Annotated in this window: 54 protein-coding genes (2 of these 54 running past the window's edge); 25 read left to right on the top strand and 29 right to left on the bottom strand. The window is 59.9% G+C overall.

All coding sequences use genetic code 11. From position 1 onward, the window contains the following. On the top strand, window positions 1-199 hold the 3' portion of the coding sequence (gene pmbA / locus FHW76_RS20625; protein ID WP_008807141.1) for a metalloprotease PmbA. 1,154 nt of this gene lie to the left of the window's left edge; only the last 199 of its 1,353 coding nucleotides appear in the window; the start codon falls outside the window, past its left edge; its stop codon occupies window positions 197-199. A 36-nt stretch (window positions 200-235) separates the two neighbouring features. Continuing rightward, window positions 236-622 carry a cytochrome b562 gene (cybC, locus tag FHW76_RS20620; RefSeq protein ID WP_086892867.1) on the top strand — a complete coding sequence of 129 codons (387 nt, stop codon included), beginning with the start codon at window positions 236-238 and terminating at the stop codon, window positions 620-622. A gap of 54 nt (window positions 623-676) precedes the next feature. Here cybC and FHW76_RS20615 read toward each other — a convergent pair whose 3' ends face one another. Beyond that, a complete protein-coding gene (locus FHW76_RS20615; RefSeq protein ID WP_012543089.1) occupies window positions 677-808 on the bottom strand; it encodes a hypothetical protein in 132 nt (43 codons plus the stop codon). A gap of 103 nt (window positions 809-911) precedes the next feature. On the opposite strand from FHW76_RS20615, the gene FHW76_RS20610 reads away from it, so the two are divergent. The 10 genes from FHW76_RS20610 to FHW76_RS20565 all read left to right on the top strand — a co-directional run bounded on the left by FHW76_RS20610 (window position 912) and on the right by FHW76_RS20565 (window position 9,680). Further along, on the top strand, window positions 912-1,250 hold the full coding sequence (locus tag FHW76_RS20610; RefSeq protein ID WP_008807140.1) for a PRD domain-containing protein: 339 nt from the start codon (window positions 912-914) through the stop codon (window positions 1,248-1,250). Between the two features lie 10 nt (window positions 1,251-1,260). Further along, complete coding sequence (locus FHW76_RS20605; protein WP_004206501.1) at window positions 1,261-1,623, top strand: SFCGS family glycine-rich protein; 363 nt, start codon at window positions 1,261-1,263, stop codon at window positions 1,621-1,623. A 2-nt stretch (window positions 1,624-1,625) separates the two neighbouring features. Further along, complete coding sequence (locus FHW76_RS20600) at window positions 1,626-1,925, top strand: DUF4312 family protein (protein ID WP_004206503.1); 300 nt, start codon at window positions 1,626-1,628, stop codon at window positions 1,923-1,925. 21 nt (window positions 1,926-1,946) lie between these two features. After that, window positions 1,947-2,723, top strand: a complete 777-nt coding sequence (locus FHW76_RS20595; RefSeq protein WP_002886897.1) for a DUF4311 domain-containing protein — start codon at window positions 1,947-1,949, stop codon at window positions 2,721-2,723. 13 nt (window positions 2,724-2,736) lie between these two features. Beyond that, complete coding sequence (locus FHW76_RS20590; RefSeq protein ID WP_004152267.1) at window positions 2,737-3,381, top strand: DUF4310 family protein; 645 nt, start codon at window positions 2,737-2,739, stop codon at window positions 3,379-3,381. Window positions 3,382-3,494: 113 nt separating this feature from the next. Then, window positions 3,495-4,628 (top strand): amidohydrolase/deacetylase family metallohydrolase, encoded by a 1,134-nt coding sequence (locus tag FHW76_RS20585; RefSeq protein ID WP_012969089.1) that lies wholly within the window; start codon window positions 3,495-3,497, stop codon window positions 4,626-4,628. After that, complete coding sequence (locus FHW76_RS20580) at window positions 4,612-5,730, top strand: DgaE family pyridoxal phosphate-dependent ammonia lyase (protein WP_183476952.1); 1,119 nt, start codon at window positions 4,612-4,614, stop codon at window positions 5,728-5,730. The genes FHW76_RS20585 and FHW76_RS20580 overlap by 17 nt, the downstream gene beginning before the upstream one ends. Next, window positions 5,727-6,467: a 2-dehydro-3-deoxy-phosphogluconate aldolase gene (dagF, locus tag FHW76_RS20575; protein WP_008807137.1), complete on the top strand. Its 741-nt coding sequence runs from the start codon at window positions 5,727-5,729 to the stop codon at window positions 6,465-6,467. The genes FHW76_RS20580 and dagF overlap by 4 nt, the downstream gene beginning before the upstream one ends. 125 nt (window positions 6,468-6,592) lie before the next feature. Then, window positions 6,593-7,747 carry a lactonase family protein gene (locus FHW76_RS20570; protein ID WP_183476950.1) on the top strand — a complete coding sequence of 385 codons (1,155 nt, stop codon included), beginning with the start codon at window positions 6,593-6,595 and terminating at the stop codon, window positions 7,745-7,747. Between the two features lie 22 nt (window positions 7,748-7,769). Then, window positions 7,770-9,680, top strand: coding sequence for a transcription antiterminator (locus tag FHW76_RS20565; RefSeq protein ID WP_183476948.1), 1,911 nt, complete (start codon window positions 7,770-7,772; stop codon window positions 9,678-9,680). Between the two features lie 17 nt (window positions 9,681-9,697). Here the strand turns inward: FHW76_RS20565 and nrdG are convergent, their stop codons facing one another. From nrdG to treR, 5 genes are all read right to left on the bottom strand, one after another. Further along, a complete protein-coding gene (gene nrdG / locus FHW76_RS20560; protein WP_022065402.1) occupies window positions 9,698-10,162 on the bottom strand; it encodes an anaerobic ribonucleoside-triphosphate reductase-activating protein in 465 nt (154 codons plus the stop codon). A 249-nt stretch (window positions 10,163-10,411) separates the two neighbouring features. Further along, entirely contained in the window at window positions 10,412-12,550 is a 2,139-nt protein-coding gene (gene nrdD, locus FHW76_RS20555; protein ID WP_012543083.1) for an anaerobic ribonucleoside-triphosphate reductase, read from the bottom strand. A gap of 385 nt (window positions 12,551-12,935) precedes the next feature. After that, a complete protein-coding gene (gene treC, locus FHW76_RS20550) occupies window positions 12,936-14,591 on the bottom strand; it encodes an alpha,alpha-phosphotrehalase (protein WP_008807132.1) in 1,656 nt (551 codons plus the stop codon). 51 nt (window positions 14,592-14,642) lie between these two features. Further along, window positions 14,643-16,061 (bottom strand): PTS trehalose transporter subunit IIBC, encoded by a 1,419-nt coding sequence (gene treB / locus FHW76_RS20545; RefSeq protein ID WP_008807131.1) that lies wholly within the window; start codon window positions 16,059-16,061, stop codon window positions 14,643-14,645. Between the two features lie 130 nt (window positions 16,062-16,191). Further along, window positions 16,192-17,139 (bottom strand): trehalose operon repressor TreR, encoded by a 948-nt coding sequence (gene treR / locus FHW76_RS20540; RefSeq protein WP_183476946.1) that lies wholly within the window; start codon window positions 17,137-17,139, stop codon window positions 16,192-16,194. Window positions 17,140-17,252: 113 nt separating this feature from the next. Between treR and mgtL the strand changes: the two genes are divergently transcribed. Both mgtL and mgtA read left to right on the top strand, forming a co-directional pair. Then, window positions 17,253-17,372, top strand: coding sequence for a mgtA regulatory leader peptide MgtL (gene mgtL / locus FHW76_RS26710; RefSeq protein ID WP_353074613.1), 120 nt, complete (start codon window positions 17,253-17,255; stop codon window positions 17,370-17,372). A gap of 145 nt (window positions 17,373-17,517) precedes the next feature. Next, on the top strand, window positions 17,518-20,226 hold the full coding sequence (gene mgtA, locus FHW76_RS20535) for a magnesium-translocating P-type ATPase (protein ID WP_080783190.1): 2,709 nt from the start codon (window positions 17,518-17,520) through the stop codon (window positions 20,224-20,226). A 72-nt stretch (window positions 20,227-20,298) separates the two neighbouring features. Here mgtA and ridA read toward each other — a convergent pair whose 3' ends face one another. The 5 genes from ridA to FHW76_RS20515 all read right to left on the bottom strand — a co-directional run bounded on the left by ridA (window position 20,299) and on the right by FHW76_RS20515 (window position 22,389). Next, a complete protein-coding gene (gene ridA / locus FHW76_RS20530; protein WP_002886926.1) occupies window positions 20,299-20,685 on the bottom strand; it encodes a 2-iminobutanoate/2-iminopropanoate deaminase in 387 nt (128 codons plus the stop codon). 152 nt (window positions 20,686-20,837) lie between these two features. Continuing rightward, on the bottom strand, window positions 20,838-21,299 hold the full coding sequence (gene pyrI / locus FHW76_RS20525; RefSeq protein ID WP_002886927.1) for an aspartate carbamoyltransferase regulatory subunit: 462 nt from the start codon (window positions 21,297-21,299) through the stop codon (window positions 20,838-20,840). 13 nt (window positions 21,300-21,312) lie between these two features. Beyond that, entirely contained in the window at window positions 21,313-22,248 is a 936-nt protein-coding gene (pyrB, locus tag FHW76_RS20520) for an aspartate carbamoyltransferase (RefSeq protein WP_004206522.1), read from the bottom strand. Between the two features lie 2 nt (window positions 22,249-22,250). Beyond that, a complete protein-coding gene (locus FHW76_RS26485) occupies window positions 22,251-22,310 on the bottom strand; it encodes a pyrBI operon leader peptide (RefSeq protein WP_227650304.1) in 60 nt (19 codons plus the stop codon). Beyond that, the gene (locus FHW76_RS20515) at window positions 22,285-22,389 is read right to left on the bottom strand and encodes a pyrBI operon leader peptide (RefSeq protein ID WP_012969080.1); all 105 of its coding nucleotides are present in this window, start codon (window positions 22,387-22,389) and stop codon (window positions 22,285-22,287) included. The genes FHW76_RS26485 and FHW76_RS20515 overlap by 26 nt, the downstream gene beginning before the upstream one ends. 194 nt (window positions 22,390-22,583) lie before the next feature. Here FHW76_RS20515 and FHW76_RS20510 point away from each other — a divergent pair, with 194 nt between their 5' ends. Continuing rightward, the gene (locus FHW76_RS20510) at window positions 22,584-23,036 is read left to right on the top strand and encodes a YhcH/YjgK/YiaL family protein (RefSeq protein WP_008807128.1); all 453 of its coding nucleotides are present in this window, start codon (window positions 22,584-22,586) and stop codon (window positions 23,034-23,036) included. Between the two features lie 61 nt (window positions 23,037-23,097). Here FHW76_RS20510 and argF read toward each other — a convergent pair whose 3' ends face one another. Further along, entirely contained in the window at window positions 23,098-24,102 is a 1,005-nt protein-coding gene (gene argF / locus FHW76_RS20505) for an ornithine carbamoyltransferase (RefSeq protein WP_012543079.1), read from the bottom strand. Further along, window positions 24,072-24,167: a putative translational regulatory protein ArgL gene (gene argL, locus FHW76_RS26705; RefSeq protein ID WP_370736902.1), complete on the bottom strand. Its 96-nt coding sequence runs from the start codon at window positions 24,165-24,167 to the stop codon at window positions 24,072-24,074. Before argL ends, argF begins: the two co-directional genes overlap by 31 nt. Before the next feature lie 98 nt (window positions 24,168-24,265). On the opposite strand from argL, the gene rraB reads away from it, so the two are divergent. Both rraB and miaE read left to right on the top strand, forming a co-directional pair. Beyond that, window positions 24,266-24,688 (top strand): ribonuclease E inhibitor RraB, encoded by a 423-nt coding sequence (rraB, locus tag FHW76_RS20500; RefSeq protein ID WP_008807126.1) that lies wholly within the window; start codon window positions 24,266-24,268, stop codon window positions 24,686-24,688. Between the two features lie 49 nt (window positions 24,689-24,737). Next, on the top strand, window positions 24,738-25,502 hold the full coding sequence (gene miaE, locus FHW76_RS20495; RefSeq protein WP_008807125.1) for a tRNA isopentenyl-2-thiomethyl-A-37 hydroxylase MiaE: 765 nt from the start codon (window positions 24,738-24,740) through the stop codon (window positions 25,500-25,502). Window positions 25,503-25,785: 283 nt separating this feature from the next. Here miaE and FHW76_RS20490 read toward each other — a convergent pair whose 3' ends face one another. The 4 genes from FHW76_RS20490 to pepA form a co-directional block, all read right to left on the bottom strand. Further along, window positions 25,786-26,289, bottom strand: coding sequence for a GNAT family N-acetyltransferase (locus FHW76_RS20490; protein WP_008807124.1), 504 nt, complete (start codon window positions 26,287-26,289; stop codon window positions 25,786-25,788). Window positions 26,290-26,410: 121 nt separating this feature from the next. Further along, window positions 26,411-29,266 (bottom strand): valine--tRNA ligase, encoded by a 2,856-nt coding sequence (locus FHW76_RS20485; protein ID WP_023296935.1) that lies wholly within the window; start codon window positions 29,264-29,266, stop codon window positions 26,411-26,413. Then, on the bottom strand, window positions 29,266-29,709 hold the full coding sequence (gene holC, locus FHW76_RS20480; RefSeq protein ID WP_008807122.1) for a DNA polymerase III subunit chi: 444 nt from the start codon (window positions 29,707-29,709) through the stop codon (window positions 29,266-29,268). The genes FHW76_RS20485 and holC overlap by 1 nt, the downstream gene beginning before the upstream one ends. A gap of 121 nt (window positions 29,710-29,830) precedes the next feature. Further along, complete coding sequence (gene pepA / locus FHW76_RS20475; protein ID WP_008807121.1) at window positions 29,831-31,342, bottom strand: leucyl aminopeptidase; 1,512 nt, start codon at window positions 31,340-31,342, stop codon at window positions 29,831-29,833. Between the two features lie 389 nt (window positions 31,343-31,731). Here pepA and lptF point away from each other — a divergent pair, with 389 nt between their 5' ends. After that, entirely contained in the window at window positions 31,732-32,829 is a 1,098-nt protein-coding gene (gene lptF / locus FHW76_RS20470) for an LPS export ABC transporter permease LptF (protein WP_012969078.1), read from the top strand. Further along, window positions 32,829-33,911 carry an LPS export ABC transporter permease LptG gene (gene lptG / locus FHW76_RS20465; RefSeq protein ID WP_008807120.1) on the top strand — a complete coding sequence of 361 codons (1,083 nt, stop codon included), beginning with the start codon at window positions 32,829-32,831 and terminating at the stop codon, window positions 33,909-33,911. Before lptF ends, lptG begins: the two co-directional genes overlap by 1 nt. A gap of 51 nt (window positions 33,912-33,962) precedes the next feature. Here the strand turns inward: lptG and FHW76_RS20460 are convergent, their stop codons facing one another. Together FHW76_RS20460 and FHW76_RS20455 are read right to left on the bottom strand one after the other, a co-directional pair. Then, on the bottom strand, window positions 33,963-35,465 hold the full coding sequence (locus FHW76_RS20460) for a helicase HerA-like C-terminal domain-containing protein (RefSeq protein WP_008807119.1): 1,503 nt from the start codon (window positions 35,463-35,465) through the stop codon (window positions 33,963-33,965). Window positions 35,466-35,563: 98 nt separating this feature from the next. Next, entirely contained in the window at window positions 35,564-36,385 is an 822-nt protein-coding gene (locus FHW76_RS20455; protein WP_183476944.1) for a TIM barrel protein, read from the bottom strand. Window positions 36,386-36,737: 352 nt separating this feature from the next. Here FHW76_RS20455 and FHW76_RS20450 point away from each other — a divergent pair, with 352 nt between their 5' ends. After that, window positions 36,738-38,243 (top strand): CoA-acylating methylmalonate-semialdehyde dehydrogenase, encoded by a 1,506-nt coding sequence (locus tag FHW76_RS20450; protein WP_004146794.1) that lies wholly within the window; start codon window positions 36,738-36,740, stop codon window positions 38,241-38,243. Between the two features lie 18 nt (window positions 38,244-38,261). Further along, window positions 38,262-39,071 (top strand): 5-deoxy-glucuronate isomerase, encoded by an 810-nt coding sequence (iolB, locus tag FHW76_RS20445; protein WP_022065407.1) that lies wholly within the window; start codon window positions 38,262-38,264, stop codon window positions 39,069-39,071. Between the two features lie 725 nt (window positions 39,072-39,796). On the opposite strand, the gene FHW76_RS20440 is transcribed toward iolB, so the two are convergent. After that, window positions 39,797-40,654, bottom strand: coding sequence for a MurR/RpiR family transcriptional regulator (locus tag FHW76_RS20440; protein ID WP_004206536.1), 858 nt, complete (start codon window positions 40,652-40,654; stop codon window positions 39,797-39,799). Window positions 40,655-40,805: 151 nt separating this feature from the next. Further along, the gene (gene iolC, locus FHW76_RS20435; protein ID WP_032756367.1) at window positions 40,806-42,719 is read right to left on the bottom strand and encodes a bifunctional 5-dehydro-2-deoxygluconokinase/5-dehydro-2-deoxyphosphogluconate aldolase; all 1,914 of its coding nucleotides are present in this window, start codon (window positions 42,717-42,719) and stop codon (window positions 40,806-40,808) included. 505 nt (window positions 42,720-43,224) lie between these two features. On the opposite strand from iolC, the gene iolD reads away from it, so the two are divergent. The 4 genes from iolD to iolE are packed head-to-tail and all read left to right on the top strand — an operon-like array spanning window position 43,225 to window position 48,074. Then, window positions 43,225-45,165, top strand: coding sequence for a 3D-(3,5/4)-trihydroxycyclohexane-1,2-dione acylhydrolase (decyclizing) (gene iolD / locus FHW76_RS20430; RefSeq protein ID WP_008807115.1), 1,941 nt, complete (start codon window positions 43,225-43,227; stop codon window positions 45,163-45,165). Between the two features lie 46 nt (window positions 45,166-45,211). After that, window positions 45,212-46,225 carry a Gfo/Idh/MocA family protein gene (locus FHW76_RS20425; protein WP_004152192.1) on the top strand — a complete coding sequence of 338 codons (1,014 nt, stop codon included), beginning with the start codon at window positions 45,212-45,214 and terminating at the stop codon, window positions 46,223-46,225. Between the two features lie 41 nt (window positions 46,226-46,266). Continuing rightward, complete coding sequence (locus FHW76_RS20420; protein WP_004152193.1) at window positions 46,267-47,151, top strand: sugar phosphate isomerase/epimerase family protein; 885 nt, start codon at window positions 46,267-46,269, stop codon at window positions 47,149-47,151. A 23-nt stretch (window positions 47,152-47,174) separates the two neighbouring features. Continuing rightward, window positions 47,175-48,074, top strand: a complete 900-nt coding sequence (gene iolE / locus FHW76_RS20415; protein WP_002886970.1) for a myo-inosose-2 dehydratase — start codon at window positions 47,175-47,177, stop codon at window positions 48,072-48,074. A gap of 228 nt (window positions 48,075-48,302) precedes the next feature. Here iolE and FHW76_RS20410 read toward each other — a convergent pair whose 3' ends face one another. The 8 genes from FHW76_RS20410 to FHW76_RS20375 form a co-directional block, all read right to left on the bottom strand. After that, entirely contained in the window at window positions 48,303-49,613 is a 1,311-nt protein-coding gene (locus FHW76_RS20410) for an ABC transporter substrate-binding protein (protein ID WP_183476942.1), read from the bottom strand. Beyond that, complete coding sequence (locus FHW76_RS20405) at window positions 49,606-50,679, bottom strand: ABC transporter ATP-binding protein (RefSeq protein ID WP_063105902.1); 1,074 nt, start codon at window positions 50,677-50,679, stop codon at window positions 49,606-49,608. Before FHW76_RS20405 ends, FHW76_RS20410 begins: the two co-directional genes overlap by 8 nt. A gap of 5 nt (window positions 50,680-50,684) precedes the next feature. Continuing rightward, on the bottom strand, window positions 50,685-51,509 hold the full coding sequence (locus FHW76_RS20400) for a phosphodiesterase (protein WP_023296943.1): 825 nt from the start codon (window positions 51,507-51,509) through the stop codon (window positions 50,685-50,687). 10 nt (window positions 51,510-51,519) lie between these two features. Then, entirely contained in the window at window positions 51,520-52,407 is an 888-nt protein-coding gene (locus FHW76_RS20395) for a carbohydrate ABC transporter permease (RefSeq protein ID WP_063105901.1), read from the bottom strand. Further along, window positions 52,397-53,281 carry a carbohydrate ABC transporter permease gene (locus FHW76_RS20390; RefSeq protein ID WP_183476941.1) on the bottom strand — a complete coding sequence of 295 codons (885 nt, stop codon included), beginning with the start codon at window positions 53,279-53,281 and terminating at the stop codon, window positions 52,397-52,399. Before FHW76_RS20390 ends, FHW76_RS20395 begins: the two co-directional genes overlap by 11 nt. 130 nt (window positions 53,282-53,411) lie before the next feature. Next, on the bottom strand, window positions 53,412-54,431 hold the full coding sequence (locus tag FHW76_RS20385) for an NAD(P)-dependent alcohol dehydrogenase (RefSeq protein WP_008807108.1): 1,020 nt from the start codon (window positions 54,429-54,431) through the stop codon (window positions 53,412-53,414). Between the two features lie 111 nt (window positions 54,432-54,542). After that, window positions 54,543-56,012 carry a SulP family inorganic anion transporter gene (locus tag FHW76_RS20380; RefSeq protein ID WP_183476939.1) on the bottom strand — a complete coding sequence of 490 codons (1,470 nt, stop codon included), beginning with the start codon at window positions 56,010-56,012 and terminating at the stop codon, window positions 54,543-54,545. Continuing rightward, a protein-coding gene (locus tag FHW76_RS20375) for a carbonic anhydrase (protein ID WP_183476937.1) crosses the window boundary here: on the bottom strand, window positions 56,009-56,589 show its 3' portion. It continues 100 nt past the right edge of the window; 581 of the gene's 681 nt are visible here — the last part of the coding sequence; its start codon lies beyond the right edge, outside the window; the stop codon is at window positions 56,009-56,011. The genes FHW76_RS20380 and FHW76_RS20375 overlap by 4 nt, the downstream gene beginning before the upstream one ends.

Genomic DNA, 56,589 nt, shown 5'->3' with positions numbered 1-56,589 from the left:
CGGCGACTACTCACGCGGCGCATCCGGCTTCTGGGTAGAAAACGGCGAAATTCAATATCCTGTCAGTGAGATCACCATTGCAGGAAATCTGAAAGAAATGTGGCGTAATATCGTGACCATTGGCGATGATATTGAAACGCGCAGCAACATTCAGTGCGGTTCTGTGCTGCTGCCGGAGATGAAAATCGCCGGGCAATAACACCTGTTTGCTTAAATAATAAAAAGGAAGTGAGCAATGCGTAAAAAACTGTTAGCGATGCTGGCTGTCTCTGCTTTTGCGCTCGGTTCAGCGTCGGCCTTCGCCGACCTGGGCGAAGACATGGACACTCTGGCAGAAAACCTGCAAGTGGTACAGAAGACCTCCGACACCGGCGAGCTGAAAGCGGCGCTGAATAAGATGCGTACCGCCGCGGTCGATGCCCAGAAAGAGACCCCGCCGAAGCTGGAAGGCAAAGCGGCCGACAGCGCTGAGATGAAAGATTACCGTCATGGTCTGGATATTCTGATCGGCCAGATCGACGGTGCGCTGAAGCTGGCGAACGAAGGCAAGGTGAAAGAGGCGCAGGCCGCCGCGGAGGAGTTTAAAACCACCCGCAACACCTACCATAAGAAGTACCGCTAACCGTTCTTTTCGGGAGGCATCAGCCGATGCCTCCCGCCTGAAAGCCTACCGATATCACATTTTTCCACTCTCTTTTTCCGGCCTTTCCGCTGCCGCGGGCGCCTTGTCCACGCTCATTGTTGTGATACATCTCACGTCATAGCCGTCGTTTTTGCCTTTTCCCTGTGAATATGTGGGGTCGATCACGCCTGCCGTCTCCCTTTCCACTTCGAAGTGGAAAACAACTCGCTACAAACTCCCATCCCCCGGCGCTACCTTGATTTCCAGAGACATCAGCGGGGTATCAGAAGTGAATAACGGAGCGGTAATACACGACGAAGGGGAGCAGGCAGCGCAGACCGAACGGCTGGCTGACAAGATGCTGCAGCAGGTTTACGCCTTGTTAAACCGTCACGGCATCGTCCCTAACGACGTTCAGGAGCAAATGCTGACTTCCCACGTGCGGGCCATGGCCCACCGGTCAATCAGTGGTGAACCGCTGCCGGAAGTGGATGCCAGCCTGTTCGAAGAGATTTCACCAGATTCAATGACGCTGGCCCGCGAAGTGGTCGCGCAGTTCGGCAACCTGCCCGATGAAGAGGCCTGGCTGCTGTCCGTCCATTTCGAAGTCGCAAAAGAAAACCTGTAAGGAGCAAAACATGGAACAAATCACCGTAGTCATTGGCGACCGTCTGGGTAAAGGCCAAAAAGTCGCTGCAGGCGCTGAGAAAGCGGGCGCACGTGCTGTGGTCGTCCCTGGCGTTGCTGCCGATATGAAGCTTGGCGACATGATGAAAGCGGAAAACGCTACCTTCGGCATCTCCTTCTGCGGCAGCGGCGGCGCCGGGGCCATCACCGCCCAGACCAAATACGGCTACAAAGCGAAATATGGCATGCGTTCGGTGGAAGAGGGCGTCACTGCCATCAACGAAGGGTGCAACGTGCTGGGCTTCGGCTTTATGGATAAAGAAGAGCTGGGCGAGCGCCTGGTAGAAGCCTGGAAAAAGAAATACGGCGCATAAGTATGAAAGAGCAATTCACCACCACGGTGAGGGTTGCCGGCAAAGGCGAAAGCAAATCACGGGCCTTCGCCGATGCCCTGAACCATGTGCAGGCTGCGGTGATGAAAACCTCATCGCACATTCTGCTGCGTATTGAGCCACAGGACGTGACGGTTGTTCATGCGCGCGAAGCGGTACGAAAAGAGGCCTTCCTGTTCTTCTTTTTGCGCCGTGAACGACGGACCTACAGCGTGGAGCTGGACGTCACCGTCAACGTGACCGCCATCGATCTCGATAAAGTGGATTTCGTCACGCAAACCTGATTGTTAGCAAAGGGTCTGACTATGTTCCTGATAATTTTAATAAAATCGCTCATCATCGGCGGCCTGGTCGGCGTCGGCGTGGGCGCCGGAGCGGCACGCATGTTTCACGCCCCTACCACCCAGGGGATGGGGGCGTTTCGAACCCTGGGCGAGCTGAATTCCTGCGAAGGCGATCCGGCTTCCCACTTCTCCTTTGGCCTCGGTTTCTTCTTTAACGCCTGGGCCTCTTCCGTGGCAGCAGGCTCCTTCACCCAGGATGTTGACCACCGCATTATCCCCAACTGGGGCGCGGCGGCGCTAATGCTGAAAAATCGTAACGTCGGCGAAACGCTGCACGATCCGAAAAAAATGGCCATCTCCTGCGGCATCATCGGCATGATTGTCGTCGCCTTCCTCAACCTCACCGCCTCGTCCGTACCGGAAGCGCTGCAGGTGACCGCGGTTAAGGTCCTGGTGCCGGCGGCAAACCTGCTGGTGAACACCGTGATGCCGGTGATCTTCTGGCTGGCGGCTATCGATGCCGGTAAGAAATCAGGCTTCTGGGCGACGATTTTCGGCGGCGCCGCGCAGCTGATTATGGGTAACGCCGTACCGGGTCTGGTGCTGGGGATCCTGATCGGTAAAGGCGTCGAAGAGAGCGGCTGGAACCGGGTGACTAAAGTGATGATGGTGGCCATCGTCGCGCTGTTTGTCCTCAGCGGCTTCTTCCGCGGCTTCGACATGAAGATGATCGAATCCTTCCATCTGACCGTGCCGAACTGGCTGGACATGATCCACAACTCACTCAGCGGCAAGTAACGGGAGCCTGATAATGGAACAGAATAAAGGTTTTTGGTATGCCGACTGGTCGTTCCCGATCTTTGTTGGCCTGCTCTCCTCCGGCGTCTTCGCCGGGACGCACATGTACTACCTGTACGGCATCGGCGCCTTTAACGAAGTGGCCTTCGTGGCCATGCTGAAGTCGGGGATTGATACCGGCGTTTACGGCGCGGTGGCGGCGTTTGGCGCCAGCTTCCTGTTCGCCCGCATCATCGAAGGGTCGCTGGTGGGGATCCTCGATATCGGCGGAGCGATACAGACCGGTATCGGTCTTGGCGTACCGGCGCTGCTGCTCGGCGCGGGCTTTGTCTTCCCGGTGGCGAACTTCGCCGCCTCGCTGGTCACCGGCCTGGTCCTTGGTCTGGCAGTGGGTTACATCATCATTCTGGCGCGTAAGTTCACCATTAACCAGAGCGATTCCACTTACGGCGCCGACGTGATGATGGGGGCCGGTAATGCCTCCGGCCGCTTCCTCGGTCCCTTGATTATCCTCAGCGCGATGACCGCCTCGATTCCTATCGGGATTGGCTCGCTGGTTGGCGCACTGCTGTTCTACATCTGGCAGAAACCGATCACCGGCGGCGCCATCCTCGGCGCGATGATCCTCGGCTCCATCTTCCCGGTGGCGATTAGCTAATCGCCCGATGGCGCTGCGCTTATCGGGCCTACACGTCAGCGCGATTGGTAGGCCGGATAAGGCGGTACGCCGCCATCCGGCAACAGATTCACCCTTTTCATCAGGAGATAGCTATGTTTGATTTACTCCTGCGCCGTGCGCGCCTCGTCGACGATACCCTGACTGATATCGCCATCCAGGACGGGAAAATCGCGGCGCTGGGCGAGATTAGCGCGCCCTCCCGCAACACCCTCGATCTGCACGGCAACAGCTACGTCAGCGCCGGCTGGATTGACTCCCACGTTCACTGCTACCCGAATTCGCCGATTTATCACGATGAGCCGGACAGCGTCGGCATCGCCACCGGCGTCACCACCGTGATTGATGCCGGCAGCACCGGCGCCGACGACGTCGATGACTTCTATCAACTGACCCGTAACGCGGCGACGGAAGTTTATGCGTTGCTCAATATCTCCCGCGTCGGGCTGATTGCGCAGAATGAACTGGCCAATATGGCCAATATCGACGCCGCTGCGGTGAAGCAGGCGGTGCAGCGTCATCCTGATTTTATCGTCGGCCTGAAGGCGCGGATGAGCAGCAGCGTCGTCGGCGAAAACGGCATTACGCCGCTGGCGCGCGCCAAGGCCATTCAGCAGGAAAACGGCGATCTGCCGCTGATGGTGCACATCGGCAATAACCCGCCGAACCTCGATGAAATCGCCGATCTGCTGAGCCGCGGCGACATCATTACCCACTGCTATAACGGCAAGCCGAACCGCATTCTGAATCCCGCCGGCGAACTGCGTAGCTCGATTACTCGCGCCCTGCAGCGCGGCGTGCGCCTCGACGTTGGGCACGGCACCGCCAGCTTCAGCTTTGAAGTGGCGCGGCGGGCGATTGCGCTGGGCATTCTGCCGCACACCATCAGCTCCGATATTTACTGCCGTAACCGTATCGATGGCCCGGTGCGCTCGCTGGCGCTGGTGATGTCGAAATTCCTCGCCATCGGCATGACCCTGCCGCAGGTCATTGCCTGCGTGACCGTCAGCGCCGCCGAGGGGCTGCGCCTGTCGCGTAAAGGGCGGCTGGAAGTGGGCTTCGACGCCGATTTAACGCTATTTCGCCTGGAGCACCGGCCCACGCTGCTGGTGGATGCCGAAAAAGAGAGCCTCCAGGCTGACAACATTCTGGTGCCGCTGGCCGCGATCCGCGCGGGCAAAGGCTATCTGACCGAACAAGGGAGCGCGGAACATGCCTTCGATTTTTGAGAAATACCATTTAAAACAGGTGATTAATACTTCGGGCCGCATGACGGCGCTGGGCGTTTCCACGCCGCGCCCGGAAGTGGTGGAAGCCGCGATGGCCGGTATGAACCAGTACTTTGAAATGAAAGACCTGGTGAATAAAACCGGCGAGTACATCGCCAGGTTGCTGGATGTGGAAGGGGCGACCGTTGTCTCCTGCGCGTCGGCGGGGATTGCCCAGTCGGTGGCGGCGGTGCTGGTGAAAGACAGCGACTGGCTGCTGGAGAACCTGCACGTTACGCCGATTGAGAATAACGAAATCGTGTTGCCGAAGGGCCACAACGTCAACTTCGGCGCGCCGGTTGGCACCATGGTGGCGCTGGGCGGCGGTAAGCTGGTGGAAGCGGGCTACGCCAACGAATGTTCCGCCCAACAGCTGGCGGCGGCAATCACCCCGCGCACCGCGGCGATCCTGTACATCAAATCCCACCACTGCGTACAGAAAAGCATGCTCAACGTCGCGCAGGCTGCGGAAGTGGCGCGCCAGCATGGCTTGCCGCTGATTGTCGATGCGGCGGCGGAAGAAGATCTGCAGTGCTACTACCGCATGGGCGCCGACCTGGTGATCTACAGCGGCGCAAAAGCCATTGAAGGGCCGACCAGCGGGCTGGTGATCGGCAAAACGCAGTACGTCGAGTGGGTTAAACGCCAGTCGATGGGGATTGGCCGGGCGATGAAAGTGGGTAAAGAGGGCATTCTCGGCCTGACCTGCGCCATTGAACACTACCTGACGGCGAGCAAAGAGAGCGGCGAGCAGATGGTGGCGAAGATGACGCCGTTTATCGAACAGCTCAACACGCTTAACGGCGTGACCGCCCGGGTGGTGTGGGATAGCGCGAGTCGCGATATCGCCCGCGCCGAAATCAAATTCAACGAAGCGGTGACCGGCGTGAAGACCGGCGATCTGGTTAACGCGCTGAAGCAGGGCGAATACGCCATCTACTTCCGCGGCTATAAAGCGAATGAAGGCATTATCGAAGCCGATGTCCGCAGCGTGAACGCGCAGCAGCTGGCGGTGGTTGCTCGCCGCATCGCGGAAGTGCTGAACAAGGAGAAACAAGCATGAAACTGACCCCAAATTTTTACCGTGATCGCGTGTGCCTGAACGTCCTGGCGGGCAGCAAAGACAACGCCCGCGAAATTTACGACGCGGCGGAAGGTCACGTCCTGGTCGGCGTGCTCTCCAAAAACTATCCGGATGTCGCCAGCGCGGTGGCTGATATGCGTGACTACGCGAAGCTTATTGATAACGCGCTCTCCGTCGGGCTGGGCGCAGGCGATCCAAACCAGTCGGCGATGGTGAGCGAGATTTCTCGCCAGGTGCAGCCGCAGCATGTCAACCAGGTCTTCACCGGCGTGGCTACCAGCCGCGCGCTGCTCGGGCAGAATGAGACCGTGGTGAATGGCCTGGTCTCGCCGACCGGTACGCCGGGAATGGTGAAGATCTCCACCGGCCCGCTGAGCAGCGGCGCGGCGGATGGCATTGTGCCGCTGGAAACCGCCATCGCGCTGCTGAAAGACATGGGCGGCAGCTCCATCAAATACTTCCCGATGGGCGGCCTGAAGCACCGCGCCGAATTCGAAGCCGTCGCCAAAGCCTGCGCTGCGCACGATTTCTGGCTGGAACCGACCGGCGGTATCGATCTGGACAACTACAGCGAGATCCTGAAAATCGCTCTCGATGCCGGGGTGAGCAAAATCATCCCGCATATCTACAGCTCGATTATCGATAAAGCCAGCGGCAACACCCGCCCGGCCGATGTGCGCCAGCTGCTGGAGATGACTAAACAGTTAGTGAAGTAGTGCTATTGCCGCTCATCCTAACTTTCTCCCGGAGGGAGAGGGAACCATCTGGTTTTCTCCCTCTCCCTTTGGGAGAGGGCCGGGGTGAGAGGCAACTTATCCCACCGAACCATCAAGGAGTTGCTATGCCTGTCGCTCGTCATCTGCTTGTCGCTTCACTGTCCCTGTTTGCCGCCGCCGCGGGCGCCGCGCAAACCCACTATGCCTGGGTAGGTACCTATAATCCCAATGGCGAAGGTCTGTACCGCTTTACCGTCGATGCCAACACCGGCGCGCTGCGTGACAGGGCGCTGGTGAGCGCGTTGCCAAACGTCGCGCAGCTGACCGTGTCGCGCGATGGCAAAACGCTGTATGCCGCCAGTGAAGTCGAAAAAGGCGTCGTGCAGGCGTGGCGCATTGAGAAGAATGGCGAGCTGACCGCGCTCAGCCAGGTTGCCTCCGGCGGCGCCGGGCCGGTGTATCTCTCCCTGACGCCGGATGGTAAACATCTGCTGGTGGCCAACTACGTCAGCGGCAGTATCGCCGTGCTACCGGTGAAAGAAGATGGTAGCCTGGGCGAGGCAGTGGACAAGCATCAGGATGAAGGCCCGGCAGGCGCCGAACGCCCGGCGGCGGCCGTCGAGGGCAGCTTCGCCATCAGCGATCACAATGGCCCGCACGCCCATATGATCGCCGCCGATCCCAGCGGGAAATTTGTTTATTCCACCGATCTGGGGCTGGATCGGATCTATCAGTACCGGCTGGATAGCGACAGCGGCAAGCTGACGCCGAACGATCCGCCGTTCATCGCCGCTTCGTCGCCGGGCGCCGGCCCACGCCACTTCGTCTTTACGCCAAAGGGCGACGGCCTGTGGCTGATCAACGAAGAAGCGTCGACGCTGACTTTCTATCATCTGGATAAGCAAAGCGGCTTGCTGCGCGAAGGCAAAACCGTCTCCGCGCTGCCGAAAGAGTATAAGGGCACCAGCTTTGCCGCCGGTCTGGCGCTGAGCAACGATGGTAAGCAGCTGTATGTCGCCAACCGCCTGCATAACAGCATGGCCCACTTTACGGTGCAGGCCGACGGCCGCCTGAGCCACCAGGAGGATATCTGGACGCGTGGGGATTACCCCCGTACGCTGACCCTGGATAATCAGGGGCAGTGGCTGTACGTCATGAACCAGCGTAGCGATAATATTACCCGCTTCAGCGTGGCGCCGAAGGATGGCAAATTAACCTTTGCCTCCGACTACACGCCGGTTGGTAGCCCATCGCAGATGGTGATATCCGCCCAACCCTGAGCCGTAACCACAAGGAACTGACATGCGATTTCCCAACCAACGCTTAGCGCAACTCTTCACCCTGCTGCGGAATGAAACGCTGCCGCAGGATGAGCTGGCGCAGCGGCTGTCGGTTTCCACCCGTACTGTGCGCGCCGATATTACCGCCCTGAATGCGCTACTGGCGCAGTATGGCGCGCAGTTTATCCTCAACCGCGGCAGCGGTTATCAACTGAAAATTGATAACCCGGCGAGCTTTCAGGCGCTGGAGGAGACGGCGCCGAAGACGCAGCACGTGCCGCGAACCGCCCAGGATCGCATCACGTTTCTGCTGGTGCGCTTCCTGACGTCGGCGTTCTCCATCAAGCTGGAAGATCTGGCGGATGAGTGGTTCGTCAGCCGCGCGACGCTGCAAAATGATATGGTCGAGGTGCGCGAGCGCTTCCAGCGCTATCAGCTCACCCTTGAAACCCGCCCGCGCCACGGCATGAAGCTGTTTGGTAGCGAGGTGTCGATTCGCGCCTGCCTGACCGATCTACTGTGGGAACTGACGCTGCAGGGCGGCATTCATCCGTTAATCGGCGCCGAGGCGCTGGAAGCGGATGTCCCTGCGCTGCTGGAGCCTGTGCTGCAGGAGACGCTCACCCGGTATCATATTCGCCTCACCGATGTCGGTGAGCGTTTTATCTGCCTGTACGGCGCAGTGGTGGTGCGCCGCGTTAGCGAAGGCTATCCGCTGGCCGATTTCAGCGCCGAAGATGTGGCGCAAAACGTCCGCGACGCCGCGCGCGATTTGGCGGGAGAGCTACAGCGGCTGGCCGGAAAGCCCTTCTCGCCCGCCGAAGAAGAGTGGCTGTGCGTGCATCTCGCCGCCCGTCAGGTGCAGGACGTCGACCCGGAAACCATCAGCGCCGACGATGACGAAGCGCTGGTCAATTACATTCTGCGCTACATCAACAGCCAGTATAACTACAACCTGCTGGACGACGCCCAGCTGCACGCCGATCTGCTGACCCACATTAAGACCATGATCACCCGCGTGCGCTACCAGATCATGATCCCCAATCCGCTGCTGGATAACATCAAACAGCACTACCCGATGGCCTGGGATATGACCCTGGCCGCGGTCTCCAGCTGGGGGAAATATACTCCGTACACCATCAGCGAAAACGAAATCGGCTTTCTGGTGCTGCATATCGGCGTCGGGCTGGAGCGTCACTACAACATTGGCTACCAGCGTCAACCACAGGTGCTACTGGTCTGCGATACCAGCAATGCGATGGTACGGATGATCGAAGCGATCCTGCAGCGCAAATATCCGCAGCTGGAGATCGCCGCCACGATTTCCCAGCGCGAGTATGAACAGCGGGATGCGATCGAGGCGGATTTTGTTATCTCCACGGTGCGCATCAGCGAAAAAGACAAACCGGTGGTGACCATCGCGCCGTTTCCCACCGACTATCAGCTGGATCAGATTGGCAAGCTGGTGCTGGTGGACCGTACCCGTCCGTGGATGCTGAATAAGTACTTCGATGCCGCCCACTTCCGGGTGGTCGATAAGCCGATGGATCAGCAAACGCTGTTCGCCGAGCTGTGCCAGCAGCTGCTGGAGGAAGGCTTTGTTGACGCCGAGTTTCATGCTTCGGTGGTGGAGCGTGAGGCGATTGTCAGCACCATGCTCGGCGATGGCATTGCGCTGCCGCACTCCCTGGGACTGCTGGCCAAAAAGACGGTGGTTTATACGGTTATCGCCCCGCAGGGCATCGCCTGGGGCGACGAAACCGCCCATATCATTTTCCTGCTCGCCATCAGTAAGCGCGAGTACGAAGAGGCGATGGCGATCTACGATATTTTCGTGACTTTCCTGCGCGAGCGCGCCATGAGCCGCCTTGCCACGACCCGCAGCTTCAATGAGTTTAAAACGGTGGCGATGGAATGCGTCAGCCGGTTTTGAGAGGCTGACGGAGGGGATTAACGCAAATGATGTACCACCTGGTTGCTGCTGCCGCGCCAGATCAGCGCCGGGTCTTTTAAATCCTGCACAAACTTACCGTCGACCAGCACGTTGATCAGGTTCACTACCTGCATTTGCGCCTCATTCAGCTCATCCAGCTTATAGCCGGTCCAGACCCAGATATCTTTGCCGGGGCATTCGGCGCGCACGCGCTGAACCAGCTTGAGGATCTCCGCGATGTTTTGCGGATGCAGCGGATCGCCGCCGGAGAGTGAAATCCCCTGGCGCTTGATGCGGGTATCGTTGAGGTCGGCAATGATGCGGTCGGCCATCTCAGCGGTAAACGGCATACCGGAGTTCACCCGCCAGGTGCTCTTGTTGTAGCAGCCTGGGCACTCGTGGACGCAGCCGGAGACAAACAGGGTGCAGCGGGTGCCGGGGCCGTTGACGATATCTACCGGGTAGTACTGATGGTAATTCATTTTTCGCTTCTCAATTAACGCCATAGCCGCGTTGGCTGCGCTCGCTCACCCCAGTCACGTACTGAATGTACGCTCCCGGGGATTCCCTCGTTTGCCGCCTTGCTCTGACGCTAATTGCTTTGCGAAAACGGAGGAATGCGGCCATTTCCCGGGTCGCGGCGTTCCGCCTTACCCGGGCTACCGGACGGTGCAAAACAGTAGCCCGGATAAGGCGCTGCGCGCCGCTATCCGGGAAAAGCGCATTGGTCTTTAACCGATTTGCCCATTGGCCAGGTGCTTAACGCGGCGCTTCACTTCTTCCTGCTTGCCGGCGTTGAACGGACGCGCGTCCGGACTGCCGAGATAACCGCATACCCGACGAGTAACCGACACGCGAGCGGCATCGTGATTACCGCATTTCGGGCAGGTAAAGCCCTTGCTGGTGCACTCGAACTCGCCGGTAAAACCACACTCGTAGCATTCATCGATCGGCGTATTAGTCCCGTAGTACGGCACGTGCTCATAGCTGTAATCCCACACGTCTTCCAGTGCCTTCAGGTTGTGCTGGATGTTCGGGTACTCGCCGTAGCAAATGAAGCCGCCGTTGGCCAGCGGCGGGTACGGCGCTTCGAAATCGATCTTGTCGTACGGGTTGACCTTCTTCTCGACGTCGAGGTGGAAGCTGTTGGTGTAGTAGCCTTTATCGGTCACGCCCTCCACTATGCCAAACTCGGCGGTGTCGAGACGGCAGAAGCGGTCGCACAGGTTTTCGCTCGGCGTGCTGTACAGACTAAAGCCGTAGCCGGTTTCTTCCTTCCACACATCGACGGCGTCGCGCAGGCGCTGGACGATGGCCACACCTTTCTCACGCAGCGCCTCGCTGTCGTACATATGCTGATTACCGTACAGCGCATTGATGGTCTCATGGATACCGATGTAACCCAGTGAAATGGACGCGCGGCCGTTTTTGAAAATCTCGGAGACGTCATCGTCGGCTTTCAGCCGCACGCCGCAGGCCCCTTCCATATACAGGATCGGCGCCACGCGGGCCTTCACCCCTTCCAGACGGGCAATACGGGTCATCAGCGCTTTGCGCGCCAGCTGCAGGCGCTCGTCCAGCAGCGCCCAGAAGGCGGCTTCGTCGCCTTTCGCTTCCAGGGCGATACGCGGCAGGTTGAGGCTAATCACGCCGAGATTGTTGCGCCCGTCATGCACCTGCTCACCGTTCTCGTTTTCCCACACCCCGAGGAAGCTGCGGCAGCCCATCGGCGTTTTAAACGACCCGGTCACTTTCACCACCTGATCGTAGTTGAGGATATCCGGGTACATGCGCTTGCTGGCGCACTCCAGCGCCAGTTGCTTGATGTCGTAGTTCGGATCGCCGAACTTATGGTTCAGACCGTCGCGAATGGCGAACACCAGTTTCGGGAATACCGCGGTTTTGCGATTTTTACCGAGGCCGGCAATGCGGTTACGCAGAATCGACTGCTGGATCAACCGCGATTCCCAGCTAGTGCCGAGGCCAAAACCAAAGGTGACAAACGGCGTCTGACCGTTGGCGGTATGCAGCGTGTTGACTTCATACTCCAGCGACTGGAAGGCGTCGTAGCACTCTTTTTCGGTACGGGCGCGGGCATAGCCTTCGGCGTCCGGGATCTGCCACTCTTCGGCGATTTTACGATGCTTTTTGAAGCTTTCGGTGACGAACGGCGCCAGCACTTCATCGATACGGTTGATGGTAGTGCCGCCATAAATATGGCTGGCGACCTGGGCGATGATCTGCGCCGTCACCGCGGTGGCGGTAGAGATAGACTTCGGCGGCTCGATCTCCGCGTTGCCCATCTTAAAGCCCTGAGTCAGCATCCCTTTCAGATCGATCAGCATGCAGTTGAACATCGGGAAGAAGGGCGAGTAATCGAGGTCGTGATAGTGGATCATGCCGCGCTCGTGGGCCATCACCACATCGTGGGGCAGCAGGTGCTGCCGCGCATAGTGCTTGGCGACGATACCGGCCAGCAGGTCCCGCTGGGTCGGGATGACTTTGCTATCCTTGTTGGCATTTTCGTTGAGCAGCGCGGAGTTGGTCTGCTCGACGAGGCCGCGGATCTCCTGATTGAGACGGCCGCGCTTTTCGCGCTGGCTATCACGGTCATGGCGATACTCAATGTAGGCGCGCGCCAGCTGCTTATAGGGGCCGGACATCAGCTGGTTTTCTACCGCAGTCTGGATCTCGTTGATGTCGACCTGGGCGCGGCCCTGCATTTGTTGGCTAACGACTTCTGCGACGGTGGCGCAATAGTCTGCGTCATCGACTCCCGCTGCTTTAGCTGCACGTAGAATTGCTTCCTGAATGCGCTCTGATTTGAACGGCACTTTACAGCCATCACGTTTCATCACATGCGGTGTCATGATCACTCCATATATAGAACAGGTTATCCACAGAGGCGGAGGTTATCCCGAAGGCGCTGCACGCTACGGCTCGTGCTGTTTGCCTTCAGATCCGGCCCGTTTTATCCACATCTCATCACCGCCAGACATCGACAAGATATGGTGACATAATAGACGATTAATACAACATGTAGGGCCGGGACGCATTTTAAGTTCTATATGTAGTGATTTGCATCAAAGATGTTTGCGATTTTATTGACCCAGAACAAGGTAAAAAGGTGAGAGTACGGATGATGGGCGCTGGCGATAAATGTAAATTTATCTGGCTGGAAAATAAGCAAAAATGCCTGGCATCCACCTCCGATGCCAGGCATTACGCTCCGGTTTCTGTCGGGCAAGAAGTACCTTACGCCTGCAGCCACCATACGGCTTCGAACGGCCGCAGCGTCAGACCGGTCGGGCGGGGCGTGGTTTCGGCATAGTTGCTGATGATCATCTTCCAGTCGCCCTGGGCTTCCTCTGGCTGCCAGGTCTGCAGGTCGCGGCTCAGGTTGGCGGCGACCACCAGCGTTTGCCCCTGCCACTGACGGCGATAACACCACAGCGACGGATGGTCCGGCAGGAGATCCTGGTAATCGCCCCAGGTCAGCAGTGGCAGGGTTTTGCGCAGCGTAATCAGTTGCTGATAGGCATAAAACACCGAATCGGGGTCCGCCAGCGCCGCCTCGACGTTGATCTCCCGGTAATTATCGCCAAGGCCGATCCACGGCTCACCGTCGCTGAAGCCGCCGTTCTCCCCGGCGTGCCATGGCATCGGCGTGCGGCTGTTGTCGCGCGACTTGCTGGCGAGGATCGCCAGCAGTTCGTCCGGGCTTTGCCCCTGCGCTGCGCGCTCGATAAACATATTGTGACTTTCGACGTCACGGTAATCGCTGATGCTGCTGAAGTGCGGATTGGTCATGCCGATCTCTTCGCCCTGGTAGATATAGGGCGTGCCCTGCATGCCGTGCAGCACCATCGCCAGCATCTTCGCCGCCGGCACCCGGTACTCGCCTTCGTCGCCAAAGCGCGACACGATGCGCGGCTGATCGTGGTTACACCAGAACAGCGCGTTCCACGCCCGATTGTGCATCCCCTGCTGCCAGTGACGGAACAGCGCTTTCAGCGCCACATAGTCCGGGCGGGCGAGGGTCCATTTTTCACCGCCGGGATAATCGACCTTTAAATGGTGGAAGTTAAAGGTCATCGACAGCTCGCGGCCGTCCAGCGCGGCGTACTGCTGGCAGTGCTCCAGCGAGGTGGAGGACATCTCGCCGACGGTCATCAGGTTACGGGGAGTAAAGACATCGCGGCTCATCTCCTGCAGGAATTCATGCACCCGCGGGCCGTCAGTGTAGAAGCGGCGGCCATCACCCTCCGCATCGCAGGGGAAGGTCTGGTCTTTCGAGATCAGGTTGACGACGTCGAGGCGCAGACCGTCGACGCCGCGATCGGCCCAGAATTCGCAGACCTTTTTCAGCTCGGCGCGTACCGCCGGGTTCTCCCAGTTGAGATCCGCCTGTTCAATGGCGAACAGGTGCAGATAATACTGCCCGCTGTCGGCGTGCCACTGCCAGGCGTTGCCGCCAAACTTGGAGCGCCAGTTGTTCGGCAGCGCGTCCGGTTCGCCGTCGCGCCAGATATAGAACTGCCGGTAGGGACTCTCCTTATTCAGCGACTGACGGAACCATTCATGCTCGGTCGAGGTATGGTTCAGTACCATATCCAGCACGATGCGGATGCCGCGGGCCTTCGCCTCCGCCACCAGGGCGTCAAAGTCGGCCATCGTGCCGTAGGAGGGATCGATAGCGGTGTAGTTCGCCACATCGTAGCCGTTATCCACCTGCGGTGAGACGTAGAACGGCGTCAGCCAGATGGCGTCGACCCCAAGCTTCTGCAGATAGTCGAGGCGGGAAGTGACGCCGCGCAGATCGCCGGTACCGCTGCCGGTGGTATCCTGAAAACTCTTCGGATAGATTTGATAAATAACGCCGTTTTGCCACCAGTGGGGAAGATGATTCATAGTGCTTTCCTGCTGCAACGAGGGGCGCCAAAGGCGCCCCGAAAGAAGAAGTTAGACAATCTGCAAGGTGCCCTGACGGTACTTGCGCTGATACACCACGGTGGTCAGGATAATCGGCACCACCACCGCGATAGCCATCGCCATGGCGTACACCTGCCAGTAGGTTGGCTGGATGGAGAGGATGCCCGGCAGGCCGCCGACGCCGATGCCGTTCGCCAGCACGCCGTTCAGGCCGCACAGCAGGCCGGCGAGACCGGAGCCGATCATCGCGCACAGCATCGGGAAGCGGTACTTCAGGTTGATACCGTACATCGCCGGTTCGGTAACCCCGAGGTAAGCAGAGATTGCCGCCGGCACCGAGATTTCGCGTTCATTCTGTTTACGGCTGGCAATGATGATGCCGACCACCGCCGACGCCTGGGCAATGTTGGACAGCGCAATCAGTGGCCACACCGGGGTGCCGCCCATGCTCTGGATCATCTGCATATCGATAGCGAGGGTGGTCTGGTGGACACCGGTAATCACCAGCGGCGCGTAGAGGAAGCCGAACAGCGCGGCGCCGATTGGCGCGAAGCTGCCGGTTAACAGATGGCGTACCGCGAAGGCCACGCCGTCGCCGATCAGGCGGCCGAACGGACCGATAATGGCGTGCGCGAGGAACACCGCGAGGATCAGCGAGCAGACCGGGACAATGACCAGGTAGAGGTAGTCAGGCACGATGCGCTTGAGGCGCGTCTCGATAAAGCCGAGCGTCAGGCCCGCCAGCAGGGCCGGGATCACCTGCGCCTGGTAGCCGACTTTGGCAATCGTAAACAGGCCGAAGTTCCACACCTCCGGCACCTGCTGGCCGAGGAGATAGGCGTTCATCAGCTGCGGGGAAACCAGGGTGACGCCAAGAACGATCCCGAGGATCGGCGTGCCGCCCATCTTCTTCACCGCTGACCAGCAGATCCCCACCGGCAGATAGAAGAAGATCGCCTCGCCAATCAGCCACAGGAAGTCATAGATGGTTTTCAGCGACGGGTGCATCTGAGCCAGCGTCTGGCCGTTGCTCATGGGTAAGTCGCCGATGACGTTACGGAAACCCAGGATCAGACCGCCACTGATTAGCGCCGGCAGCAGCGGGAAGAAGATCTCGGCAAAGTGCGAGATCAACTGCTCATGCCACTTCATATTTTGCCGCGCGGCCTGCTTGACCTGCTCTTTATCGGCGGAGGTCTGGCCGGTGGTAGCCAGCAGGGCCTTGTAGTAATCGCCCACCTCGGTGCCGATGACCACCTGGAACTGACCGGCGTTAGTGAAGCATCCCTTCACCATGCGCAGCTGTTCAATCTCTTTTGGTTTGGCGATGGCCGGGTCGTTCAGCACAAAGCGCAAACGGGTAATACAGTGGCTGACGGTGGCGATGTTGCCGCGCCCGCCCACCAGTTCGATCAGTTTATCGATGTCCTGCTGGTTTACTTTGCTCATGATGAAGCCTCAAAAACAGAGGGGAGAGATGCCGTTTTTACCTTGAGGGCATCCTAACCGTTTCGTTTGCTTTGCAAAATGGGAACGTTCCCGAAACCCGGCGACGATCACATAAATCGTCCGAACGAGATTAATTCAGGGCGGCGGGAATCACGATCTGGCGGGGTTCGACGCTGCCGGTGATCTGCTCGATCAACTGCCGGGCGGCCCGGCGTCCGGACTCGGCATAGCCGGGATCGACGGTCAAGATTTCCGGGTGGAGAAACTTCATTAGCGGCGTGCTACCGACGCTGGCGAGCTGCAGCGCAGCGCGGCCCTGCTGCTGAAGGTACTTGCTGGCGCCGAGGGCGAGGGTATCCGTCGCGCAGACCAGGGCGCTGGTTTCGGCCGTCAGCACGCTGGCGACGGTGTCATACCCCTGCTTCATGCCCAAGCCCGGCAGAGCGGCGGTGGGCGTCAGGCGATGCTTTTTACAGAAGGCGAGGTAGGCGAGATGGCGGCGCTCGCCGGTGGTGACGTCGCTGTGCGGGACGCCAAGAAAACTGATGTGGCGATGTCCGCGATCGTAGAGCCGCTGCATCAGCAGCGTGATGGCGCCTTCGTCGTCATAGCACACCGAGGCGAAACCGGGGGCGTCGCGGGCCATCAGCACCAGCGTATCGCGCCAGGGGGCGAGCATCGCCTCATCAATGCCGGTAAATCCGAACAGCACTACGCCGTCAATATTACGCCGGGCGAGCATGCCGAGATGCTCTTCCACCAGTCCCGGGGAGAACTGACTCTCCATCATAATCGGATCGTAACCCTGTTCATAAAAGGCGGGCAGCATGGTCTGCACGGCAAGGTTTTCCGACAGGGAATCCAGACGGGTGACGATAATCGCCACCACTTTATCGCTCTGGCCGCGCATGGCGCGGGCGGAGCGGGAGGGTGAGAAACCGTGCTGCTGCATCACCGCTTCGACGCGCTCGCGGGTCCGTTCGCTGACCCCGCTCTCGTTGTTAAGGACGCGGGATACCGTCGATTTTCCTACGCCGCTTAAACGCGCAATATCTTTGATGGTCAGCCGGTTCTGCATGCGGAATTCTCGTCAGGGATGGTAGAAGTGAGCCTAATGCTACTCAACCAAACCGCAATGAGCAAAGTCTGGTTTACGTTCGGTTTAGTTGCGCGGGCTTATCATCGCCATAAATGCCACACATGTCTCAACGAGCGCGCTATAATCCGCGCCGTTTATATTCACTTACCGGAGAATTTATGGACCCCGATCCCACTCCTCATCCTCGATGGAGCAACCTTTCTTTCCGGTAAGCCTGTTTAACACTGCTTTACCGGAAAGCGTAAAGCAGTGATGTCCTTGATGTCCCTGCCATAAAAATTACATGCCTGACAGGTAGGCTTTGCTACGCCTGTTGGCGACGCTGCGTTCGCTCGCGCGAGCGCGGAGGGACTGTTTATGTTGAAAAATTATACCCGGCAGCTGTTCGCGCAGCTTAGCCGCCATCTGCCACGCCGTTTGGTCCAGCGCGATCCGCTGCCTGATGCCCGTAACCTGACCAGCGTGCCGATCCCGGACTCGCTCGGCAAGCGCTGCCTGGACGTTGCGGCGATGGATGACCAGGAGATCTGGCGTGCCTTTGACAGCCACCCTGAAGGGCTCAATGAAGGCGAAGTGGCGGCAAAGATCCTCAAACATGGTGACAATCAGATCCCGGCGCAGAAGCCCTCGCCGTGGTGGGTGCATCTGTGGACCTGCTATCGCAACCCGTTCAACCTGCTGCTGACGGTGCTCGGCATCGTCTCCTATTCCACCGAAGATCTGTTCGCCGCGGGCGTTATCGCGCTGATGGTCGGCATCTCGACGCTGCTTAACTTCATCCAGGAAGCGCGCTCGACCAAAGCGGCGGATGCGCTAAAGGCGATGGTCAGCAATACCGCCACGGTGCTGCGGGTGGTGAACGAGCAGGGGGAGAGCCGCTGGCTTGAACTGCCTATCGACCAACTGGTGCCAGGAGATATCGTCAAGCTGTCGGCGGGAGATATGATCCCGGCGGACCTGCGCATTATTCAGGCGCGCGATCTGTTTGTCGCTCAGGCCTCGCTGACCGGCGAATCGCTGCCGGTAGAGAAAGTCGCGCGCAGCCGCGACCCGCTGCAGCAGAACCCGCTGGAATGCGACACCCTGTGCTTTATGGGGACCAACGTGGTGAGCGGCTCGGCGCAGGCTATCGTCTACGCCACCGGCGGCAACACCTGGTTTGGCCAGCTGGCCGGGCGCGTCAGCGAGCAGGAAAGCGAGCCGAACGCCTTCCAGAAAGGTATCAGCCGGGTCAGCATGCTGCTGATCCGCTTTATGCTGGTGATGGCCCCGGTGGTGCTATTGATTAATGGCTACACCAAAGGCGACTGGTGGGAAGCGGCGCTGTTTGCACTGTCGGTGGCGGTCGGCCTGACGCCGGAGATGCTGCCGATGATCGTCACCTCGACGCTGGCGCGCGGGGCGGTGAAGCTGTCGAAACAAAAAGTGATCGTCAAACACCTCGACGCCATTCAGAACTTTGGCGCGATGGATATTCTCTGCACTGATAAAACCGGCACCCTGACTCAGGACAAGATCGTGCTGGAGAACCACACCGATGTCTCCGGTAAGTCCAGCGAGAGAGTGCTGCATACCGCCTGGCTCAACAGCCATTACCAGACCGGGCTGAAAAACCTGCTCGATACCGCGGTGCTGGAAGGCGTGGAGCTGGAGGCCGCCCGCGGCCTCGCAGAGCGCTGGCAAAAGGTGGATGAGATCCCGTTCGACTTCGAACGCCGCCGCATGTCGGTGGTGGTAAAAGAGCAGGACGACGCGCATCAGCTGATCTGTAAAGGGGCGTTGCAGGAGATCCTTAACGTCTCGACCCAGGTGCGCTACAACGGCGAAATCGTACCGCTGGACGACACCATGCTGCGCCGCATCCGTCGGGTCACCGATACTCTGAACCGTCAGGGACTGCGGGTGGTGGCGGTAGCAACCAAATACCTGCCGGCGCGCGAGGGCGATTACCAGCGCGCCGATGAATCCGATCTGATCCTCGAAGGCTACATCGCCTTCCTCGATCCGCCTAAAGAGACCACCGCCCCGGCGCTGAAGGCGCTGAAGGCCAGCGGTATCACGGTGAAAATCCTCACCGGCGATAGCGAACTGGTGGCGGCGAAGGTGTGCCATGAAGTGGGGCTGGATGCGGGCGAAGTGGTGATTGGCAGCCAGATTGAAGCCATGAGCGACGACGAGCTGGCGGCGCTGGCGAAGCGCACTACTTTGTTTGCGCGTCTGGCGCCGCTGCATAAAGAGCGTATCGTGACGCTGCTGAAACGCGAAGGTCACGTGGTGGGCTTTATGGGCGATGGCATCAACGACGCCCCGGCGTTACGCGCGGCGGATATTGGCATCTCGGTTGATGGCGCGGTGGATATCGCCCGCGAGGCGGCGGATATCATTCTGCTGGAAAAAAGCCTGATGGTGCTGGAGGAGGGGGTGATCGAAGGCCGCCGCACCTTCGCCAACATGCTCAAGTACATCAAAATGACCGCCAGCTCCAACTTCGGTAACGTCTTTAGCGTGCTGGTGGCCAGCGCCTTCCTGCCGTTTCTGCCGATGCTGCCGCTGCACCTGTTGATTCAGAACCTGCTGTACGATGTCTCCCAGGTGGCGATCCCGTTCGATAACGTCGATGATGAGCAGATCCGTAAACCGCAGCGCTGGAACCCGGCCGATCTCGGGCGCTTTATGGTCTTCTTTGGACCGATCAGCTCGATTTTCGATATCCTCACCTTCGGCCTGATGTGGTGGGTGTTCCACGCCAATACCGTGGAGATGCAGACTCTGTTCCAGTCCGGCTGGTTTATTGAAGGGCTGCTGTCGCAGACGCTGATTGTGCACATGATCCGCACCCGGCGCATTCCGTTCGTTCAGAGCCGCGCCGCGTGGCCGCTGTTCGCCATGACTCTGGTGGTGATGGCCGTGGGCATTGCCCTGCCGTTCTCGCCGCTGGCGGGCTACCTGCAGCTGCAGGCGCTGCCGCTCAGCTACTTCCCGTGGCTGGTGGTGATCCTGGCGGGCTATATGGTGCTGACCCAGACCGTTAAAGGTTTCTACAGCCGTCGCTACGGCTGGCAGTGAAGGGCGCATTTTCGGATGAGCCACGTAAAAAAGGCAGCCACTGGCTGCCTTTTTTCCTGCCAACCAAAGCGATCAGCGACGTACGGCGATGGCTTCGATCTCGATCTTCACGTCTTTCGGCAGACGAGCGACTTCCACGCAGGAGCGCGCCGGGAAGGTGGCATTGTGCTCGGTGAAGAACGCTTCGTAGGTGGCGTTAACGGTAGCGAAATCGTTGAGATCTTTGACGAATACGGTGGTCTTGACGATGTCGCCAACGGTGAGGCCAGCGGCTTCCACGATCGCTTTCACGTTGTTCAGCGACTGGCGCGCCTGCGCGGACACGTCTTCCGGGACGCTGCCGGTTTTCGGGTCGACCGGGATCTGGCCAGAGGTGATGATCATGCTGCCCAGATCAACGCCCTGAACGTATGGGCCAATCGCTGCTGGTGCATTTTCCGTCGCAATAGTTTTGCTCATGTTATCTCCAGATGAACTGAGTAATGTTACGCAAAATCATTCAGGTTGCCGCCAGAGGGTAAGCGCTGTGCCGCCGGCGCAGACGCCGCCTGAAGGACGAAGCGTAGGGTGGTAGCCATTATAGGGAGGCCTACCACCAATACCAACCGCATTTAGTTGGCCAGCACCACATAATGAGAAAACTCTTTTTCACAGTATTTGCATTTGAGTGCGATGTCATCGGCGCGTTTTTTCACTGCAAAACTGGAAGAAACCGGTTCGGCGTGGCTGATACAGTTGCTGTTCGGGCAGACCAGCACGCTGTCAATGCGATCCGGCAGGCTCGGGCGGGATTTGCCCACCACTTCGTAATCATCAATGCGGTTTACCGTCGCCTGCGGGGCGTACAGTGACAGCTGGTTAACCTGCTCGTCGGTCAGGAAGGTGTTCTCGATTTTAATCAAATCCTTGCGGCCCATCTCGCCGGAGGGCAGGTTCAGGCCGATGGTGATGCGCTGGTCGGTTTCGGTCAGTTTGAACAGGGTGAGCAGCTTAAAGCCGACCTGCGCCGGGATATGGTCGATCACGGTGCCGCGTTTAATGGCTTCTACTTGCAGTTTATTGTCGTGTGTCATCTCTCATTCCCCCTTACAGTGCCAGCTCGCTATTCAGTACCAGTGCCAGTAACGCCTGGCGGGCGAAGATGCCGTTACCGGCCTGCTGGAAGTACCAGGCGTGCGGTGTTTTATCGACATCGGTGGTGATTTCGTCAATGCGCGGCAGCGGGTGCAGCACCTTCATGTTGGCGCGCGCCCCTTCGAGGTCGGCGGCGCGCAGGACGAACTGCGCTTTCACGTTGGCGTATTCCGACGGATCCAGACGCTCTTTCTGCACGCGGGTCATGTACAGAATATCCACTTCCGCCATCACGTCGTCGATGGCGCTATGCAGGCTCCAGGCGATACCTTTTTCATCCAGCATATCGAGGATGTACTGCGGCATGGCCAGCGCGTCCGGGGCGATAAAGTAGAAGCGGTTGCCGCTGAATTTGGCCAGCGCCTGGGTCAGGGAGTGGACGGTACGGCCATACTTCAGATCGCCGACCATCGCCACGTTGAGGTTTTCGAGGCGGCCCTGGGTCTCCTGGATGGTGAACAGGTCGAGCAGGGTTTGGGTCGGGTGCTGGTTAGCGCCGTCGCCAGCGTTCAGTACCGGCACGCCGCCGGAGAATTCGGTCGCCAGGCGCGCGGCGCCCTCCTGCGGATGACGCATCACGATGGCGTCAACGTAGGTGCTGATGACGGAGATGGTATCCGCCAGGGTTTCCCCTTTTTTGCCCAGCGAGGTATTGGCGCTGTCAGAAAAGCCGACCACGCTGGCGCCCAGGCGGTGCATCGAGGTTTCAAAAGAGAGACGGGTACGGGTGGAGGCTTCAAAGAAACAGCTGGCGATAACCTTATGCTTCAGCAGCTCGGGTTGCGGATTGGCTTTCAGCTTTGCCGCCGTCGCCAGCACCAGTTCGAGGTCTTCGCGGCTGAGATCGTTTATGGAAATGATATGTTTTTGATATAGCGGGTTAGCCATGCTTATCTCCTGACGCCTGGGCAAAAAAAAAGCCCCTTAAATAAGGGGCTTCGGGAATCCAATGAGCAACGGAAAGAAAAATGCCAGGCCAGCGTCTGCGTTCAGACGCGCTAAGACAGAATGTCGTACGCAATTGGCCATGCTTCCTCCCGGCAAAACGACTGGCATTATACGCAGACCGTTATGACGATCAAGCGATTCATTCACAAACAGGTAATCGTTTGCCTGCAGAAAAGTGCGCCAGCGCAAAGAACGGTGAAACTGTACTGGTATGGCAGTGGCGATGGGGGTATAAAGTTATAAAATGAAATGCTGTTTTATATTCGAGGTAAGTGATGATTATTGGCAATATCCACCATCTGCAGCCATGGCTGCCTGCCGCGCTGCGCGAGGCCATTGAGCACGTCATCGCCCATGTCAGCGAGGCGACGCCGCTGGGTAAACACGATATCGACGGCAATAACCTGTTTTATCTGATTTCCGAAGACACCACCGAGCCGCAGGCCGCGCGCCGCGCGGAATACCATGCCCGCTATCTCGATATTCAGATTGTGCTCCGCGGCATCGAGGGGATGACCTTCAGTACCTTGCCGGCTGGAGAGCCGCAGACCGACTGGCTGGCGGAGAAAGACATCGCTTTTCTGGCCGAAGGCCAGCAGGAGAAAACGGTGATCCTCAACGAAGGGGATTTTGTGGTGTTTTATCCCGGCGAAGTGCATAAACCGCTGTGCGCCGTAGGCGCCCCGGCGAAGGTGCGCAAAGCGGTAGTGAAGATGCTGATGGCGTAAAATGGCGAGCCATATCCCGGATAAGCGCCGTGCTATCCGGGATGTGGCCACACGCGAAGGACTACTTGCTCAGCGTCGCCACCATCACCGCTTTGATGGTGTGCATCCGGTTTTCCGCCTGATCGAAAACCACGCTCGCCGCCGACTCAAACACCTCGTCAGTCACTTCCATACCGCCGTGCAGGCCGTAATCGGCGGCCATCTGTTTGCCCAACGTGGTCTGGTCGTCATGGAATGCCGGCAGGCAGTGGAGGAACTTGACCTGCGGATTGCCGGTCAGCGCCAGCATCGCGCTGTTAACCTGATAGTCGCGGAGCAGGGCGATACGTTCGGCCCATTTTTCCTTCGCCTCGCCCATCGATACCCAGACGTCGGTATAGATAAAATCGGCGCCTTTCACTCCTGCGGCGATATCTTCCGTCAGGGTGATGTTGCCGCCCTGTTGTTTGGCCAGCGCGGTACAGGTCTCCACCAGCTGAGACTCCGGCCAGCAGGCCGATGGCGCTACCAGGCGCAGATCCAGACCGGTCAGCGCTGCGGCTTCGAGCATCGAATTGCCCATGTTGTTGCGCGCGTCGCCGGCGTAGACCAGCGTCATCTGGTTAAAGGCTTTGCCCGGCAGGTGCTCTTTCATGGTCAGCAGGTCCGCCAGCAGCTGGGTGGGGTGGAACTCGTTGGTGAGGCCGTTCCACACCGGCACACCGGCGTATTGCGCCAGGGTCTCCACCACCTCCTGGCCGTGGCCGCGATACTGAATGCCATCGTACATCCGCCCGAGCACGCGGGCGGTATCTTTGATCGACTCTTTATGGCCAATCTGGCTGCCGCTTGGCCCCAGATAGGTCACGCGGGCGCCCTGATCGTATGCGGCAACTTCGAAAGAGCATCGTGTACGGGTTGAGTCTTTTTCGAAGATGAGCGCGATGTTTTTCCCTGCCAGTTTCTGGACTTCGATACCGTTTTTCTTATCAGCTTTGAGCTTTGCCGCCAGCTCGAGCAGGGCGGTGATTTCTGCAGGCGTAAAATCGAGTAACTTTAAAAAATGCTTCTGGTAAAACGCAGACATGGTTCCCTCACCTGGCATAGGCCACTAATTGAATTAAAATTCAATTTATATGTATGAATATTCATTTGCAAGTCTGTGATCGAAATCTTTCACTGAGAAGTGGAGGCAATGACGGCGGTATGTGACAATAGGGACAACTGCCGCACATTATGAGGAACGAGCCATGGCAAACCCGGAACACCTGGAAGAACAGCGTGAAGAGACGCGTCTGATTATCGAAGAGCTGCTGGAGGATGGCAGCGATCCGGACGCACTGTACACGATTGAGCATCACCTCTCTGCAGACGATTTCGAAACGCTGGAGAAAGTGGCGGTGGAAGCGTTCAAGCTGGGCTATGAAGTGACCGAGCCCGAAGAGCTGGAAGTGGAAGAGGGTGACATGGTCATCTGCTGCGATATTCTCAGCGAATGCGCGCTGAACGCAGACCTGATCGATGCCCAGGTGGAACAGCTGATGACGCTGGCAGAAAAATATGACGTCGAGTATGACGGTTGGGGTACCTATTATGAGGACCCGAACGGTGAAGAAGACGGCGACGATGACGAAGATTTTGTCGATGAAGACGACGATGGTGTTCGCCACTAAGTTGCAGATGGATACGGCGGTGCCTGCCGCCGTATAGCAAGGAACTTCCATGGATTACCCGCAGATACTCTCCCCGATTATCAACTTCCTGCACTGCCCGACGCCGCAGGCGTGGATTGATGAAGCCCGCAAGCCGGAAAACCTGCCGCTGCTGCTGACCGACCATATGGTGTGCGAACTGAAAGCGGCGCAGAACGCCATGCTGCTGGTGCGTCGCTACGTCGCGGATAAAGCCGACGCCGACGAGCTGCTGGCCTGCCTGAAGCCGTATGAAGACTTCACCTACCGCTGGGGGCCGGAGCCGGATTTTGTCGCTCTGCATAAGCGGATCAACAAAAGCGCCATGCCGCAGACCGACGACCCGTGGGGCCGCCAGTTGCTGGACAGCATGATTTTGCTGATTAAAGAGGAGCTACATCACTTCTGGCAGGTGCGGGAGATGATGCTGGCGCGCGATATCCCCTACGTCAAAATCACCGCCAGTAACTATGCCCGCGGCATGCGGCGGGAGGTGCGTTCGCACGAGCCGGTGATGCTGATCGATAAGTTGATCTGCGGGGCCTATATCGAGGCCCGCTCCTGCGAACGCTTTGCGGCGCTGGCGCCGTGGCTGGACGACGATCTGCAGAAGTTTTATCTGTCGCTGCTGCGCTCTGAAGCGCGTCACTATCAGGACTATCTGGATCTGGCGCAGAAGATTGCCGGAGACGATATTAGCGAGCGGGTGCGCCAGCTCGGCGAGGCGGAAGCGGCGCTGATCCTCAGGCCGGAGGCCGAGTTCCGCTTTCACAGCGGTGTGCCGGTAGCGGCGTAACCCTCGGTATTCGGGCCCTGCAGCCCCGGTAGCCACTAACACCGGCAGTTTCAGTAACCATGGGGAGAGAGATAGCGTTGAGAGCTTCAGCTCGCAATGGTATGGGCCGTAGGTCGGGTAAGGCGTTAGCCGCCACCCAACAAAAAAACGGCACCGCGAGCACGGGTAAGGTGCAAGGGGTTCCATCCGGGACATACCCCGGCTTGCGCTACGCTTAGCCGGGCTACCAAACTGTAGCCACGGTAAGCGTAGCGCTACCGGGGACGCCTGCGATATCGAGGCGCTACAGCGTTTTCAGCATCCGCACTTCACAGTCAACGTGGCCGGTGCAACCCAGCGGCCCGTCAATGTGCTCAAAGCCGAGATGTTCATATAAGCCGATCGCCTCCGTCAGGAAGGCGGTAGTTTCCAGATAGCAGCGTTTAAAGCCCTGCTCGCGGGCGTAGTCCAGCGCCAGCAGCGCCAGCTTCTTCGCCAGCCCCTGACCGCGCGCGCTGGTCATAAAATACATTTTCTGTAACTCGCAGATATCCGGCTCGCTGCAGGCGAGCGGCGCGACGCCACCGCCGCCAACCACTTCGCCCTCTTTCTCCACCACCCAATAGGCAGAGCCTGGCTGGCTGTACAGCTCATACAGTTCATCGAGATTCGGGTCGGCGACCGTATAGCCTTTATCGGCGGTGAGGCCATATTCAGCCGAGACCTGGCGGATGACCCTGGCGATGGCGGCATTGTCTGCCGCCGTAATGCGACGCAGCAACGTCGCCGCGGGGACGCTCGTATTCATACAATGACTCATTACCCAAAAAAGACGAATGATGATGTTAATAACATCGCGACAGGGGAAAGCGCAAGCGAGGATGTTTCATAAAAAAACGCCCCTTGCCGGGTGGCAAGGGGCGGGAGGATCACAGCGCGGCGATCACCGCCTGCTGCTCAATCAGCTTCGCTTTCGCTTCCGCGTAGCCTTCCAGCTTCTCGCGCTCTTTAGCGATCACCGCTTCCGGTGCGCGGGCGACAAAACCTTCGTTGGACAGCTTGCTTTCGATGCGGCCAATTTCACCTTCGATTTTGGCCACTTCTTTCGCCAGACGCGCCAGCTCATCTTCTTTATTGATGAGGCCCGCCATCGGGATCAGCAGCTCGGCACCGTCGATAATCTTGGTCACGGAGACCGGACCTTTATCATCGGCAGGCAGCACGGTAATGCTTTCCAGACGCGCCAGGTTCAGCAGGAAGCTGCGGTTGTCGTTCACACGACGCTCGGCCTCTTTGCTGCAGCCGCGCAGCAGCAGTTCCAGCGGTTTGCCCGGGGCGATGTTCATTTCCGCACGGATGTTACGCACGGCGACGATCGCCTGTTTCAGCCATTCGGTATCGGCCAGCGCCGCGTCATCGACCTGAGAAGCATCGTACTGCGGGAACGGCTGCAGCATGATGGTGTCGGCGGTGATACCGCAGATCGCTTTCACGCGCTGCCAGATGGTCTCGGTGATGAACGGAATGATCGGATGCGCCAGGCGCAGCAGACCTTCCAGCACGGTCACCAGCGTATGACGCGTCCCGCGCAGCTCCGCTTCGCTGCCACCGTTCATCACCGGCTTGGTCAGCTCCAGGTACCAGTCGCAGAACTGGTTCCAGGTGAACTCGTACAGGATGCCGGCGGCGATATCGAAGCGGAAGTTATCCAGCGCTTCGCGATACGCTTTCACGGTGTGGTTGAATTCTGCGAGGATCCAGCGGTCGGCCAGGGAGAGCACCATTTCGCCGCCGTTGAAGCCACAATCCTGATCTTCGGTATTCATCAGTACGAAGCGGCTGGCGTTCCACAGCTTGTTACAGAAGTTACGGTAGCCTTCCAGACGCTTCATATCCCAGTTGATGTCGCGGCCGGTAGAGGCCAGCGCTGCCAGGGTGAAACGCAGGGCGTCGGTGCCGTGCGGCTCAATGCCGTTCGGGAACTGTTTCTCGGTGCGCTTACGGATTTTCTCCGCCAGCTGCGGCTGCATCATGTTGCCGGTACGTTTCTCCAGCAGCTCCGGCAGGGTGATGCCGTCAACCATATCCAGCGGGTCGATAACGTTACCCTTGGATTTGGACATCTTCTGGCCTTCGTCATCGCGGATCAGACCGGTCATGTAGACGGTCTTAAACGGTACCTGCGGCTTGCCGTTTTCATCTTTGATGAAGTGCATGGTCATCATGATCATGCGGGCGATCCAGAAGAAGATGATGTCGAAGCCGGACACCATCACGCTGGTCGGGTGGAACTGACGCAGGGCGTCGGTGTTTTCCGGCCAGCCGAGGGTGGAGAAGGTCCACAGCGCGGAGGAGAACCAGGTATCGAGAACGTCTTCATCCTGACGCAGGGCAACGTCCGTACCGAGTTTGTTTTCCTGACGCACTTCGTCTTCGCTACGGCCCACGTAGACGTTGCCGTCGTTGTCATACCATGCCGGGATGCGGTGACCCCACCACAGCTGACGGGAGATACACCAGTCCTGAATATCGCGCATCCAGGAGAAGTACATGTTTTCGTACTGCTTCGGCACGAACTGAATGTCGCCATTCTCAACGGCTTCCACCGCCGGCTTGGCCAGCACGTCCGCACGCACGTACCACTGGTCGGTGAGCATCGGTTCGATAACCACGCCGCCGCGATCGCCGTAAGGGACGGTCAGGTCGTGCGGTTTGATCTCTTCCAGCAGGCCGAGGGCGTCAACCGCCGCAACGACGGCTTTACGCGCCGCGAAGCGTTCCAGTTTCTGGAACTCCGCCGGGATCTCGTTGGAATAAACGTCGGATTCGTTGCCTTTGGTGTCATAGACTTCCGCGCTTTCGCGGATGTCGCCGTCAAAGGTCAGGATGTTGATCATCGGCAGCTGATGACGACGACCCACTTCGTAGTCGTTAAAGTCGTGCGCCGGGGTGATCTTCACGCAGCCGGTGCCTTTTTCCATGTCGGCGTGTTCGTCGCCCACGATCGGGATGCGACGGTTAACCAGCGGCAGCACCACGAATTTGCCAATCAAATCTTTGTAACGCGGATCTTCCGGGTTAACGGCCACGCCGGTATCGCCCAGCAGGGTTTCCGGACGGGTGGTGGCGACCACCAGGTAATCTTTACCGTCAGCGGTTTTCGCGCCATCGGCCAGCGGGTAGCGGATGTGCCACATGGAACCTTTCGATTCGCGGTTTTCCACTTCGAGGTCGGAAATGGCGGTGCGCAGTTTCGGGTCCCAGTTAACCAGGCGTTTACCGCGGTAAATCAGATCTTCTTTGTACAGGCGAACAAAGACTTCTTTCACGGCATTGGAAAGCCCCTCGTCCATGGTGAAGCGCTCGCGCTCCCAGTCCACGGAGTTGCCGAGGCGGCGCATCTGGCGGGTAATGGTGCCGCCGGATTCCGCTTTCCACTGCCAGATTTTGTCGATGAAGGCATCGCGGCCGTAGTCGTGACGGGTTTTCCCTTCTTCCGCGGCAATCTTACGCTCAACCACCATCTGGGTGGCGATACCCGCGTGGTCGGTACCGGCCTGCCACAGGGTGTTTTTGCCCTGCATGCGCTGGTAGCGAATCATGGTATCCATGATGGTTTGCTGGAAGGCATGACCCATATGCAAACTGCCGGTGACGTTCGGCGGCGGGATCATGATGCAGAAGCTCTCCTGGCTTTCATCACCATTCGGTTTGAAATAGCCCTGCTTTTCCCAGTGCTCGTAAAGCGGCTGTTCGATATCTTGTGGGTTGTATGTCTTTTCCATTATTTCCAGGTTGCCGTGTTCAGGTTGAAACCAGCCATGCGGTACGCTTTATAGCGTTCGCGCGCCAGTTGTTTCAGATTTTCTTCGTAAGGGACAAAGTCTATCACTTCTGTGAAAGCGGTGGCAAAATCTGCAAAGTTAAGCCGCAGACTGATCAGAATGTCCCGCGGGCTGCTGTTGCGTTTCTGCGGCCAGGCAATCTCCACCGGCGCGCCGCCTCTCGGGCCTTCGCCCGCCAGATTATGCGGCACAAAGCTCTCCGGCGGCCGCGACCACAGCGCCTCGTCGAGGCGAATCGCCTGCTGCTCATCTTCACAGGCGATCAGGACGCGCTTGCCGTTGCGCCAACGTTCTGCGGCAATGTCACACACCAGCTGCTCGACGGCGCTCAGGCCTTCGACGGTGTTTTCGTTGTCCAGAAGGTAGAACGTTGCATTCTTCATATATGGGGCTTCTTGTCGTGGATTTAAATGCAAAGCCGGGTGGCGCTACGCTTACCCGGCTTACAAACGGCATCTTTCCGTAGGCCCGGTAAGCGTAGCGCCACCGGGCATCAGACGGCAATCACTCTTCGCCGTTAAAACCCGCACGATTGAGCAGGAACTGCGACAGCAGGGCGACCGGACGACCGGTAGCGCCTTTGGCCTTACCGGAACGCCAGGCGGTACCGGCGATGTCGAGGTGCGCCCAGTTGTACTTACGGGTGAAGCGTGACAGGAAGCAGCCGGCTGTGATCGCGCCGCCAGGACGGCCGCCAATGTTCGCCATATCGGCAAAGTTGGACTCCAGCTGATCCTGGAACTCGTCGGCCAGCGGCAGACGCCAGGCGCGGTCGCCCGCCAGTTCGGAGGCGCCGATCAGCTCATGAGCCAGCGGGTTATGGTTCGACATCAGGCCGGTGATGTGATGGCCGAGGGCAATCACGCAGGCGCCGGTCAGCGTCGCGACGTCGATAACCGCTTCCGGTTCGAAACGCTCAACGTAGGTCAGGACGTCGCACAACACCAGGCGGCCTTCGGCGTCGGTATTCAGCACTTCCACCGTCTGGCCGGACATGGTGGTCAGAACGTCGCCCGGACGATAGGCGCGACCGCCAGGCATGTTTTCACAGCCCGCCAGCACGCCGATGACGTTCAGCGGCAGCTGCAGCTCGGCAACCATCCGCATCACGCCGTACACCGCCGCGGCGCCGCACATGTCGTACTTCATCTCGTCCATGCCTTCGGCAGGCTTGATGGAGATGCCGCCAGAGTCGAAGGTCAGGCCTTTACCGACCAGCACGATAGGGCGCGCGTCCTCAGACGGGTTGCCTTTATACTCGATGACCGACATCAGCGACTCGTTCTGCGAGCCGTTGCCGACGGCGAGATAGGAGTTCATCCCCAGCTCGCGCATCTGCTGTTCGCCGATCACGCGGGTAATGACGTTCTTGCTGTAGGTATCGGCCAGCTGACGCGCCTGGGAAGCCAGATAGGCGGCGTTACAGATGTTCGGCGGCATGTTGCCAAGATCTTTCGCCGCTTTGATGCCGGCGGCGATCGCCAGGCCATGCTGAATGGCGCGTTCGCCGCTGGTCAGCTCGCGACGGGTCGGCACGTTAAAGACCATTTTACGCAGCGGGCGACGCGGCTCGCTTTTGTTGGTCTTCAACTGATCGAAGCTGTACAGCGTCTCTTTGGCGGTTTCAACGGCCTGGCGAACTTTCCAGTAGTTGTTGCGGCCCTTGACGTGCAGCTCGGTCAGGAAGCAGACGGCTTCCATTGAACCGGTATCATTCAGGGTATTGATGGTTTTCTGGATGACCTGCTTATACTGACGTTCATCCAGCTCGCGCTCTTTGCCGCAGCCAATCAGCAGAATGCGCTCAGACAGAATGTTTGGCACATGGTGCAGCAATAACGTCTGGCCAGGTTTGCCTTCCAGCTCGCCGCGACGCAGCAGGGCGCTGATGTAGCCGTCGCTGATTTTATCGAGTTGTTCGGCGATGGGGGAGAGGCGACGTGGTTCAAAGACGCCGACCACGATACAGGCGCTCCGTTGCTTCTCCGGGCTACCGCTTTTTACACTGAACTCCATGCACTATGCTCCTGAATCTTAAAGACAACAGTGGTGGCTACGGCTATACTCGTCGCCTTTCAAGTTGCAGATGCGCCGGCTGCGCCTGCTTACCTGATGCGGGCCTAACGCGCGCGCCAGGGGTCACAGCCCTGCTGCCTTCTTACAACTCGAAATCCATTGAGTATATAATTGCAAGCTTTCGTAACTCATGTCCGCTGTTGCGGTGACTTCGTGTTAATCTTAACGTTATTAAGGCCTGGGTTCGTCAGAAAAGATCCTGACATGCAGAACCGATGAGTCATTTAATCTTAGCGATGTTTTCAACGACCAAAGAGAATAAATGACGTTTAAGCCATGAAACAAGCAATTTTCCTGCAATAAAACGGGTTTTTACGGGCGTATTTATAGTGATAATCATAAGATATCTGGTTCGTGAGACGCTGAAAAGCCAGTTGGCGATCCTATTCATCCTGTTACTGATTTTCTTTTGTCAGAAATTAGTCAGGATCCTCGGCGCCGCGGTGGATGGCGATATCCCAACCAATCTGGTGCTCTCGCTGTTGGGGCTCGGCATCCCGGAGATGGCGCAGCTTATCCTGCCGTTAAGTTTGTTCCTTGGCCTGCTAATGACCCTGGGCAAACTCTACACCGAAAGTGAAATTACGGTGATGCACGCTTGCGGTCTGAGCAAAGCCGTGCTGATCAAGGCGGCGATGATCCTCGCGCTGTTCACCGGCGCGGTGGCGGCGGTCAACGTCATGTGGGCGGGGCCGTGGTCGTCGCGCCATCAGGACGAAGTGCTGGCCGAAGCCAAAGCCAACCCCGGCATGGCGGCGCTGGCCCAGGGCCAGTTCCAGCAGGCCAGCGATGGTAACGCGGTGATGTTTATCGAGAGCGTCAACGGCAACCGCTTCCATGACGTCTTCCTTGCCCAGCTGCGTCCGAAAGGCAATGCGCGTCCCTCGGTGGTGGTGGCGGATTCCGGCGAGCTGTCGCAGCAGAAAGACGGCTCGCAGGTGGTGACCCTCAACAAGGGCACCCGCTTTGAAGGCACCGCGATGCTGCGCGATTTCCGCATTACCGACTTCAATAACTATCAGGCCATTATCGGCCACCAGGCAGTGACCTCCGATCCGGACGACACCGAACAGATGGATATGCGCACTCTGTGGCAGACCCATACCGACCGCGCGCGTGCCGAACTGCACTGGCGCTTCACGCTGGTGGCGACCGTCTTCATTATGGCGCTGATGGTGGTGCCGCTCAGCGTGGTGAACCCGCGTCAGGGGCGCGTGCTGTCGATGCTGCCGGCGATGCTGCTTTACCTGGTGTTCTTCCTGCTGCAAACGTCGATTAAGTCGAACGGCGGCAAAGGCAAAATGGACCCGGCTATCTGGATGTGGGCGATTAACCTGCTCTATTTTGCGCTGGCGGTGCTGTTAAACCTGTGGGACACGGTGCCGATGCGCCGCTTCCGCGCCCGTTTTAATAAAGGAGCGGCCTGATGCAGGCGTTTGGCGTACTTGACCGTTATATCGGTAAGACGATTTTCAACACCATCATGATGACCCTGTTCATGCTGGTGTCGCTCTCCGGCATTATCAAGTTTGTCGATCAGCTGAAAAAGTCCGGGCAGGGTAGTTACGATGCGCTGGGCGCTGGTCTCTACACCATCCTCAGCGTGCCGAAGGACATCCAGATCTTCTTCCCGATGGCGGCGCTGCTTGGCGCGTTGCTGGGGCTGGGGATGCTGGCCCAACGCAGCGAGCTGGTGGTGATGCAGGCATCCGGTTTCACCCGGCTGCAGGTGGCGCTGGCGGTAATGAAAACTGCGATCCCGCTGGTGCTGCTGACCATGGCGATCGGCGAGTGGGTGGCGCCCCAGGGCGAGCAAATGGCGCGCAACTACCGCGCCCAGCAGATGTACGGCGGTTCGCTGCTGTCGACTCAGCAAGGGTTGTGGGCGAAAGATGGCCACAACTTTGTCTATATCGAACGCGTGAAAGGCAACGATGAGCTGGGGGGCGTCAGCATCTATGCCTTCAATCCGGAGCGTCGTTTAGAGTCGGTGCGCTATGCCGCCTCGGCAAAGTTCGATAGTGAAAATAAAGTGTGGCGCCTGTCGCAGGTGGATGAATCCAACCTGACCGATCCAAAGCAGGTGACCGGGTCGCAGATGGTGAGCGGCACCTGGAAAACCAACCTCACGCCGGATAAGCTCGGCGTGGTTGCCCTGGATCCGGATGCGCTGTCGATCAGCGGTCTGCACAACTATGTGAAATACCTGAAGTCCAGCGGCCAGGATCCGGGACGCTACCAGCTCAATATGTGGAGCAAAATCTTCCAGCCGCTGTCGGTGGCGGTGATGATGCTGATGGCGCTGTCGTTTATCTTTGGTCCGCTGCGTAGCGTGCCGATGGGCGTGCGGGTGGTGACGGGGATTAGCTTCGGCTTTATCTTCTACGTACTGGATCAGATTTTCGGCCCGCTGACCCTGGTCTACGGCATCCCGCCGATCATCGGCGCGCTGTTGCCGAGCGCCAGCTTCTTCCTGATAAGCCTCTGGCTGATGATGCGCAAGGCCTAGCGGGTTAAGCCCGGAACGTATAAGCCCCCTCAACGATGAGGGGGCTTTTTTTTAGCGCTTGCGTCCGCCCAGCAGGCTACCCAGCATGCCGCGGACGATCTGATTGGTGACCTGGCGAACCGCGCTTTTCGCTGCCGTCTGCACGATACCGTCGCGTTTGCCGCCGCGCGGGCCGGTGCTGCCGAACAGAATATCTTTCAGGCCGCCGAGTAGCCCATCGTCATCGCCGCTCTGCTGGCCCTTCGCCGGCGGAGCCGACTGCTGCCCGGTGGCGACCTGCACCCCTTGCTGCAGCATCTCAAAGGCCGACTCGCGGTCCACCTCCTCCTCATACTTACCGTACAGCGGCGAGTGATTCAGCAGGCCGTTGCGCTCGTCATCGCTGACCGGCCCCATTCGCGAGCAGGGGGCGATAACCATCGCCCGCTCGACCACCGACGGACTGCCTTTCTCATCGAGGAAGGAGATCAGCGCCTCGCCGGTGCCCAGCTCCTGGATCGCCTGCTCGGTACTGAAGGCCGGATTGGCGCGCATGGTCTGGGCGGCGGTTTTCACCGCCTTCTGGTCCTTCGGCGTAAAGGCGCGCAGGGCATGCTGCACGCGGTTGCCCAGCTGGCCGAGCACGGCGTCGGGAATATCCGCCGGGTTCTGCGAAACGAAATAGACGCCGACGCCCTTGGAGCGGATGAGGCGGATCACCTGTTCGATTTTATCCAGCAGTACCTGCGGCGCGTCGTTGAACAGCAGATGCGCCTCATCGAAGAAGAACACCAGCTTCGGTTTTTCGAGGTCGCCAGCTTCCGGCAGGCGCTCGTAGAGTTCGGAGAGCATCCACAGCAGGCTGGCGGCATAGAGCTTCGGCATCTGGTAGAGTTTTTCGGCGCTGAGGATATTGATCACCCCTTTACCACTGGCATCGACGCGCATCCAGTCGGCAATATCCAGCATCGGCTCGCCGAAGAAGTGCTCGGCGCCCTGCTGCTCCAGGGTTAACAGCCCGCGCTGGATGGCGCCGATCGAGGCGCTGCTGATATTGCCGTACTGATTCTGGAACGCTTTGGCGTTGTCGCCGATAAACTGGGTGATGGCGCGGAGGTCTTTGAAGTCGAGCAGCAGCAGGCCGCGGTCGTCCGCGATGCGAAAAATAATGTTCAGCACGCCGCTCTGCACCTCGTTGAGATTGAGCAGGCGCGCCAGCAGCAGGGGGCCAAGATCGGAGACCGTCGCCCGAACCGGGTGACCCTTCTCGCCAAAGATATCCCAGAGCACCACCGGGTTGGCGTGCGGCTCCCAGTCGCTGACGCCGATCTTCTCCAGCCGCGCCTGCAGTTTCTCTGAGCTCTGCCCCGCGGCGGCAATGCCGGTCAGGTCGCCCTTGACGTCCGCCATAAATACCGGCACGCCAATCTCCGAGAACGACTCAGCCAGCTTTTGCAGGGTGACGGTTTTACCGGTGCCGGTCGCACCGGTGATCAGCCCATGGCGGTTGGCCATTGCGGGCAGCAAATACAGCGCGTTATCCAGCGTGCGCGCAATCAACAAGGGTGAGCTCATGATCGATTCCTCCATTTATCCTGCGACGATTATAGGCAACCTCGTCGTCCGGCGTTGGGGAAATTGTCACGTGCCGCGCATGCTGTCCAGAGCAGGCTTCAGGCGCAGTGGCGCTGGATAAGCGCGATGCTCTGCTCAATTTCGCGCTCGATATCCGCTTCGCTCCACTGCGCCAGCTCAGGTGCGAAGGGTTCAAAAGCGTATACCCCTTGATAGCCGCGGGCTTCCAGCGCTTTAACCTGCTCGCAGGTGCCGAGACGATCCTGCGGGGTCAGCATGATGCGCTCGGCATCGGTGAGCTGCTCGCGCGGACGGCTATCGTCCACCCCGGAGAGGTGCACCAGACCGATGTCCGCCACCTCCACCTGGCTGAACTCGTCCGCCGCCTGCGGGTAGAGATGGTGATGGAAGGTGTCGATCAGCAGCTTAAACGGCACGCGGGCGTCGTGGATCAGCGTCTGCGCCTGGAGTGCCGAACGCAGCGAGCTTTGCGGGAAGCCCAGCGGCTCCACCAGGCCGTGGATGCCGTAGAAGGCGAACAGTGGCGCCAGGTCGCGCAGGGCGCCCAGGGTGTCGCTGGCCGGCACTTCGCTGCCGTCGTTGAGCGGACAGAGCACCAGCGATTTGGCGCCGATGGCCTGGGCCTCTTTCAGCAGCGATTCGGTCAGCTGCCGCACCTCTTCGCTACGACGGTTAAAGGGGTAGACCGCGTTAATCGTCAGGATCTCGATGTGGTAGCGCGCCGCCAGCTCGCGCACCTGCTGATGGCTCAGATCGTCGGTCACTTTTCCGCTGGGTAAATCGTTGCGCAGCTCGACCTTATTCAGGCCCAGACGGTTCACCAGACGGAAAAACGCTTCAATGCTGAGCGCTGGCGCGATTTTGCGGTTAATACAAAAACGTTGCATTGCGATGGCCATAGGACACTCCTGACGGAAGAGGGGGTAGGTTCGTTCAATTGGCTAACAGTCAAAACGTTTATTCCAAAATTAGCAAGAATGGAAATGATGAATGTTTGAGCTGTCTCGCAAAATATCACTGGCCCCGACTACGGAGGCGACAGCGGCGGGAAGCCGGGCGTCTTGAGGCGACGAGGCGGGATGCGGGAAGCACACAGGCAATCCGTCGGCGCAAAATGCGACTGTTATCACCAAAATGAAATTTCATTTCACGACAATGTTGAAATATAAATTTCATTTTACTACGGTTATAGCACAGCAGAATCAGCGACGGGCCGGTGTGCGCTGGCCCCCTTCACTATGAGGCGAGAACATGACGATCACAGGAAACTTTATTGGCGGGAAAACCGTTATCAGCAGCAGCAACGAAACGATGCCGGTATACGACCCGGCGACGGGCAAAGCGGTGCGCGAAGTCACGGTGTCAACCGCGCAGGAAGTCTCCGAGGCGATTCAGGTTGCTCGCGATGCGTTTGACAGCTGGTCCCGTACCACGCCGCTGCGCCGCGCCCGCGTGCTGTTCAACTTCAAAATGTTGCTGGAGCAGCACGTGGAAGAGCTGGCGGGGATCATCGTCAGCGAGCACGGCAAAGTGTGGTCGGATGCGCTGGGCGAGCTGACCCGCGGCATGGAAGTGGTCGAATTCGCCTGCGGGATCCCGCACCTGATTAAAGGCGAATACTCCTCTGACGTCGGCACCGGCGTCGACAGCTATTCGCTGATGCAGCCCCTGGGCGTAGTGGCCGGGATCACCCCGTTCAACTTCCCGGCGATGGTGCCGATGTGGATGTTCCCGCTGGCGCTGGCCTGCGGCAACAGTTTCGTCCTCAAGCCGCCGGCGCTGGCGCCGACGGCCGCCGTGCGTCTGGCAGAGCTGCTGAAAGAGGCCGGTCTGCCGGACGGCGTGTTTAACGTCGTGCACTGCAGCAATGAAGATGCTGAGCAGCTGTACACTGACCCGCGTATTGCGGCGGTGAGCTTCGTCGGCTCCTCCGGCGTGGCGGAGTATATCTACAAGACCGCCAGCGCCCACGGCAAGCGCGTGCAGGCCTTCGGCGCCGCCAAGAACCACGCGATTGTGATGCCGGATGCCGATCTCGACGCCACCGTTAACGCCATTATGGGCGGCGCTTTTGGCTCCGCAGGCGAGCGCTGCATGGCGCTGCCGGTGGTGGTAGCGGTGGGAGATGAAACTGCCGACAAACTGATCGCCCGCCTGAAGCCGCTGGTGGAAGCGCTGAAAGTGGGGCCGGGCTGCATGCGCGGCCAGGAAGAGAACGAGATGGGGCCGGTGGTGTCTGATACCCACCAGAAAAAAGTGCTTGGCTATATTGATAAAGGCGAGAGCGAAGGGGCAAAACTGGTGGTCGATGGCCGCAAACTGCGCGTGCCGGGTTATGACGCAGGCTATTATGTCGGCGGCACCCTATTCGATCACGTCACCCCGGAGATGACCATCTGGCGCGAAGAGATCTTTGGCCCGGTGCTGGGAATTGTGCGCGCGGCGGACTATGACAGCGCCCTTGAGCTGGTCAACAGCCACGAGTTTGGCAACGGCAGCGCCGTTTTCACCAGCAACGGCCACACCGCGCGTGAATTCGTCCACGACGTGCAGGCGGGGATGGTTGGGGTGAACGTGCCGGTCCCGGTGCCGATGGCGTTCCACAGCTTCGGCGGCTGGAAGCGCTCGGTGTTTGGCGCGTTGAACGTCCACGGGCCGGACGGCGTGCGCTTCTACACGCGCATGAAGACCGCCACCGTACGCTGGCCGGCAGGGCAGCAGACCGTATCTGAATTCAGCATGCCGACATTAGGTTAATCGGCGAAGGAGAGCGCCATGTCGTTACTGGCTAAATCGCGAAAAGAGGGACAGATCCAGCATATTACGCCGCAAAGCGCCGGTTGGCGCTATATCGGCTTTGATGTCTGGATGTTGAAAAAAGGGCAGACCGTGACGCTGGAGAGCGGCGATCGCGAGCTGTGCCTGGTGCTGGTCGCCGGGCTGGCGTCGGTGAAAACGCAGCATGCCGATTTCCCGAATCTCGGTAAACGGATGTCGCCGTTTGAACGCACCCCGCCGTGGTCGGTCTACGTGCCGCCGCAGGATAAAGTCGAGGTAACCGCCGATTCCGATCTGGAGCTGGCGGTATGCAGCGCGCCGGGCAAAGGCCGCTTCCCGGCACGCCTCATTCGGCCGGAAGACGTCGGCGTAGAGCATCGCGGGAAAGGGCGCAACCAGCGCCGGGTGCATAATATTCTGCCGGACAGCGCCGAGGCGGACTGCCTGCTGGTGGTGGAAGTGTACACCGACGAGGGGGCCACCAGTTCGTGGCCATCGCATAAGCATGATACCGCCCTGCCGGGCAAAGAGACGCAGCTGGAAGAGACTTACTATCACCGCTTCGATCCGCCGCAGGGCTTTGCCTTCCAGCGGGTCTACACCGACGACCGTAGCCTGGACGCCTGTATGGCGCCCTACAACCACGATGTGGTGATGGTGCCGCGTGGTTACCACCCGGTGGCGGCGATTGCCGGTTACGACAGCTACTATCTGAACGTGATGGCCGGGCCGGATCGGAAATGGTTGTTCACCTGGGAAGATGACCACGCCTGGATCAACACGCCGGAGTACCCGCGCCACGACTGACGCGCTTTGCAGAAGCGGATAAAAAAGGCCGGTTAGCGATGCTAACCGGCCTTCTTGTTTGAGGGCGGCAGGTGTTTTTTAGCGAAACGCTCCGCGGAATCCCACTCCCCGACCCCGCAAGCTCCGGCGCCATACCCGCCTTTGTGCCGGATGGCGCTACGCTTATCCGGCCTACGGTTCGTGCGACCTGCCGTTAATTTATTCACCATTCTTGCTGAAACTGCCGGTGCTGACGGCCTCAAAATCGCTGAGACGTTCCCGGAAGGCCGGGGCAGCCCGCATGGATGCGGGCTGAGGGCCGTGTTTTGCAGGGATGCTGCCTCGGCCCGACCCGAAGCCTGCAGGGATAAGTCGAAGGTACCACGCAGTGGCGATTTTGCTGGCCGGAGCCCGGGGGTACAGGGGGCGGCGGCGACTGGCCGCCCCCTGTGCGCTCCCTGCGCCATGAGTGACATAACGCAGACGATTAACCGGGAGCGCAATGTGCGTTGAAATCACATGCGACAAACGCTTTTCCCGGATTAATAAAGTTGCATACCAATAACATTATCTCTGGCACCCCGCAGGCGCATATACCTTAGGCCCGGCAAGCGCAGCGCCGCCGGGCAGTCAGGCACCGTACCCGTGGCTGTGCCGGATGGCGGCATAAATGCCTTATCCGGCCTACGAGATCCTCCCGCAGGCTTATACGACTCCGCCGGACAACTAACGCCAGGCGACTTATCTCACGCCTTCTGCTTGGCCTCGGACTCCTGACTGCTGTTCAGCGCCAGCGAAACCGCCAACGTCTGGGCCAGACACAGGGAAGCAACCTGCGAGCGGAAGCCATCCACCTGCGCTTCACGCACCACAAAGCAGACGTCGCTGAAGGCCGCCAGCGGGCTGACCTGGCTGTCGGTAATCGCGATCTGTCGCGCTTTGCGCTGCGCGCCCAGCTCCACCAGCTCGACCACTTCCCGGGCGTACGGCGAGAAGCTCACCGCCACCACCACGTCTTTCGGGCCGACCAGACTCAGCTGCTCGGTGAACATGCCGCCGAGGCCGTCGATCAGAAAGGCTTTGCGATCGAGGTGGCGCAGCGCATAGGTCAGATAGGAGGCGACGCTGAACGACCGGCGCAGGCCAATGACGTAGATATTTTCCGCTTCGCCCAGCAGGGCCACCGCGCGCTCCAGCTCATCGCTGGAGGTCTGCATCGCCAGCTGCTGCAGCGCCTGGTTGTTCACCATCGTGAACATATTGAGGATTTCCGTCGGCGTTTCCGGCGGGCTGGACTCATCGCTGGTAGTCTGGCGGAACAGACGGGCGCGCTCGGTATAGTTGGCGGTCTCTTCCATCAAATGTTGCTTGAACATCTGTTTCATTTCGTTAAAGCCGCTGAAGCCGAAGGCGTTGGCAAAACGAATCAACGTGGAAGGGGGAACATCCGCCTGTTGCGCAATGGAGGCCACGGTATCGAAAGCCACGCTATTGCTGTTATCAAGGATATAGCGGGCGACCTGTTTCAGGCGTTTGCTTAACGTATCGTAGCGACGCCTGATTTCATCCTGCAGGATGGTCAGCTGTGTTGGGTTATTGGCCATAGAGTGCGCTCTGAGAAAATGGAAGGAATATGGCTTCCAGTGTACCAAATGAAGCGAATTTTTCATTTATTGCGACGAAATACGCGATTCATTTCACGAAGAAACAGAAAAACGCCCGCTCCGCAAGGTGACGGAGACGGGCGTAGGGGGATCAGCGGCGGGCTTCGCGCCAGTAGCCAATAAGCGTCAGGTAGTTGCGTTTCACTTCCTCTATCAGGGCCTCATCGCTGAGCTCACCCTGCATCCAGCGCCGCGACGGCTGGCCAAAGATGGTGCGCCCAACGGCGAAACCTTTGATCATCGGGTGTGCGGCCGCCTCGGCGAAACCGGCGCGCAGTTTGTCGGAAGGCGCGTCGAGGCCGAGGATCAGGATCCCGCGGCTCCACGGATCTTCGCGCTCGATAAGGGCGGTGATCTGCTGCCAGCTGGCGCTGGAGAGCGGCGGCAGCTTCCACCAGTCCGGCTTGATCCCCAGCTGATAGAAGTGTTCCAGCATGGTGTGGTAATGGCGCTCGTCTTTGTCCGGACCATTTTCCGGCAGGATCACCTCCAGCAGCAGCTCATGGCCTGACTTGTTACAGGCCTGCCACACCTCCAGCAGCAGGGCGTCCTGCTCTGCACGCAGCGCCGCCGGGTCGGCAGGATGATAGAAGACCAGGCATTTGACGACATGCTCCAGCGGCCAGTCGATCAGCTGCGAGCCGATGTTGCCATGCTCCAGACGCAGCGGTCGCGAGCTGGGCAGCTCGATGGGGCGCCCAATCCACCAGCCCTTGCCGGTAATGGCGTTGAGCGCACGCTGGCCGTAGGTGCCGTCGGCCAGAATGCCGCTGCGCTGATCGAGACCCGCCTCCTGCGCCGCCGCTTCGGCCGCGGCTAACAACAACAGCTTGAGCTGCGGAATGCAGGCTTCATCGCGCCCGGTCTCCCGTGCCAGGTCGGCCAGCTGTTTGCGATGGTCGAAGGCGAAAATGCACAGCTCCGGCCACTGCTGACGGCGGCTGGTGACCCGGTGCAGGTGGTTGAGGCGCTCGTCGACGTCCGGGCGCGGCACCGATTCGGCGCGCAGCAGGTAGTCATCGAGTTCGACTTTGGTCGGCATCGCCGGCGCGCAGCCGTGGCGGGAAACCACCAGCGCGCCGCAGGCGTTGGCGTAACGGCAAGCCTGCTCCCAGCCTTCGTCGTTGAGCCAGCCGCGCAGCAGGCCCGACATAAAGGCATCCCCGGCGCCCAGCACGTTGAGAACCTCCACGCGCACGCCCTGCTGCAGCGGCACCTGGTCCCAGCTGTCCGGGATGTCGCCTTCCAGCACTACGCAGCCCATCGGCCCGCGCTTACACACGAGGGTGGCTTTGGTGGCATTGCGCACATTTTTCAGCGCGGTCAGGGTATCGGTGCTGCCCCCGGCAATATGAAACTCTTCTTCGGTTCCCACCACCAAATCGAACAGATGCAGCACTTCCTGCAGCTGGCTGGTGACCGGCCCGGACTCAATGAAACGGGTTTCGCCATCGCCGAGCGAGGTGAGCCCCCACAGCACCGGACGGTAATCGATATCCAGCGCAGTACGCAGGCCGTGACGACGAGCGTATTCCAGCGCCTTCAGCACCGCGGCGCGGGTGTTGGCGTGCGACAGGTGGGTGCCAGTCACCGCCAGCGCCCGGGAGGAGGCAATATACTCCTCGCTAATGTCGTCAGGCGTTAAGGCCATATCGGCGCAGTTATCGCGGTAGAAAATCAGAGGGAAGGTCTCCTGATCCTTAATCCCCAGCATCACCAGCGCGGTCAGGCGGGATTTGTCGGTGATCAGATACTCCGTATCCACCCCGGCGCGGTTGAGCGTTTCACGCAGGAAACGGCCGTTGTGTTCATCGCCAACGCGCGCCAGCATTGCCGATTTCAGCCCCTGAATCGCGGTGCCAAAGGCCACGTTGCCGGAGGAGCCGCCCAGATATTTCGCGAAACTGGCAACGTCTTCTAGCCGCGAACCGATCTGCTGGGCATAGAGGTCGACGGCCACCCGACCTATACAGATGACGTCGAGCCGCTTTACTGCTGCATTCATAGCTAGGATTTCCTTTTTGGTGTCTGCTGCCTGGAAGGGTCGGGATCCCGACGTCGACTCCGTGAACAGCCTGAGGGTTATTGGTTACCCTTAGTTTGAGAAATAAATATTTCATTTGCAAACTCGTTCGAAATTAAAAAACCAAAAGTGTGAGGGATCTACCACTCTGCCGCACTGAGCCTCGCGCGAGCGTGGATCGGCCCCTCTGTCGCCCCAGGGGAAAGTGAAACGCCGGAAGCGGTTTCTTTACCTATGATTTTTAAGGGGATATTGTCGTGTGGCGCGGCAAAAAAGGGTCCGAAAACGTGTCTGGAATGTAAGTGAAACGTATGAAATGGGTAGAGAGTTTGATCCCTCTCGCAAAATGAAATATTTCTTCTGTATTTGTATTTAATGAAAAAAATGTTTGCCTATAATCCACAGGTATTCCAGTGACGTGAACGACGGCCCCGGCGGCATCGGCGCGACGCCACACACAAATACTGAACAATAAGGATTGTGCATCATGGGCAAACTGAGACTGACAACGGCGCAGGCGCTGGTGAAGTTCCTCGATAACCAGTACCTGGAAGTGGATGGCGTAGAGCTGAAATTCGTGAAAGGCATTTTCGCGATTTTCGGCCATGGCAACGTCCTGGGGCTGGGGCAGGCGCTGGAGCAGGACAGCGGCGATATGCGCGTCTATCAGGGGCGTAACGAGCAGGGGATGGCCCACGCGGCCACCGGTTTTGCCCGCCAGGCCCTGCGCCGGCAGATTATCGCCTGCACCTCCTCCATCGGTCCGGGAGCGGCCAACATGATCACCGCCGCCGGCACCGCCAGCGCCAATCGCATTCCGCTGCTGTTGCTGCCAGGCGATGTTTTCGCCACCCGCCAGCCGGACCCGGTGCTCCAGCAGATTGAACAGAGCTACGATCTCAGCATCAGCACCAATGACGCTTTCCGCGCAGTCAGCAAATACTGGGACCGTATTACCCGCCCGGAACAGCTGATGAGCGCCTGCATCAACGCCATGCGCGTCCTGACCGACCCGGCGGAAACCGGCGCGGTGACGCTGTGCCTGCCGCAGGATGTGCAGGGCGAAGCCTGGGACTACCCGGAATCCTTCTTTGCGCGCCGCGTGCACCGTCTCGACCGCCGCCCGGCCAGCGCCGCGCAGCTGGCGGACGCCGTCGCGGCCATCAAAGCCAGCCGTAAACCGCTGATCGTCTGCGGCGGTGGGGTGAAATACTCCGGCGCGGGCGAAGCGCTGTCCCGTTTCGCCGAGCGCTACGGGGTGCCCTTCGCCGAAACCCAGGCCGGGAAGGGGACGGTGGTCTCGTCTCACCCCCTGAACGTCGGTGGCGTCGGCGAGACGGGCTGCCTGGCGGCGAACCTGCTGGCGAAAGAGGCCGACCTGGTGATCGGCGTCGGCACCCGTTTCAGCGATTTTACCACCGCCTCGAAATGGATTTTCCAGCACCCGGAGGTGCGTTTCCTGAATATTAACGTCAGCAACTTCGACGCCTGGAAGCTGGACGGCATTGCCATGCTGGCGGACGCCCGGGAAGCGATGACCGCCCTCGACGCGGGGCTGGCGGACAGCGGCTGGCAGGCCGGCTGGGGCGCGCAGATCGAGAGCGTGCAGAGTCGTCAGTTAAAAGAGACCCAGCGCGTCTACCAGGCGGTGTGGCAGGAAAAATCCTTTGTGCCGGAGATCGACGATCATCTCGATCGCGAATCGGTGTATCGCGAGTTCCGCCAGATCACCGACTCCACCCTGACCCAGAGCAGCGTCCTTGGGGTACTGAATGAAACGCTGCCGGCCGAGGCGGTGATCGTCGCGGCGGCGGGCAGCCTGCCCGGCGATCTGCAGCGCGTCTGGCGCAACCGCGCGGAAAACACCTACCACGTGGAGTACGGCTACTCCTGCATGGGATACGAAGTCAACGCCGCGCTGGGCGTGAAGCTGGCGCAGCCGCAGAGCGAAGTCTACTCCCTGGTCGGCGATGGCTCCTTCATGATGCTGCACTCTGAGCTGGTCACCTCCCTGCAGGAGCGGGCGAAGATCAACGTCGTGCTGTTCGACAACATGGCCAACGGCTGCATCAACAACCTGCAGATGGAGCACGGGATGGACAGCTTCGGCACCGAGTTCCGCTACCGCCAGCCGGAAACCGGCCAGCTGCAGGGCGGCCTGGTGCCGGTGGACTTCGCCACCATCGCCGCCGGCTACGGCTGCAAAACCTGGCGCGTCACCACCCTGGACGAACTGCGCCACGCACTGGACGCCGCCCGTCGCGAAACGGTCAGCACCCTGATTGATATTAAAGTGCTGCCGAAGACCATGGTGCACAAATACGGCAGCTGGTGGAACGTCGGAGTCGCCCAGACGGCGCTCTCAGAGCGGATCCGCAAGGTGGCGCAAATGATTAATGAAAAGCGCGCCCAGGCGCGTGATTACTAAAACGAACCTCTACCCTGAATCCTACAGACTTACGGAGAAAACCATTATGTCGCTCAAATTAGGTGTCATCGGCGCTGGCGCTATCGGTAAAGAACACATCCGTCGCTGCACCCAGGTTCTGCAGGGCGCCACCGTTGTGGCGGTGTCTGATATCAATGCCGACAACGCCCGTGCGGCGGTCGCGCTGCCGGGCGTGCAGGCGGAAGTCTACGCCGACGGCCACGACGTGATTAACGCCAGCGATGTCGATGCCATCCTGGTCACCTCCTGGGACCCGACCCACGAAGAGTACACCCTGGCTGCCATCGCCGCTGGTAAGCCGGTGTTCTGCGAAAAACCGCTGGCGATGTCTGCGGAAGGCTGCCGCCGCATCGTTGATGCTGAAATGAAGGCCGGCCGTCGTCTGGTGCAGGTTGGCTTTATGCGCCCGTACGACGAAGGCTATCTGGCGCTGAAAAAAGTGATCGACGATGGCGATATCGGCGCGCCGCTGATGCTGCGCTGCGCCCACCGCAACCAGTCAGTCGGCGAGAACTACACCACCGATATGGCGATCACCAACACCCTGATCCACGAGCTGGACGTGCTGCGCTGGCTGCTGAACGATGACTACCGTTCCGTGCAGGTGCGCTTCCCGCGCTCCACCTCGCACACCCATGCGCGCCTGAAAGATCCGCAGATCGTCTCCTTTGAAACCAAAAAAGGCACCCTGATCGACGTCGAAGTGTTTGTGAACTGCCAGTACGGGTATGACATCCAGTGCGAAGTGGTCGGCGAAACCGGGATTGCCCGTCTGCCGGAGCCGTCTGCCGTCCAGATGCGCAAGTCCGCCAGTCTGTCGACCGCCATTCTGACCGACTGGAAAGACCGCTTTATCAAAGCCTACGACGTCGAGCTGCAGGCCTTTATCAACGACGTCAAAGCCGGCCAACTGCACGGCCCGTCGGCCTGGGACGGCTACGCGGCGTCGGTGGCGGCGGACGCCTGCATTAAAGCGCAGGGAACCAGCGAGCCGGTTGAGGTGACGCTGCCTGAGTGCCCGGCATTCTACAAACGTTAAGCGCGTTTTGCTGACGGAACTTCTTTGCACAGGTAACGACGATGAAAATTGCCTTTGATGTGGATGTGATTAAGGACCTCGGGATCACACGCATGGTCCATCAGGTAGCGGAGTGGGGCTACAAGTACATTGAACAGTCGCCGCACCCGCAGATTAACCCGTTCTACAAGCACCCGCGCGCCAGCCGGGAGATCATGGCGGAGTACAAGCAGGCGCTGCGCGATACCGGCCTTGAGCTGTCGTCGTTTATCTGCGTCTACCGCTGGTCTGGCCCGGACGAACTGCGCCGTCAGGCGGCGGTGAAAAACTGGAAACGGCTGGTGGAAATTGCGGTGGAGATGGGCGTTCAGGTGATCAACACCGAGTTCTCCGGCGATCCGAATCAGCCCGAAATCTGCGATGAAATGTTCTATCGCTCAATGGAAGAGCTGTTGCCGATTTTTGAGCGGGAAGGCATCCGCGTGGAGATCCAGGCGCATCCCTGGGATTTCTGCGAAGAGAACAATGAAACCGTCGATATTGTGAAGTCGTTCCGCAGCGATAACGTGAAGTACGTCTACAGCGTGCCGCACACCTTTTTCTACGACAAAGGCGTCGGCGATGTGGCGAGCATGCTGCGCTATGCCGGGAGCGATCTCTCCCATGTCCTGATTGCGGATACCCGCAACCATACGAAACATTGCCGCTATATCGTTAACCCGCCGGGCGTGGATGCCGTGGTGCACCAGCACGTAGGCGTCGGGGAAGGGGATGTGGATTTCGACGCGCTGTTCCGCACCCTGCGCGAAATGAAATTCGCCGAGCAGACCTTCAAGGTCGGCGGGGAGCCGATTGTCGCCACCTCGCTGTTTGGCTACCCGGAAAAAATGAAATACCAGGCAGTGGAAACCCGTGAACTTATTGAACGTGAATTGCTGCGCCGGTAAGGCGCAGCGGCAGGAGCCCTACTATGAACAAAGATAACGTCAAACTGGCTATCGCCCCGATCGGCTGGACTAACGATGATATGCCGGAGCTTGGCAGCGAAAACACTTTCCAGCAGATCGTCAGCGAAATGGCGCTGGCCGGTTTTACCGGCAGCGAAGTCGGCAGCAAATATCCGCGCGACCCTGCGGTCCTCAAGCCGATGCTGGATATCCGCGGCATTCAGATCTGCAACGCCTGGTTCAGCACCTTTTTCGCCAACGGCCAGCGGGAAAAAACCATTGATGAATTCGTCAATCACATGAACTTCCTTCATGCGATGGGGGCGAAAGTGATTGGCTGCTCCGAGCAGAGCGGCAGCATCCAGGGGCTGGATAAACCGATCCTCGGCGATGCGAAGCCGTGCTTCAGCGACGAAGAGTGGCAGCGGGTAGCGGAAGGCTATAACACCCTCGGCCGCCTGGCGGCGGAGAAGGGGATGCAGGTCTGTCTGCACCACCACATGGGCACCGGCATTCAGACCACCGCGGAAATCGACAAATTTATGTCGCTGGTGGACGAGCGCGTCTTCCTGCTGTTCGACACCGGCCATGCCTGGTATTCCGAAGGCGGCGAAGCGCCGATGCTGGCGATCCTCAAAAAGTATCTGCCGCGCATCAACCACGTTCACCTGAAAGACGTCCGTCCGCCGGTGATCGACCAGGTGCGCCGCGACGGCCTGTCGTTCCTCGACGGCGTGAAAAAAGGCACCTTCACCGTCCCGGGCGACGGGGTGATCGATTTCCGTCCGGTGTTCAAGCTGCTGGACGACTTTGGCTATAAAGGCTGGATGGTGGTGGAAGCCGAGCAGGATCCTGCCCTGGCCAATCCTTTCGAATACGCCGTCAAAGCGCGCAAATATATCCGCGAAACGGCAGGGATCTAATCGTTGTGACATTTTCAGGCCATACCGGGTATGGCCTGCTTTTTTTCCTTCCTCAACCGGACTCAGGGCTTAACCACAGCGCCGGACAGTTCCCTCTCCCGGGCCCAGGGCTCAACCACGGCGCCGGACAGTTCCCACTCCCGGACTCAGGGCTCAACCACGGCGCCGTACCGTCCCCTCTCCCTCAGGGAGAGGGCCAGGGTGAGGGTGACGATGACGGGTAAAGCGTCACTTCACTTCCGCCAGCGCGGTATTATCCACATAAGGTTTCATCAGCGCATCGGCTTCCTTCTGCGCCGCCTGAACCGCCGCTTCCGGCGTCACTTTGGCATCATTGACCACCGCCGCCAGCTGGTTCTCCATCGCCTTACGCACCGCCACGGTCTCCCAGGTGGAGTACCACGGATGGGCGTACTTCAGCTGCTCAAGCGCGATCGCCGCCCGCGGATCCTGCTGCAGATAGGCCTTCATCTCCGGCGTATCGTATGACGCCTTGCGCGGCGAGAAGTAGCCGGTAAAGCGGCTCCACGCGCCGTTCACGTCGGGGCTCACCAGATAGGTCAGGAACTGATACGCCGCTTTCTTCTGCGCCTCGTTGATGTCTTTAAAGCTCACCAGGCTGGCGCCGCCGATCGGCACCGCACGCTGCTCTTTGGCCGGCAGCATCGCCACTCCAAGCTCAAAGTCTTTGCTGTTCTCGCGCATAAAGCCCAGCGCGCCGGTGCTGAGCATCGCCATCCCGAGCTTGCCGGAGAAGAACGCGGCGCTGATCTGCTTCGAGTTCAGCACCCCGGACGGCATCACCTTGTCCTTGTAGATCAGATCCTGCCAGAAGCGCAGGGCGCCGATGGCGGTCGGCGAGTTGTAATAGACCTCGCCAGGATAGTCTTCGTTAAAGTATTTCCCGCCGTTGGCGCGTACCAGCGCCGAGAAGATCCAGCCGCCGTAGTCGTCGTTGGTCGACGGCAGCATGATCCCCCACTGGCCTTTGCTCTCGTCGGTCAGCTTTTTGGCATCAGCCAGCAGCTCGGCCCAGGTCTGCGGCGGCTGTTTGATCCCGGCCTGATCGAACATCGTCTTGTTGTAGTAGAGGATCGGCGTCGAGTTATGGAACGGGATCGCATAGGTGGTGCCCATCACCTGGGCGTTCTGATGCATCGCGGGCCAGAATTCCTTTTGCAGAAAATCGCCAGCCTTTTGATCGCCATATTTAAACAGCTCGTCCATCGGCAGGATCTCATCCTTTAGCGCCAGATCGGTGGTGAAGTTGGCGGACATGATCACCAGCGCCGGCGGCTGGCCGGCCTTCTGTGCGGATTCGGCTTTGATCTTGGTGGTGTCATAATTACCGGTGAAGATGCCGCGTACTTCGACATCCTGCTGCGAGTCGTTGAACGCTTTAATAACGCGGGTCATCTCCATGGTCAGCTTGCCGTCTACCGGGGCCGGAAACATGAAGTCTATTTTCTCTTTCGCCAGCGCCGCGCCGCTCAGAGCGAGGCTGAGCCCAACCGTCAGGGCGGTTAAGGGTTTAAACATGATTACACTCCATCAGTAAATTATGCTGGGTCTCAGCATGAAAAAGATGCACATCGGCAGGCGAAAAGCCGACCAGTAGCGACTCGCCTTTCTCCGGCACCGTGCCGCGGTGGCGGCGGCTAAAGCGCAGGGTGCCGATCGGGGTGCTGACGTGGAGCAGGTAATCGGCTCCCATCAGTTCTCGTTGCAGAACGGTGGCCGGCAGGCGCAGATGGCCCTCCTCCACGCGGTCGGTAATATGTTCCGGGCGAACGCCCAGCCAGACGCGGGTCTGATCACGGTGGCGCGGCGGCAGCGGATGGCGCTGTTCTCCCAACAGTACTGCTCCGTCGACGCAGGGCAGCGACAAGAGGTTCATCGCCGGCGAACCGATAAATCCGGCGACGAACAGGTTGGCCGGATTGGCATACAGATACTCCGGACGCCCGACCTGCTGTACGTGGCCGCCGTTCATTACCACGATGCGGTCGGCCATCGACATCGCCTCGGTCTGGTCGTGGGTCACATAGATGGTGCTGGTTTTCAGCTGCTGATGGAGGGCCATAATGCTGTCGCGCACTTCGCTGCGCAGGCGGGCGTCGAGGTTGGAGAGCGGCTCGTCCATCAGGAACAGCCGCGGATTGCGCACGATCGCCCGGGCCATCGCCACCCGCTGGCGCTGGCCGCCGGAGAGCTTCGCCGGTTTGCGGTCGAGCAGCGCCTCCAGCTGCAGCATCTGCGCCACTTTATCCACCCGTGGCTGCCAGCTGCTTTTCTCTTCCTTGCGCACCTTCATGCCGAAGGTGATGTTGTCGCGCACCGACAGATGGGGGAACAGGGCATAGTTCTGGAAGATCATCGCGAAGTTGCGCTCGCGCGGCGTGGTGGCGGTAATGTTCTCATCATGCAGCCAGATTTGGCCTTCGCTGACCTGCTCCAGGCCGGCGAGCAGGCGCAGCAGGGTGCTTTTCCCGCAGCCCGACGGGCCAACCAGCACCACGAATTCGCCTTCGTGAATATCCAGCGACAGGGCGCTGAGCGCCGGTTTGCCGTCGAAACGTTTACTGATATTTTGCAGACTGAGCATGGCGGTTAGCGCTCTTCCGTTGGGCAACTGATGTTTTCGTCGTACAGCCAGGGGCCGGCGTAGTGGGCCAGCGAGTGCTGGTAGCTCACCCACTGCTCACCGACCTGACGGTGCATCAGACACGAGGCCGGGGAGAGGTCGTAATAGGGCCGGGTGTCTTCGTGGCAGTACGGCACCTGATGGACGGTGCCGGGAATGGTGGAGATCAGCGCCTGGCGATACTGGGTCATGGTCAGGCTGTGGTTATGGCCGCAGAAGATGCGCGTCAGCGACGGGAAACGCTCCACCAGTGCCAGCAGACGGTGGCCGTTTTCGCAGGCGATCGGGTCCATCTGCGCATTGCCCAGCGGCAGCGGCGGGTGGTGCATAAACACCGTTGCCGGTTTGTCGCCGCCCTCGAACAGCTGCGCTTCCAGCCAGCCGATGGTCTCGTCGGTCAGCCAGCCTTTTGACGTGCCGGCATGACTGGAGTCGATAAACAGCAGGCGGGTGGCGAAGTCATCCACCGCATAGCGCATATTTTGCGGATCGTTGCCCAGCTGCGGGCACAGCGGGTGAAGATGCTCCAGAAAATGGGCTTTGTCGTCGTGGTTGCCGGGGATCAGATACAGCGGATAGTTCAGGCTGCCGAGGATCTGGCGGGCCACCTGATACTCCTCCGGGCGGCCGCAGTTGACGATATCCCCGCTCACCACCACCGCGTCCGGGCGTTCGCGCAGCGCGTTAAGCTGGGAGACCACGTCGGCATTGGCGGCATTGACGTCGATAAAGCCGTACAGCTTCTCGCCGCGGCTGCGGAAATGGGTATCGGAAATGTGCGCTAACAGCATGAATCACTCCTTATTTGATCCCGGAGAAGCCGAAGCTCCGCAGGAACTGTTTCTGAAAAAGGATGAACGCCAGCATCAGCGGCAGGCAGACCATCAGCGTCCCGGCGCCGATGGTGCCCCACTGGCCGCCGGATTCGGCGCCCATGGCGAAGGAGACCAGCCCGACGGTCAGCACCTGCTTATCGGGATCGTTGAGCATCATCAGCGGCCACAGGTACTCGTTCCAGTGGTAGGTAATGCTGACGGTGGCGAAGGCCAGCACCGACGGCCAGGACATCGGCAGCAGCACGCGGAACAGCACCTGCCACCAGCGGCAGCCCTCCATCAGCGCCGCCTCCTCCAGCTCTTTCGGGATGGCGAGGAACGCCTGACGCATCAGGAACACGCCGAACGCCGAGGTGAAGTAGGGCATCATCACCCCGGTGAGGGTGTTGAGCAGGCCGAAGGTTTTCAGGGTCAGCATGTTCGGTACCATCATCACCACCGGCATGATCATCAGCTGCACCAGGAACAGGAGAAACAGCGTCTGCTTGCCGCGAAATTCGTGACAGGCGAAGACGTACCCGGCGGTGGTGATGGTCAACAGCTGCACGAAGAAGGTGCCGAAGGTGAAGATAATGGTGTTGGCATACAGGCTCAGCCAGTCGGCGCTGTTCCAGGCGTCGCGGAAGTTATCGAGGGTCAGCGGCAGGCGGGGCAGCAGCGACGCCATATCGTCGCCGAAGGTGGTGGCGCTGAACGAGGTCGCCAGCATCCAGATAAACGGGCTGACCCACAGCAGCGCCAGGCAGCACATTAATACTGTGAGCGTAAAGGGCGACGAGCGGCGCAGGCGCAGCCACAGCGGACGCGTAGCGGTGGGCGAGCGGACCAGCAGCGGCGAGATATCAGCGCTCATAGTGGGCTCCTTTCTCCAGCAGTTTCAGGTTAATCAGCGAGAAGGCGAACAGCCCGGCCAGGGTCAGGAAGGTGGCGGCGGAGGCTTTACCAAGGTCGTGGGTATCCCAGGCGAGATTCTGAATGTAATAGAGCAGCACGGTGGTGGCGTTGTCGGGCCCGCCGCGGGTCATCACCGCCACGTGGTCAATCTGGGTGATGGAGTAGATCAGCGCGGTGGTGATCACAAAGCTCAGCGTCGGGCGCAGCAGCGGTAACGTGACCTTAAAAAAGACCTGCGTGCGGGTAGCCCCCTCCATCAGCGCCGCTTCCCGTGTCGAGGCCGGAATGCTCTGCAGCCCGGCGAGGAAAAACAGCATGTAGTAGCCGGCGAACTTCCACACGCCGATCAGCGCCAGGGCCAGCAGCGCGCTGTTGCTGCGCCCCAGCCAGTTGTTGTTCATCGGCCCGAACAGCTTCGCCAGATAGTGGTCGAGCAGGCCGAGGCCGGGCATAAAGATAAACAGCCACAGCGCGGCGGCGCTGACCATCGGGATAATCATCGGGAAGAAAAAGGCGGTGCGCAGCCAGCGGTTGACGCGATGGTTCTCGCTCAGGGCGACTGCCAGCAGCAGGGCGAGGGTCACCCCGGGCACCACCGTCAGCAGGATATAGAGCAGGTTATTGCCAAGCGACTGCCAGAAGACGTTATCGGCAAACAGGCGGGCGAAGTTATCCAGCCCGACGTACTGCGCGCCGTCGTTGGCCATGCGGGTATCAAACAGGCTGTCATACACCGAACGCCCCAGCGGGAACCAGGTAAACAGCAGTAAAAACAGCAGGGAAGGCGACAGGATCAGCCAGGGAAGCCAGGTCTTTCTCATGGTGACGCGCATCTCGTTCAGCCATTTATCGAAGCCCGGATTGTGGGAAGCAATGACTACAGAGGCATGGCGGGGAGATGACGGTTTGATGAAGCGACGGGGAAAACGCCGGGCGAGCGGGCCGCCCGGCGGGAGAGAACCATCAGAAGTCGGCTTTCAGCACCGCGCGGTAGCGGGCTTTGCCTTCGCGAACGTGCTTCAGCGCTTCGTTAATCTGCGACATCGGGAACAGCTCGGTGGTCGGGGCCACTTTGCTGCGCCCGGCAAACTTCATCAGCCTGCGCAGTTCGGACGGGTTACCGGTCGCCGAGCCGGAGATACTGCGGTCGCCGCCGATAAGGGTAAAGGCCGGCACCGGGAACGGCTTCATCACCGCGCCGACGGTATGGAAGTTGCCGCCGTAAGCCAGGGCTTCGAAGTACGGCTGCCAGTCGAGATCCACCGCCACGGTGTTGATGATCAGGTCAAACTGACCGGCCAGCGCTTTTAAGGCTTCCGGATCGCGGCTGTTGACCACGCGATCGGCGCCCATCGCCAGCACTTCCTGCTCTTTCGCAGGGTTGGAGCTGAAGGCGGTCACTTCCGCGCCCATCGCCCGCAGCAGCTTAATGGCGATATGGCCGAGGCCGCCGATGCCGATCACCCCGACGCGGCTGGTGGCGGTGACGTGGTGGGTCAGCAGCGGTTTAAAGACGGTGATGCCGCCGCACAGCATCGGGCCGGCGGACGCCAGATCGATGCTCTCCGGCAGGGGGATCACCCACTGCCAGTCAGCGCGCAACTTATTGGCGAAGCCGCCGCGGTTAAGAATGGTCGGCACCGAGCCTTCCAGGCAGTTGATCTGATTGCCGCTGATGCAGGCGTCGCAATGGCCGCAGCTGCGCGCCGTCCAGCCGATGCCGACCTTCTGGCCAATCTTCAGCCCTTTATCCTGCGCCGCGCTGCCCAGCGCCGCCACCCGGCCAATCACCTCGTGACCGGCCACCAGCGGGTAGCTCGACATCCCCCATTCGTTGTCGATCATCGACAGGTCCGAATGGCAGATCCCGCAGTATTCCACTTCAACTTCGACATCTTCCGGCTGCAGCTCGCCGGCATCGTATTCCCACAGCGACAGATCGGCGCCCGCTTCTTTGGCGGCGTAGCTTTTAATGATGCTCATGTTCATTTCCTTGGGGTTGGCGTGATAACCCAGAAAGTGTAGAGCATGGTATTCCCCGGCGCTTGGCAATCGGAGGGGTCGCGCAGCGGGCGGACCAGCCGCCCGTTAAGGTCAGCGGCTGGCCAGCGGCCACTGATTAAGCTGGATGCCGCGCTGCGGGGCGTTCTCGGCAAAATCATCCAGCACCGCCTGCACGTCCGGGTCGAGATAGCCGACGCTGTCGTGCTCGACGATCACCACGCTCTTTTCCGGAATTTTCGCCAGCAGGGCCAGCAGATGCGGATTGTGCATAAAGGTCAGATTCTGCTGGATGCGCAGCACGTAGTGGTCATCGTAGCGCGCCAGCTGCAGCGAGTGGCGATGGCTGCGCCAGAGGCTGAACGCCATCTGGGTGGCAAGACCAATCCCGATCCCCGCCAGCATGCCGAAGGCGATAATCCCGCCGATGGTGGCGAGGAACGGGACGTACTGCGCCGCCCCCTGGCGGAACTGCTCGATGAACAGCCGCGGGGTCGCCAGCTTATAGCCGGTATACAGCAGCACGGCGGCGAGGCTGGCGAGCGGGATTAAGGTTAGCAGGCCGCTAAACCACAGGCCGCAGATCAACAGCAGGACGCCGTGGATAAAGATCGACAGTTTGCTCTGCGCGCCGTTGCTGACGTTCACCGAGCTGCGGACGATCACCGCGGTGATCGGCATCGCCCCCAGCACGCCGGAGAGCAGATTGCCGACGCCCTGGGCGACCATTTCGCGGTTCGGCGAAGGCGGCGGGTTTTGCGGGCGCAGTTTTTTCAGCGCCTCCTGGCTGAGCAAGGTTTCGAGGCTGGCGACCAACGCCAGGGTTACCGCCACCACCCACACCGACGGATTGCGCCACGCGCTCCACGCCGGAGATTCCAGCTCGCCCAGCAGGTCGCCGAGGCTGCCGAACGCCGGCAGGGTAATACGCGGCAGAGCGGCCAGCTGCTGCGGCGCAAAATGGGTCAGCAGCAGGGTGGTCACGCAGCCGAGCAGGACGGCGATCAGCGGCCCGGGGATCCAGCGCAGGCTCTTCACCCGGCGGATAAGCGGCGAGCCCCACAGCCAGAGCACGAGCAGGCCGCCCGCGGCGACGGTAATCGCAGTGACGGAGAAAGCGGCATTGCCCTGCACCACTTCGGCAAGCCCGGTCTCTTCCGCCGTGCCGAGCGCGACGGGGATCTGCTGCATAATCAGCAGGATGCCGATCGCCGCCAGCATGCCTTTGATGACGCTGGCGGGAACGAGGGAGATAAAGCGCCCGGCCCGCAGAATGCCGAACAGCAACTGCAGCACGCCGGCCAGCACCAGCGCCATCAGGAAGACGGAGAAGGAACCCAGGGATTCAATGGCGGCGACGACGATGGTGACCAGTCCGGCGGCGGGGCCGCTGACGGCGAAGCGGGAAGGGCTGAGGGCGGTGACGACCAGGCCGCCGATGATGCCGGTCAGCAGGCCGACGAAAGGCGGTAAGCCGCTGGCCTGGGCGATGCCGAGGCACAGCGGCAGGGCGACAAGGAAGACGACGATGCCGGCGAGAGAGTCCTGACGAAACGTATTCATGGGGCGTGCTCCTGCGGTGAGAGGTGTTCAACGAGGGTGGTTAAATGGCCTGAAGCCAGATCGTAGACGCAGCCGTGCAGGCTGAGCGGCCGCCCGCTGGCGAGCACCGTCTGCACCGGCTCACTCTCCAGCAGACGGGTGAACTGGGCGCGAACGTTGGCTTCCACCAGGGCGTCCAGCGCATGGCGAGAACGCTCCGCGTCGGCGCTGGCGCTGGTGCTGGCGCCGGGGGAGGCCGCCACACCACACCCATCGGCAATCTGCGCAATTTCGTGATGCAGGGTGTGGCGCAGCTGGCCGATGCGGCGAGCCAGCGCCGAGGACTCCTGCGCCAGCGGCAGGGTGGGCAGGGAGAGCGCCGCCTGCACGCCGCCGCAGCCGTAGTGGCCGCAGAGCACCACCCGCTCCACCTCAAGGTAGTGGAGGGCATACTGCAGGACGCTCATGACGTTGTCGTCGGCGGGGTCGAGCATGTTGGCGATATTGCGGTGGACAAAGAGCTCGCCGGGCTGGCTGCCGGTGAGCACCTCGGCGGGCACGCGGCTGTCGGAGCAGCCGATCCACAGCGAGTGGGGCC

This window comes from Klebsiella sp. RC2 (assembly GCF_014192815.1).
GTDB lineage: Bacteria > Pseudomonadota > Gammaproteobacteria > Enterobacterales > Enterobacteriaceae > Klebsiella > Klebsiella variicola.
This window is presented reverse-complemented; position numbering and strand designations above follow the sequence as displayed.

Coding starts and splice junctions, on each gene's coding strand:
- cybC (WP_086892867.1), top strand. CDS start 236: ATGCGTAAAAAACTGTTAGCGATGCTGGCTGTCTCTGCTTTTGCGCTC.
- FHW76_RS20605 (WP_004206501.1), top strand. CDS start 1,261: ATGGAACAAATCACCGTAGTCATTGGCGACCGTCTGGGTAAAGGCCAA.
- FHW76_RS20600 (WP_004206503.1), top strand. CDS start 1,626: ATGAAAGAGCAATTCACCACCACGGTGAGGGTTGCCGGCAAAGGCGAA.
- FHW76_RS20595 (WP_002886897.1), top strand. CDS start 1,947: ATGTTCCTGATAATTTTAATAAAATCGCTCATCATCGGCGGCCTGGTC.
- FHW76_RS20590 (WP_004152267.1), top strand. CDS start 2,737: ATGGAACAGAATAAAGGTTTTTGGTATGCCGACTGGTCGTTCCCGATC.
- FHW76_RS20585 (WP_012969089.1), top strand. CDS start 3,495: ATGTTTGATTTACTCCTGCGCCGTGCGCGCCTCGTCGACGATACCCTG.
- FHW76_RS20580 (WP_183476952.1), top strand. CDS start 4,612: ATGCCTTCGATTTTTGAGAAATACCATTTAAAACAGGTGATTAATACT.
- dagF (WP_008807137.1), top strand. CDS start 5,727: ATGAAACTGACCCCAAATTTTTACCGTGATCGCGTGTGCCTGAACGTC.
- FHW76_RS20570 (WP_183476950.1), top strand. CDS start 6,593: ATGCCTGTCGCTCGTCATCTGCTTGTCGCTTCACTGTCCCTGTTTGCC.
- FHW76_RS20565 (WP_183476948.1), top strand. CDS start 7,770: ATGCGATTTCCCAACCAACGCTTAGCGCAACTCTTCACCCTGCTGCGG.
- nrdG (WP_022065402.1), bottom strand. CDS start 10,162: ATGAATTACCATCAGTACTACCCGGTAGATATCGTCAACGGCCCCGGC.
- nrdD (WP_012543083.1), bottom strand. CDS start 12,550: ATGACACCGCATGTGATGAAACGTGATGGCTGTAAAGTGCCGTTCAAA.
- treC (WP_008807132.1), bottom strand. CDS start 14,591: ATGAATCATCTTCCCCACTGGTGGCAAAACGGCGTTATTTATCAAATC.
- treB (WP_008807131.1), bottom strand. CDS start 16,061: ATGAGCAAAGTAAACCAGCAGGACATCGATAAACTGATCGAACTGGTG.
- treR (WP_183476946.1), bottom strand. CDS start 17,139: ATGCAGAACCGGCTGACCATCAAAGATATTGCGCGTTTAAGCGGCGTA.
- mgtL (WP_353074613.1), top strand. CDS start 17,253: ATGCCACACATGTCTCAACGAGCGCGCTATAATCCGCGCCGTTTATAT.
- mgtA (WP_080783190.1), top strand. CDS start 17,518: ATGTTGAAAAATTATACCCGGCAGCTGTTCGCGCAGCTTAGCCGCCAT.
- ridA (WP_002886926.1), bottom strand. CDS start 20,685: ATGAGCAAAACTATTGCGACGGAAAATGCACCAGCAGCGATTGGCCCA.
- pyrI (WP_002886927.1), bottom strand. CDS start 21,299: ATGACACACGACAATAAACTGCAAGTAGAAGCCATTAAACGCGGCACC.
- pyrB (WP_004206522.1), bottom strand. CDS start 22,248: ATGGCTAACCCGCTATATCAAAAACATATCATTTCCATAAACGATCTC.
- FHW76_RS20515 (WP_012969080.1), bottom strand. CDS start 22,389: ATGGCCAATTGCGTACGACATTCTGTCTTAGCGCGTCTGAACGCAGAC.
- FHW76_RS20510 (WP_008807128.1), top strand. CDS start 22,584: ATGATTATTGGCAATATCCACCATCTGCAGCCATGGCTGCCTGCCGCG.
- argF (WP_012543079.1), bottom strand. CDS start 24,102: ATGTCTGCGTTTTACCAGAAGCATTTTTTAAAGTTACTCGATTTTACG.
- argL (WP_370736902.1), bottom strand. CDS start 24,167: ATGAATATTCATACATATAAATTGAATTTTAATTCAATTAGTGGCCTA.
- rraB (WP_008807126.1), top strand. CDS start 24,266: ATGGCAAACCCGGAACACCTGGAAGAACAGCGTGAAGAGACGCGTCTG.
- miaE (WP_008807125.1), top strand. CDS start 24,738: ATGGATTACCCGCAGATACTCTCCCCGATTATCAACTTCCTGCACTGC.
- FHW76_RS20490 (WP_008807124.1), bottom strand. CDS start 26,289: ATGAATACGAGCGTCCCCGCGGCGACGTTGCTGCGTCGCATTACGGCG.
- FHW76_RS20485 (WP_023296935.1), bottom strand. CDS start 29,266: ATGGAAAAGACATACAACCCACAAGATATCGAACAGCCGCTTTACGAG.
- holC (WP_008807122.1), bottom strand. CDS start 29,709: ATGAAGAATGCAACGTTCTACCTTCTGGACAACGAAAACACCGTCGAA.
- pepA (WP_008807121.1), bottom strand. CDS start 31,342: ATGGAGTTCAGTGTAAAAAGCGGTAGCCCGGAGAAGCAACGGAGCGCC.
- lptG (WP_008807120.1), top strand. CDS start 32,829: ATGCAGGCGTTTGGCGTACTTGACCGTTATATCGGTAAGACGATTTTC.
- FHW76_RS20460 (WP_008807119.1), bottom strand. CDS start 35,465: ATGAGCTCACCCTTGTTGATTGCGCGCACGCTGGATAACGCGCTGTAT.
- FHW76_RS20455 (WP_183476944.1), bottom strand. CDS start 36,385: ATGGCCATCGCAATGCAACGTTTTTGTATTAACCGCAAAATCGCGCCA.
- FHW76_RS20450 (WP_004146794.1), top strand. CDS start 36,738: ATGACGATCACAGGAAACTTTATTGGCGGGAAAACCGTTATCAGCAGC.
- iolB (WP_022065407.1), top strand. CDS start 38,262: ATGTCGTTACTGGCTAAATCGCGAAAAGAGGGACAGATCCAGCATATT.
- FHW76_RS20440 (WP_004206536.1), bottom strand. CDS start 40,654: ATGGCCAATAACCCAACACAGCTGACCATCCTGCAGGATGAAATCAGG.
- iolC (WP_032756367.1), bottom strand. CDS start 42,719: ATGAATGCAGCAGTAAAGCGGCTCGACGTCATCTGTATAGGTCGGGTG.
- iolD (WP_008807115.1), top strand. CDS start 43,225: ATGGGCAAACTGAGACTGACAACGGCGCAGGCGCTGGTGAAGTTCCTC.
- FHW76_RS20425 (WP_004152192.1), top strand. CDS start 45,212: ATGTCGCTCAAATTAGGTGTCATCGGCGCTGGCGCTATCGGTAAAGAA.
- FHW76_RS20420 (WP_004152193.1), top strand. CDS start 46,267: ATGAAAATTGCCTTTGATGTGGATGTGATTAAGGACCTCGGGATCACA.
- iolE (WP_002886970.1), top strand. CDS start 47,175: ATGAACAAAGATAACGTCAAACTGGCTATCGCCCCGATCGGCTGGACT.
- FHW76_RS20410 (WP_183476942.1), bottom strand. CDS start 49,613: ATGTTTAAACCCTTAACCGCCCTGACGGTTGGGCTCAGCCTCGCTCTG.
- FHW76_RS20405 (WP_063105902.1), bottom strand. CDS start 50,679: ATGCTCAGTCTGCAAAATATCAGTAAACGTTTCGACGGCAAACCGGCG.
- FHW76_RS20400 (WP_023296943.1), bottom strand. CDS start 51,509: ATGCTGTTAGCGCACATTTCCGATACCCATTTCCGCAGCCGCGGCGAG.
- FHW76_RS20395 (WP_063105901.1), bottom strand. CDS start 52,407: ATGAGCGCTGATATCTCGCCGCTGCTGGTCCGCTCGCCCACCGCTACG.
- FHW76_RS20390 (WP_183476941.1), bottom strand. CDS start 53,281: ATGCGCGTCACCATGAGAAAGACCTGGCTTCCCTGGCTGATCCTGTCG.
- FHW76_RS20385 (WP_008807108.1), bottom strand. CDS start 54,431: ATGAGCATCATTAAAAGCTACGCCGCCAAAGAAGCGGGCGCCGATCTG.
- FHW76_RS20380 (WP_183476939.1), bottom strand. CDS start 56,012: ATGAATACGTTTCGTCAGGACTCTCTCGCCGGCATCGTCGTCTTCCTT.